This is a genomic window from Aurantimonas sp., assembly GCF_964217435.1.
GTDB lineage: Bacteria > Pseudomonadota > Alphaproteobacteria > Rhizobiales > Rhizobiaceae > Aurantimonas > Aurantimonas coralicida.
Genome location: NZ_CAXPJM010000005.1, coordinates 1 through 54903, shown reverse-complemented (window position 1 = coordinate 54903; position 54903 = coordinate 1). Strand labels below are relative to the sequence as shown.

Genomic DNA, 54903 nt, shown 5'->3' with positions numbered 1-54903 from the left:
GTTGCTGCCGCCGACATCGTCTCCACGGCCACCCTGTCGAAAGAGCCGTTCCTGAAGGGCGAGTGGCTGAGCCCCGGCACCCATGTCGATCTGATCGGCGCCTTCCGGCCCGACATGCGCGAGGCCGACGACACGCTGCTCCAGCGCGCCGAACTCTTCGTCGATTCCCGCCGCACGACCTTCGGCCATATCGGCGAGATCCAGATCCCGCTCGACGCCGGCACCATTACGCCCGACGACGTTCTGGGCGATCTGCATGATCTGTGCGCCGGAACCGCCGGCCGGTCCTCGCCCGACGCGATCACCGCCTACAAGAATGGCGGTGGTGCCCATCTCGACCTGATGGTCGGCGCGCTGATCCGGCGGCTGGTCGAAGCCGGCGACAGCCGCGGCTGAACGCCGGCACGGGAGCGACGATCCCGACGGTTTCGCGTCGGCACCAGACGCGATAGACGAAGCCACGCCTGCCATTGCCGAACGGACGCTGCCCTTGCTCTGGAAAACGCTTATCGCTCTCGTTGTCGTCCTGCTGCTGGCCGGTGGGGTCGTCTGGCTGTTCGGACCGCGCGAACCGGTGGAAACGACGATCCGCTTCGATCCTGCCGCCATCGGCGCCGATGCCGACGCCTATCTCGCGCGCACCGAGGCGGACATTCCCAATCTGCGCGACAACGCGCAGAAGGAGATCGTCTGGGCCTATCCGGCCTCGCGCGCCCGCACCCCGATCTCGATCGTCTATGTGCACGGCTTCTCCGCCGCCAAGGGCGAGACCCGGCCGCTTGCCGACAAGGTCGCGGCATCCTTGGGCGCGAACCTCTTCTACACCCGCCTCACCGGCCATGGCCGCGACGGCGCCGCGATGGAACAGGCCGACGTCAACGCCTGGCTCAACGATCTGGCCGAAGCGGTCGCCATCGGCCGCGAGATCGGCAACCGCGTCATCGTCATCGGCACCTCGACCGGCGGCACGCTGGCGACCTTCGGGGCGACGCAGCCGGGCCTGATGCAGGATGTGGCGGGGCTGGTACTGATCTCGCCGAATTTCGGCCTGCTCGACCGCTGGGCCTTTGCGCTGGACCTGCCCTGGGCGCGCGATCTCCTGCCGCTGGTCGGCGGCGAGACCCGCGGCTTCGATCCGCTGAACGATCCGCAGGCGGAGAACTGGACGACGCGCTATCCGATTGGCGCGCTGGTCCCGATGGCGGCGCTGGTGCGCGAAACCCTGCGGGCCGACATCTCCGGCATCGCGCTTCCGGTCCTGACGCTGTTTTCGCCGAACGACCGGATCGTCGATCCCGCCGCGACGGAAGCGGTCATGGCGCGCTGGCAGGGCCCGCGCGAAGTGGTGGAGGTGCCGGAGAGCGGCGATCCGGCGAGCCACGTCCTGGCGGGTGATATCGTCTCGCCGCAGACGACGGACGACCTCGCCGCGCGGATCGTTACCTGGATCGAGACCTTGCCTCCGACCGAATGATCTCGGGCCGCCACCGGGCGGGCGTTGGCGCGGACGCGGCGTTGCCGGTCGTTACGGCAGGCGAACTAAGCAAAACGAAAAATGGCGGATGGCTGCGCGCCACCCGCCATCGATAGAGCCTGCCTCAGGCGGCGTCGCCATTCGGTGCGCCGTCCTCTGGATGCACCGAAGCCAGAAGCTTCGCCGCGTCCTGTGCGTCCTGGGGCGTGAAGACGAGGCCAATGGGCGCGTCGCCATTGCGGATGATCAGGGCGACATTGCCGTCGGGGAGCTGCGAAACGCCCTCCAGCTTCTCCACCATGACACCCTGGATGCCGTTCTCGTTGTCGTTCTGATCGGACATGCCGTCTCCTGGTGTTCGGGGTAAGCTCTCCAACCTAATCAGTCGGCCCGAGAGTTAAACCACCACGCCCTGATTTCCCGGCATATCCATGGTCCGCCGCTGTCAGGCAGGCGCCGACTGCGAGCGCAGGAACCCATCGACGCGCTCGAGGGCCCGCAAGATGTTCTCCTCCGAATTGGCGTAGGACAGCCGCACATAGCCCTCGCCGAGAATGCCGAAATCCGGCCCGCCGATCAGCGCGACGCCGGCCTCCTCCAGAAGGGCCGAGGCCAGCTTCTTGGCCTTCCAGCCGGTCTGCGAGATGTTCGGGAAGGCGTAGAACGCGCCCTTCGGCGTCGCGCAGGAAACGCCCGGCAGGGCGTTCAGCCCTTCCACGACCACCTTGCGGCGGCGATCGAAGGCCCGCATCATCGTCTCGACGTCGTCCTGCGGCCCCTCGATCGCGGCAATGCCGGCGAACTGGCTCGGGGCGTTGACGCAGGACCAGCAATTGACCGCCAGCTTGCGGATCTTGTCCATCAGCACATCGGGCCAGATCGACCAGCCCATGCGCCATCCGGTCATCGCCCAGGTCTTCGACCAGCCGTTCAGGACGATCAGCCGGTCGCGGATTTCCGGGAAGGTCAGGAGCGAGCAATGCGCCTCGCCGTCATAGGTCATCACGTCGTAGATCTCGTCCGACATGATCGCCACGTCCGGATGGTCGGCAAGGCCCTTCACCAGCTTCTCGATCTCGGCGCGCGGGGTCACGCCGCCGGTCGGGTTGGCCGGCGAGTTGAGGATCAGGAGCCGGGTCTTCGGCGTGATCAGCGACAGCGTCTCCTCGGCCGAGAAGGCGAAGCCGTTCTCCTCGCGCACCGGCACCGGCACCGGCGTCGCGCCGGTGAACTCGATCATCGAGCGATAGATCGGAAAGCCCGGATCGGGATAGAGGATTTCGGCGCCGGGCTCGCCGAACATCAGGATCGCCGCATACATCGTCGGCTTGCCGCCCGGCAGGATCATCACCGATTCCGGCGAGACCTCGATGCCGGTCGTCGCCAGCGTCCGCCGCACCACGGCCTCGCGGGTCGCGATCAGGCCATTGGCCGGCGTGTAGCCGTGATGACCGTCGCGCAGCGCCTTGATGGCCGCCTCGACGATATGCTCCGGCGTGCGGAAATCCGGCTGGCCGATGCCCAGATTGATGATGTCGCGGCCCGAATTGGCAAGGGCGGTGGCACGTGCGAGCACCGCGAAGGCGTTCTCCTCGCCGATGCGGTCGAAGGCGGAAACCGTATGCAGCATGTTCGTCTCTCGAAAGGCCCGGGCATCTGAAGGGACGCACGCGGATCCGTGGCTCGTCGGGGTTTCGCGGCGCAAAGCCGATGGGCGATCCGTATGGCATCCCCCGTCCGCTGTCGAGTTCGGCCGCCCCCCGCCGTCCCGCCGCCGGCCGGGCTCGGCGCCCGGTTGAGGCCGGTAGGGAGCCGGCGCGAAACCCGCCCCACATTCCCGCATGCGTGCTAGGCTTGACGTCGCCGGGGCCCGGCAGGTGGAGTCCGGGAACCGGCCGGCTTGCCGGAGCAGGTGCTGCGGCAGCCTCTTGAGGAGGATCACCGACGCATGAAACTTGCAACCATCAAGGATGGCAGCCGCGACGGCCGCCTCGTCGTCGTCTCGCGCGATCTCACGCAGATGACCGACGCCGCGTTCCTCGCCCGGACCCTGCAGGCGGCGCTCGACGACTGGGCGCGCGTCGCGCCGCATCTGGCGACGCTGGCCCAGAGTCTCGAAACCGGGGCGGTGCCGGCCGAGCGTTTCCACGAGCACGATGCGGCGAGCCCCCTGCCACGCGCCTATCAATGGATCGAGGCCGCGACGGACGCCGCCGGGCCCGATGACGGGCCGGAGCTCCGCCAGGGCGCGTCGGATGCGATCCTCGGCCCGCGCGAGCCGATCCTCGCCGCCGACGAGGCATGGGGCATCGATCTGGGCGGCGGCATCGCGGTGATCACCGGTGACGTGCCGATGGGCGCGGGGCCCGCCGAAGCGCGCGAGGCGATCCGCCTGGTCATGCTGGTCAATGCCGTCGCGCTGCGCGGCTCGCCCGATTCACCTGCGGGGACCGATGGCAGTCCTGGCGCGGCAAGCCCGGCCTTCTCCCCCGTCGCCGTGACGCCGGACGAACTCGGCGACGCATGGGACGGCGGCCGGCTCAGCGGCACGCTCTGCGTCGACCTGAACGGCAAGCCGCTGGGCCGGGTCGACGCGGGCATCGGCACGCGCTTCGATCTCCCGGCGCTGGTCGCCCGGGCAGCGCGGACCCGCCGCCTGGCGGCCGGCACGATCGTCGGCTCGGGCGCGATCGCCGACCAGCCGGAAGGCGGTCAGGGCGCCTCGATCGAGGCGGGCGGCTCCGGCCATTCCAGCCTCGCCGGCCTTCGCCGCGCCGAGGCGGCCGGCGGTGGCGATCCGGACACGCCGTTCCTCGGCTTCGGCGACACGGTGCGCATCGAGATGCTGGACGAGCGCCGGCATTCGATCTTCGGCGCCATCGAGCAAAGCGTCGAAAGCGCCTGACCAACTGACGGCACGCGTTCCCGGCTCGGGTCGGGAACGCGCTCCCCTTCCCGTCGGCGCGGACCTCCGCTCTGCCTATTGCAGCAGGCGCGGCAGCAGCAGCGAGATCGCCGGGAAGGCGATCAGCAGCAGCACCCGCACGATCTCCGATCCGAAGAACGGCATCACGCCCTTGAAGGTCTCGCGCATCGGCACGTCCGGGGCGAGCGAGTTGATGATGAAGACGTTCAGCCCCACCGGCGGGGTGATCAATCCGAGTTCCACCACGACCAGGATGATGATGCCGAACCAGATCTTGGTCTCCTCGGGGCCGAGCCCGAAATCGAGCCCGGCGACGACCGGCCAGAAGAACGGGATCGCCAGGATCACCATGGAGAGGCTGTCCATCAGGCAGCCGAAGATCAGGAACGCCACGATGATCAGGGCGAGGATCTGGAACGGCGCAAGGCCGCTCTCCTGCAGGAAGCCGGCGGCGGCCTGCGGCACGCCGGCCCGGGCCATGAAGATCTTCAGGAGCTCGGCACCGAGCAGGATCAGGAAGATCATGCCGCTGGTGCGCGCCGTCTCCAGCAGCGCCTCGACGAAGCTGCCCCAGTTCAGCCGTCCGAGCCCGAAGCCGTAGATGCCGACGAGGAAGACGCCGATCGCGGCGGCCGCCGTCGGGCTGTAGATGCCCGCATAGATGCCGCCGATGACCACGCCGAAGATGATGGCGACCGGGATCACCGCGATGCTCGCTGCCACCAGTTCCTGGCGCGGCACCGCCTCTCCCACCGGGCCGGAGCCCGGGACGAAGCGGACATAAATAGCGATCGTCGCCATGAACATCAGCATCGCGAGGATGCCCGGGATCAGCGCGGCGGCGAACATCGTGACGATGTTGGTCTCCACGATGATGGCGTAGACGATGAGCACGACCGAGGGCGGGATCAGGATGCCGAGCGTGCCGCCGGCGGCGATCGTGCCGGTGGCGAGCGACGGCGAGAATTTGTAGCGGCGCAGTTCCGGCAGCGCGACCTGCCCCATGGTCGAGGCGGTCGCCGTGGACGAGCCGGACAGCGCGCCGAAGCCGGCACAGGCTGCGACCGCCGCCATGGCGACGCCGCCGTGGAAGCGTCCGAGCCAGGCATTGGCGGCGCGGAAGAGATCGCGCGACAGGCCGCAGCGCGACGCCAGCCCACCCATCAGGATGAACATCGGCAGCACCGACAGATCGTAGTTGGAGAACTGCGCGTAGGCGAGGTCCTTGAGCTGGTACAGGAGCACCGTCGAGCCCGACTGGATCGCCGTGCCGGCCATGCCCACCAGGATCATCGTGTAGGCGATGGGCACCCGCACGGCGATCAGGAACAGCAGCAGCAGAAGCCCGAGAATGCCGAGCAGGAACGGGTCGATCATCGTGGTCTACTCGCTCGCTGTCGCAGGAGTGTCCTCGGTCCATTTCGGCTGGCCGCGCATGCCGGCGACCCCGTCGAGGATCGTCACCACGGCCGCGAGGAACAGCAACGCGAGCGACAGGAGGATGGGCGGAAAGGCGGTCCACAGCGGCAGCTTCAGCACCGGCGTGACTTCGGGATACTGGATGTAGCTGCCGAAGCCGTAGGACATCTGGCGCAGAAGCAGCAGCGCGAAGGCTGCCGCGAAGATCGCCGAGAACAGCGCCATCGCTGCCTTAGCGCCCGCGCTCATGCCCTCGGTGAAGATGTCCACCGTCACGTTGGCGCCGGCGAGCTGGCAGTAGGGCAGGAACATGAAGATGACGATGGCGACGAAATGCTTGACCAGTTCGTGGTCGGCCGGAAACGGCACCGAGAAGGCGATGTTCGAGCCGGCGCTGAGCGCCGTCATCACGGCCAGCCCGGTCAGAAGAACGCCGCCAGCCAGCGCCCAGTAGCGCACGAGGCGTGCGACCAGCCGGACGCCGGCGGCGAGCCGACCCGTGCGGCGGGGCATGACTGCCCCGTCGCCATCTGTGTGGTCGCGGACCATCAGGACTTGTGCTTGTCCATGGCCGCCCGCGCCGCCGCCACGAGGGCCGCGGAATCGAAGTCGGTATGGTCGGCCTGCCATTTGTCGACGACCGGTCCGAGCGCGTCGTTGAAGGTCTGCATCTCCTCGGCGGTGAGCTGGATGTGCTCGTTGCCGGCGTCGACCGCGACCTTGATGCCGTGATCGTCGGCGCCGCGCCAGATCTCGGCGACCTTGCGCAGGAAGGCCTCGTCGGAGTTCTTGTCGAACACCGCCTTCAGATCGTCTGGCAGCGCTTCCCAGCGCCCCTTGTTCATCGAGACCTGGAAGGTGGTCGTGCCGAACCGGTTCTTGTCCGGTCCCTCGATCTGGTACTGGGTGACCTCCTGCAACTTCAGCGGCGGAATGATCTCCCAGGGGATCAGCGCCCCGTCGACGGCGTTTGTCGACAGCGCCTGCGGCAGATCCGGCACCGGCATGGTAACCGGGGTCGCGCCCATCGCGGTGACGACGTCGTTGCCGGTCGGCCCCGGCACGCGCAGCTTCTTGCCCTGGGTATCGGCGACCGTGCGTACCGGGCTGTTGGCCATCTGGATCGCCTGCCCGGCATGGACGTGATTGAACAGGAGATGCACCGGCTCGTATTCGGGCGCCAGATATTCGTCATACATCTCGCGCATCGCCAGATTGGCAGCTGCGATGTCGTTGGTGAAGATGGTCGGCAGCTCGAACACTTCCGAGCGCGGGAACAGGCCGGGCGTATAGCCATTCACCGTCCACACGATGTCGACGACACCGTCGGCGACCTGCCGGAAGAGCTGCGGCGGCGCGCCACCAAGGGTCATCGAGGGGTAGATCTCGATCTTCACCCTGCCACCGGAATCGGCCTCGATCGACTGGGCCCAGGGCTCCAGCATCTGGCTGTGCGCCGGCGCCTTGGGGCCGAGGAAGTGATGCAGCTTCAGCGTCACTTCGGGCTCGGCCGCCCAGCTCTTGCGCATCAGCGCCGGGGCGGCAAGCACGCCCGCCGTCGCCGCCAGGAACTGCCGTCTCTTCATCCTCAACATCGCGTCCTCCTCTTCGCTTGTTCCGGACGACACCGTCGGGTGCTCCGGTACCGGGTGCGGTTCGTCTCCCGCCGCCTCCCGCTCACCTCGTTCGACCTCCGGCTGTGCCGGCAAACTCGTTTTGCTTCCAACTAGATTGTCACGCCGCGCGGGGCTTAGCCATCCCTTCCCCATCGCCATGCGACCATCGTCGGAGAACCGCTGGACGGCAAGCGGTGCCGGCCATCCCGGCCCGCATGCGCCCGGTCGATCGCGATCCCGACGAACCTCATGCCGATGCCAGCCAGACGTCGAGAACCGCCGAGCGCCCCTGGTTGCGCACCATGTCGAACGCCTCGGCCACCGCCGCCTCCATCTCGTCCGGCCGCTCGACCCGGCGCGCATGGGCGCCGCCGGCCGCTGCGGCGATGTCGGCATAGCGTGGCGGCGGGTCGAAGCCGATGTCGAGATCGTCGGCCCGGCTGGCATAGCCGTCGGGATGGACGCCCATTGCCGAGAAGCGCGGCGCCTTCCAGCCCCGGTTGTTGTAGACGATCTGCACGAACGGGGTGCCGTATTTGGCGGCCATCCAGTGCACGCTGGACGGCACCGAGAACATGTAGGACCCGTCGCCGGTCATCGCGACGATGGTCTTCTCCGGCTCCGCGAGCTTGGCGCCGATGGCCGCGCCGCCGTTCCAGCCGAGCGACCCGCCGCCGGAGGTGAAGATCGAGCCCGGCGCGGTCATCCGCATGTGGTTGAAGATCACCGGGTAATTGGTGATGCCCTCATTGAGGACGATGGTGTCGGCGTCGATGTGCCGGCGCACGCAGGCCGTGGCGAATTCCGGCGTGATCGCGTCCGGCGCGCCGGCTTCGAGCGCGACCAGGCCCTCGCGCCGGGCGGCGCTGGCGGCAGCATGATGGCGGCTGCGCCGATCGACGATCTCGGGCGCCGGCTGCCGCGCGCCGAGCTCGGCATTGAGCTGCGCGAGCGCCGTCGCGGCATCGGTGCGGAAGGCGTGGCGCGCACCGATATACCAGAGCGGCATCGCCTCCTTCAGCGGATCGACGTCGAGATGGATGATCGTCGCATCCGCAGCCGGCCTGCTGATGGTCGGGATCCACGGCACGTCGCTGTCGATGACGATGACGCAGTCGGCTTCGGCCAGCGCCGCGTTCTGGCGCGGCTCGTTCCACTGGTTGCCGCGATACAGCGGATGATCGTGCGGAAAGTTCATGGCGTTCGGCACGGATTCCAGCACGCCGATGCCGAGGCGTTCGCAGAACCGGACGAGCTCGGGCACCGCCTCAGGATTGCGCCCGACATAGGAGGTCACCACCAGCGGTCGCTCCGCATTCGCCACCGCGTCGAGGATGGTCTCGACGGCCGCCTCGGGCAGTGCGGCGGGGGCGAGCGTGCCCCACTGGCCGGGATCGATCGTCACCGGCTCGGTGAGCTCCTCCTCCATCACCTCGCGCGCGCCCATCAGATAGACCGGGCCGCGGGGCTCGGAGCCGGCGAACTGCATCGCCCGGTGGACGAGCTGCTTGACGTTGCGCCCGGTGCGCACCTCGTTGTCGTATTTCATGTAGCCGCGCACGATGCCGCGCTGGTCGTGGACGTCCTGGATCCACTGGATGAACTCGTTGCGGCTGCCACGCAGCTCGCCTTCCTGGGTGAAGGGCGAGGCGCCGGCGAAGATCAGCATGGGCACGCGGCCCCTGGCGGCGTTGTGCACCGCGCCGGCCAGCGCCTGGGTGCCGCATTCCACATGCACGATGACCGCCTGCGCCTGGCCGGAGACCTGCGCGAATCCCTGCGCCGCGCTCATCCCGGCCATCTCGTTCGGACAGGTGATGACGCGGGGCACCGGACGGCCCTTGGCACGCGCCTCGGCGATCGCCTCGATCAGGCCGGGATGGTCGCTGCCGAAATTGACGAAGAGATGGGTGACCCCCGCTTCCATCAGGGCTTCGAGAAAGGCGGTGCTGGCGGTGTACATCGGCGGCGTCCCTCTCAATCCAGCGCAGCGATCAGGCGGCGCAGCATGTCGAGAAGCGCGGGCTTGCCCGCCCCGACGATGGCGTCCAGCTCCCGGTCGTGACGGGCGGCGCATTCGGCCAGATGCGCCAGCTTCTCGCTGCCCTTGTCCGTCAGGTGCAGACCGTGGCTGCGGCGATCGGCGGTGCTCGGACAGCGCCGGATCAGCATCGCCCGGTCGAGGTCGCGCAGCACCGGCGTCAGGGTGGACTTGTCGCGGCCGGCCGCGCGGCTCAGCGCCAGCGGCGTGACACCCGGATTGTCGTTGATCAGCGACAGCACGGCGAAATGGCCGGGCCGCAGATCGGCCTGCGCCGCATGGCGCTTGAAGGATTTGAACGAAGCGTTCTGGGCGAGCTGGAGATGGAAGGCGATGTAATCGTCCAGCGCACCACGGCGGACCGGATCGTCGCCGCGCAAAGGACTGTCCGGCTCCGCGGACCGTCGTGTCGCTGACATGCTTCCCCTCCCAAGGCCGCCGGGCGAAACCGCCCAGGCCGCCGCAAGGGCGGCCATGCCCGGAGGCTAGGCGAGAGAAAGACCCGCCGCAACTAGTTTTATCACAAACCAGTTTCGGGCAGCGGCAAGCAGGGGTTGCCGGCGCCCAGGTCGATTTCCCGTGCCCGAATGACGAACGGCCCGGGCGCTGGAGAGCACCCGGGCCGTCGGTGGTGTCGTCGATGATCGGGTGAGCGCCCTCCCCGTCGAGCGGGTCAGGCGTCAGCCGACGGCGAGGCTTACCCGCCTAGCGACCCCAGCGCAGGACCAGCGGGTCGAGCGTGCGGGCAAGCTCCAGGAGGCCGGCGCGCGTATCCGGATGCGCCGGGGCGATCGGCTTGCGCACGGCGTCGGAGCCGATGATGCCGCCTTCCTTCATCAGGATCTTCGCCGTGGCAAAACTGGTCTGGCGGTTCTCGTAATTGATCAGCGGCAGCCAGCGGGCATAGGCCGCGACGGCCGCTTCACGGTCACCGGCGAAATAGGGATCGATGATCTGGCGGATGCCGTCGGGAAAGCCTCCGCCGGTCATGGCGCCGGTGGCGCCGGCGTCGAGATCGGCCATCAGCGTGATCGCCTCCTCGCCGTCCCACGGCCCCTCGATCGCGTCACCGCCGAGCGCGATCAGCTCGCGCAGCTTGGAGGCGGCGCCGGCCGTCTCGATCTTGAAATAGGAGACGTTCTCGATCTCGGCGGCCATGCGAGCGAGCAGTGCCGGCGGCAGCGGCGTGCCGGCGACCGGCGCGTCCTGGATCATGATCGGGATGGAGATCGCGTCGGACAGCGCCTTGAAGAATTCGAAGACCTGCTTCTCGCCGACGCGGAAGGTCGCGCCGTGATAGGGCGGCATCACCATGACCATTGCAGCGCCTGCGGCTTCCGCCGCCTTGCAGCGGGCGACGCACACATCGGTGGAGAAATGGCTGGTGGTCACGATCACCGGCACCCGGCCCGCGACATGCTCCAGCGCCAGATGCATCTGCTCGTCGCGCTCGGCATCGGACAGGACGAACTGCTCGGAGAAATTGGCGAGGATGCAGATGCCGGTCGATCCGGCGTCGATCATGAAGTCGAGCGCCCGTCGCTGGCCGTCGAGATCGGGCGCACCGTCCTCGGTGAAAATGGTCGGCGCGACGGGATAGACCCCGCGATAGGGCCGGACGGCGGAACATGCGGTCATCGTGTTTCCTGCTCTGCTGGTCAGTCTCGAAGGCGTCCGGGCCGGTCTGGCCCGGACGATGTGCGGCAGCGTCAGCCGCGACCGACGAAGGGCATCTGGGTCGCCATGACGGTCATCGTCAGCACGTTGGCCTCCAGCGGCAGGCTCGCCATGTGCGCCACCGCGCGGCCGATATGGCCGGCGTCGATGGTCGGCTCGACCGCCGTCGTGCCGTCCGCCTGCAGCACGCCCTTCGACATGCGCGCGGTCATCTCGGTGGTGGCGTTGCCGATGTCGATCTGGCCGCAGGCGATGTCGAACGGCCGGCCGTCCAGCGCCGTCGCCTTGGTCAGGCCGGTGATGGCGTGCTTGGTCGCCGTGTAGGGCGAGGAGTTCGGCCGCGGCGTCGTCGCGGAAACCGAACCGTTGTTGATGATGCGGCCGCCATGCGGCGTCTGGGCCTTCATCATGCGGAAGGCTTCCTGCGTGCAGAAGAACGCGCCGGTGAGGTTCGCACCGACCACCGTGTTCCACTGCTCGGCGGTGAGCTCTTCCATCGGGATGGCCGGCGAGCCGGCGCCGGCATTGTTGACCAGCAGGTCGAGGCGGCCGAAGCGCTTCTCGACCTCGGCGAACAGCGCCGTGACGGAGGCCTTGTCGGAAATGTCGGCCGGCACGACGACGGTCTGCGCCTCGCCGATGGCCTTGGACGCCTCGTCCAGCACCTCGCGGCGGCGACCGGTCATCACGACCGTGAACCCGTCGGCGACCAGCGCCGTGGTGATGGCCTTGCCAACGCCGGTTCCTGCGCCGGTTACCACGGCAATCTTGTTCTGCGACGTCATCGCGTCGACCTCCCCTGATTCATCATACGACCTGGTCGCGCTTCGCCCCCGCGAAACGCCATTGCAGCATGGCGACGTGTGGTCGTTCGTCGGTGCCACCGCTCCCATACGCTGCCGCGATGCCGCTTGACAACGTCGGCAGCGGATGATGGCGTCCATCCCAAGCGATCGCCCTGTCATAAGATCGCAGCAAGAACCGGCCGGAGGAAACGGCATGCAGTCCGAGACAGCCGAAAGGGTCGCCAGCGCGACCTGGCGGCGACAGGCCCTGGCGATTCTGTCCGCATGGGGCATGAGCGATGCGCATGCGGCGGTCACCGCCGACGTGCTGGTCGCGGCCGACCTCATGGGCATCGATTCCCATGGCCTGACCCTGTTGCCGCTCTACGACCAGCAGCTCGGCAATGGCGGCGCCACGGCAACGCCGAACATCGAGGTCGTCCACGACATGGGCGCCGTGGCGCTGATCGACGGCGATGCCGGCTTCGGCCAGGTGCCCGGCATGATGGCCGTCGACATGGCCGCCGAACGGGCCGGACGTTTCGGCATCTCCGCCATCTCGATCCGCAATTCCAACCATTACGGCGCCGCCGGCGTCTATGTGCGGCGCCTGGCCGAACAGGGGCTCGTCGGCATCTCGACCTCCTCGGTCTGGCGGGCCGGCATCGTGCCGACCGGCGGGCTGGCGCCGAAGCTCGGCACCAATCCCATCGCCTTCGCCGCCCCCTCGGCACGCGGCCAGCCCTTCCTTCTCGACATGGCGACCTCGACCGCCGCGATCGGCAAGCTCAAGCTGGCGCAGCGGGCCGAGACCGAACTGCCGGAAGGCTGGGCCCTGACGCGTCAGGGCACGCCGCAGCGCGATCCCAATCTCGCCCTGCTCGATCCGTTGCTGGCGCCGCTGGGCGGCCACAAGGGCTACGGGCTGGCGACCATGGTCGAGGTGCTGTCCAGCGTCCTGTCCGGCGCTGCGCTGACACCGCTGCGCGGGCCCCCCGGCCAGAAGCACGATGTCGGCCATTTCATCCTGGCCCTCGATCCCGCGATGATCCGCGGCTCGCGTGCCGCCTTCGAGGCCGACCTCGACCGCATGGTCGACGGCCTGCGTGCGACCGACCCGATCGATCCGGCCCGTCCGGTGATGGTGGCCGGCGACCCCGAATATGCCCGCGAGGCCGACAGGCTGGCGCACGGCATCCCCTTGTCTGCGAAGCTCGCCGCGCAATTGCGCGAGATTGCCGAACGGGCGGGCGCCGCCTTCCTGTTCGAGCGGGAGAGTGCGCCGACGTGACCGACCGTCCCTCGGGGCGGAGATAAACTGGGAGGAGAAAGACATGAAGAAGACCCTACTGACGCTCGCGCTGACGGCGGCGGGTATCGCCATGACCATGCCGGCACAGGCACAGCAGCTCAGGTTCATGACCGGTCCGCAGGGCGGTTCGTGGTATCCGCTGGGCGGCGCCATCCAGGGCATGGCCCCCGACGGCGTAGCGATCCAGGTCCTGCCGGGCGGCGGCGTCGCCAACGTCCAGGGCGTCCAGAACGGGGCCGCCGATCTCGGCTTCGCCAATTCCATCTCGACGGTTGACGCCATCAAGGGACGCGAGCCGTTCGAAGGCGAAGCCGACAATGTCTGCAATCTCGCGACGCTCTATCCGCAGTATTTCCAGATCGTCACGACAGCCAGCTCCGGCATCGAGAAGGTCGAGGACTTCGCCGGCAAGCGTCTGGCCACCCAGCCGGTCGGCAACACCGCCGAGCAGGTGACCCGCGCCGTGATGCAGGCCGCCGGCATGACCTATGACGACCTGTCGACCGTCGACTACGTGTCCTATTCGGACGGCGTGTCGCTGATGCAGGACAACAATTCCGACATCTTCACGCTCGGCACCACCGTGCCGGCCTCGGCGATCATGGATCTCGCCAATTCGTCCGAGATTAAGCTGGTGCCGCTGGACGCCGACTTCATCGCCAAGATGAAGGCCGAGATCAATCCGGGCTACACCGGCGTGACCATCCCGGCCGGCTCCTATCCGGGGCAGGACGAGGACGTCAGCGCGGTCGGCTACGCCACCCACGTGATCGCGCGCTGCGATCTCGATGCAGGCGTCGTCGAGGGCATTCTCGGCCAGATGTGGGAGAACCGCCAGGATCTCGCCGCCATCGCCGCCGCGATGAAGGACATCACCGTCGAGGAGATGGCCCAGGACGTAGGCGTGCCGATGCACGAGGGTGCCAAGGCCTTCTACAAGGCCAACGGCGTCGAGATGTAAGCAGAATGGCGGGCGTGCGGCTTCGGGAGGGGCCGCACGCCTTTTTGTGACCGGCGGGCGCTTGAGCCGGCCGGACGACGGGTCGGCAATCCGGCCTGTCCACGGGGGGTGACATGGAACGACACGAAGTCTGGCTGAAGCGAACGATCACCGTCGTCGCGGTGACGATGAGCCTGTTCCACCTATATGTCGCCTATTTCGGGCCGCCCAACGCCTTCACCCTGCGGGCCACCCATTTCGGCTTCGCGCTGGTGCTGGCCTATCTGTCGCTGCCGATGTTCGCCTCGCGCCAGGGCAAGGCCCCCAGGCCGCTCGACTGGCTGTTCCTGGTCGGCTCGCTCGCGGCCTCGGCCTATCCCATCGTCGAGCAGCAGTACTTCAACACCCGCATGGCCTATGTCGGCCCGGTCTCGGCCACCGACATCAGCTTCGCCATCCTGATGATCGTCGTCGTCCTGGAGGGCACGCGCCGCGCCATCGGCCCGATCCTCCCGATCACCGCGCTGATCTTCCTCGGCTATCAGGTGTTCTTCACCAACACCCACCTGATCCGGCTGCTCGAATACCAGTACATGACGACCGATGCCCTGTTCGGCATCCCGGCCCAGGTCTCGGCCACCTATGTCGTGCTGTTCGTCATCTTCGGCGCCCTCGCCGAACGGCTGGGCATCGGCAAGCTGTTCATGGATTTCGCCCTGGCGCTGACCGGCAGCCAGGCTGGCGGCCCGGCCAAGGTCGCCGTCGTCACCTCGGGCCTGTTCGGCTCGGTGTCGGGCTCGGCCGTCGCCAACGTGATGACCACCGGTACCTTCACGATCCCGCTGATGAAGCGCATCGGCTATCCGCCGCACTTCGCCGGCGCGGTCGAGGCGGTCGCCTCCACCGGCGGCCAGATCATGCCGCCGATCATGGGCGCCGCGGCCTTCGTCATGGCCGAGTTTCTCGGCGTCAGCTATCTGAAGGTCGCCGCTTTCGCGCTGCTGCCCGCCCTCCTCTACTATCTCGCGGTCTTCCTCGCGGTGCATTTCGAGGCCAAGAAACAGGGCCTCAAAGGTCTGCCCAAGGCCGATCTGCCTCGCGTCGGCGAGGTCCTGCGCGAGCGCGGCCACCTCTTCCTGCCGCTGTTCATCATCATCGGCACGCTGATGTCCGGCTTCTCGGCGCCCTTCTCGGCGCTGATGGGTATCGTCTCCGTGGTGCCGGTCGTCCTGATGCGCAGCACCACCCGCAGCGAATTCACCATGGCCAAGCTGATCGACGGCCTTGAGGCCGGCGCGATCAACTCGGTGATCGTCGCCATGGCCTGCGCCACCGCCGGCATCGTCATCGGCGTCATCGCCCAGACCGGGCTTGGCCTGACCTTCACCAGCATCGTGCGCGCCGCGGCGCAGGACATGCTGTTGCCGGCCCTGCTGCTGACCATGGTCGCCGGCATCGTCCTGGGCATGGGCATGCCGACGACGCCGGCCTACATCGTCCAGGTGGCGCTCCTCGTGCCGGCCCTCGTCCGGCTCGGCGTGGCGGTCGAGGCGGCGCACATGTTCGTGCTCTACTTCGCCATCCTGTCGGCGATCACCCCGCCGGTCGCGATCGCCGTCTATGCGGCCTGCGGCATCAGTCGCTCGGCGGTCTGGGACACCAGCATCGCGGCGGTGAAGCTGGCGCTGACGGGCTACATCATCCCGTTCATGTTCGTCTTCGGCCCGTCGCTGCTGCTGATCGGCGACTGGGACAAGGTGGCCGTGTCCGTCGTGACCTCGATCACCGGCGTCACGCTGCTCACCGGCGGTCTCTCCGGCTATCTCCTGAAGCCGGCCAACTGGCCGACGCGGCTGCTCTACATCGCCGCGGCCTTCACGCTGATCAAGCCGGGCCTGACGACCGACATGATCGGCGCCAGTCTCGGCGCGCTCGGCCTGTTCCTCAACTGGCGCTGGCCGGCGCCGGACTTCGTGCCGCGCAACCGGCCGATGGTCGATCCGGGCCATGTGGAGGCGCCGGAGAACGCGCCGATCGAGCCCGGCGACCTGTTGGAGGCCTCGGCCCACAGCAGCCACCCACGCAACGGCTGACGCGAAAAAGGCGGGGCGCCGAGCGCCCCGCCTTTTTTCATTTCCGAGAACCGTCTCCCTCGGCGCCGGCCGTCCATGACGGCCGATGCCGCATCAGGGCATCGGGATGTCCTGCGTGAATTTTGGCACGTGATAGCCCTTCTGCACCGCCTCGCGGCCGGCCAGTTCGACATACCAGCGCTTCACATTCGGGAAGTCGTGGAGCGAGATCTCCTGCCATTCATGGCGCGACGCCCACGGCCAGATCGACAGGTCGGCGATGGAATACTCGCCGGCGACATATTGTTCGCGGCCAAGCTGGGTGTCGAGCACGCCGTAGAGACGGCGCACTTCCTTGGCGAAGCGCTCCTCCGCGAAGGGTGCCTTGCCCTTGTTGAACTTCAGATATTGATGCGCCTGGCCGAGCATCGGGCCGAAGCCGCCCATCTGCCACATCAGCCATTCGAGCGTCACCATCCGGGCGACCGGCTCGGTCGGCAGCAGCTTGCCCGACTTTTCCGCCAGATAGATCAGGATCGCGCCCGATTCCATCAGCGTCAGGCCGTTGTCGCGGTCCACGATCGCCGGGATCTTGTTGTTCGGCGCGATCTTCAGGAATTCGGGATCGAACTGTTCGTCCTTGGTGATGTCGATGGCGTGGGCCTCGTAGGGAAGCCCCATTTCTTCCAGCGCGATCGAGACCTTGCGGCCATTGGGCGTCGCCCAGGTGTAGAGATCGATCATCGGTGCAAATCCTCCCAGAGTGCTATGTTCGAGATAGTCGAGGCATGACGGCCTGCGGCGGCGCGATGACCGACCGCAGGCCGAACCGGATGGCTATTTCGCCAGGGCGCGCAGCTTCGTCACCGTGGTGCGGGTCGAGATCCGCTCGGGATCGGTGACGAGCTCGATCAGCGCCGCCTTGCCGGAGGCGCGTGCCCGCTCGAAGGCCGGCATGAACTCGTCATTGCTGGTCACCCGCTCGCCATGGGCGCCCATCGCCGTCGCCATGGCGGCGAAATCCGGGTTCTGCAGGTCGGTGCCGACCACCCGGACCGGATATTCCCGCTCCTGGTGCATGCGGATCGTGCCGTAGGTGCCGTTGGCGAAGACGAAGATGATGGGCGTCGCGCCGTACTGGACGGCGGTCGCCAGTTCGAGGCCGCTCATCTGGAAACCGCCGTCGCCGACGCAGCCGATGACGGTGCGGTCGGGATGGGCGATCGCCGCGGCGACGGCCGCTGGCACCGCATAGCCCATGGCGCCGGCCGTTGAGCCGATCTGCCGTCCCGGCCGTCCATAACGCAGGTAGCGCTGCGGCCAGCCGGTGTGGTTGCCGGCATCAAGCGTGACAATGGCGTCGGTCGCAAGCGCTTCGCGCAACGTGGTGAAGGCGGCCGCCAGATCCAGCGGACCGGCTTCCTGTTCGGGCTCCACGTCGGCCAGGAACTCCTGGCGCAGCTGCGAACGCCAGCCCTCGAAGCGCGTCGGCTCGAACCAGCGCGCCTCGGCAAGCGCCGAGGCCAGCGAGGCCGGCGAGGCGCAGAGGCCGAGCTCGGGCTGATAGACCCGGCCGACCTCCTCGGCGCCGGAATGGATGTGGATCAGGCGCGGTCGCGGCGCCGGTGAATCGAGCGTCGTGTAGCCCTTGGTGGTCATCTCGCCGAGCCGCGCGCCGGTGACGAACAGCACGTCGACTTCGGCCATCCGCTTGACGAGGCTCGGCGCGCCGGCCGTGCCAAAATCGCCGACGAAGCTCGATGAGCCCGCCGAAACGACGTCCTGGCGGCGGAACGAACTGGCGACCGGCAGGCCGTTGGCCTCGGCGAAGGCGGTGATGTCGCGGCACGCCGCATCGGTCCAGCCGCTGCCGCCCACCAGCATCAGCGGGTTCTTCGCGTCCGCGAGGATCGCCCGGATCGCCTCGGCGTCGGCGGCCGTGACATGGCCCTCGACCGGCGTCGCCTTCGGCGCGTCGCCGACGCTCGCCATCTCGGTCAGCATGTCCTCGGGCAGCGCCAGCACCACCGGCCCCGGCCGCCCCGACATCGCCACCTGATAGGCCCGCGCGACATATTCGGGAATGCGCGCCGTCGTCTCGATCTCGGCGGCCCATTTGGCGACCGGCGAGAACATCCGGCGATAGTCGATCTCCTGGAAGGCCTCGCGGTCGCGCATGTCGCGGCCGACCTGGCCGACGAACAGGATCATCGGCGTCGAATCCTGGAACGCCGTGTGCACGCCGACCGAGGCATGGCAGGCGCCCGGGCCGCGGGTCACGAAGCACAGACCCGGCTTGCCGGTCAGCTTGCCGTAGGCATCGGCCATGTTGGCGGCGCCGGCCTCGTGGCGGGCATTGATCAGGCGGATCTCGTCGCGGCTGTCATAGAGCGCGTCGAGTACCGCCAGATAGCTTTCGCCGGGCACGCAGAAGGCGGTGTCGGCCCCCTGCTTCAGAAGCTGGTCCACCAGAATGCGCCCACCGTTGCGGGCATTGGCTTGCGACTGGGTCATGTTCAGATCGACCTCGAAGGAATGCGCGGCCTTGAAGACCGTCCTGCGGGAGGCGCGAGGATCACGCCGGATGAAACCCGCGTCAGCGGGCGGTGGATCGAGCCGGCCGGGCCGTTGCGCTCAGGTCTAGCGCGGCCGAAGGGCCATCGCCAAGACCGCCGCAACGGCCGCATGGAGGCCGGCTCAGCAATAGCGTTCCGGACCGACGGACTGGGCGTCCGAATAGCGGTCGCCATGGGCAAAGCCGACCGGCAGCACGGCCTCGATGGCGGCCATGTCCTCCGCCGACAGCGTGATCGCCATCGCGTCGGCGTGGTCGTCCAGATGTTCCGCGCTGCGCGTGCCGGGAATGGCGACGATCTGCGGCGAGCGATGCAGCACCCAGGCGATCGCCAGCGCCGCCGGCGACTGGCCCCGCTCCGCCGCAAAGACGCGGAAACGGTCGGCGGCAGCGAGGTTGTGGCTGAAATTCGGCTCGACGAAGCGCGGATTGGCGGTGCGAAAATCGCCCGGCGGAAAATCGGCCGGCACCAACGGCTTTGCCCCGAACATGCCGCGGGCCAGCGGCGAGAAGGCGACGAGCGCCGTACTGGAGCGCTCGCATTCCTGCACGAGGCCGAGTTCAGGCAGCCGCGTCCACAGGGAATATTCGCTCTGGACGGCGGCCACCGGATGCACCGCATTGGCCCGGCGCAACGTGCTCGGAGAGATCTCCGACAGGCCGATCGCGCCGATCTTGCCCTCCTCCTTGAAGCGCACCAGCGTCTCCATCACCTCCTCGATCGGCCGCCCGGCCTCGCGGCGATGGATGTAGAAGAGGTCGACATGGTCGACGCCGAGCCGGCGCAGCGAGCCTTCGAGGGCGCCGCGCAGATAGTCGGCCGAATTGTCGAAGCTGCGCTGTGGAGCCCGCTTGATCGCCGCCTTGGTGGCGATGACGAATCGGTGTGGCCGCGCTTTCAGGAAGCTGCCGATCACCTCCTCCGAGACGCCCTCGCCATAGACATCGGCCGTATCGAGATGATCGATGCCGCGTTCGATCGCCCGGTCGAGCGTGCGGTGGCTCTCCGCCACGTCGGTCGCCCCGTAGATGCCGCCGAAGCTCATGCAGCCGAGCCCCACGGGCGCCACCTGCGGTCCGCCCGTTCCAAGCCTGCGCCGTTCCATCATGCCCCCTCTTCATTCACTGGCCGTGCGCCCGCCCGCCCTTGCAGACAGATGCGGACGCCCCGGTCTCGCGTCGCCGCGGCGGCCGCTCCCGGCCGGCAATCCCCGCGCAACGTCTCCCTCCACGACCGGTGGATAACGTATCCACTGCCCCGATCATGCCCTTCCGGGAACCGATAGCACATCGGCGACCTTGCCCCGAGCGTCATATGATGACACGTGAAGCACGTCACCGGCGAATGGTGCCGGCGCGTCGCATGACTTTCGTGTGGACAGCCGTGCTGCCTAATGTCGATGTATGCATTGAAAGCTCGCCACCCGCGACAAACATTCCGGGTCCCAGGATCGCTCGTCCGCTTCGGTGTGGCGGGCATGGCTGCAAATGACAGGTGAATTGATGGCTTTGACAGGAGACCTCCTCATCGGAGGCGCGACACGACACGGAACCGCAGGCGACATCCACGGCCTTGATGCGGCAACCGGCGAGAAGCTCGAGCCGGCCTTCGGTGCGGCCGGCCCCGACGATCTGGAAAAGGCCTGCGCGCTTGCCGCCGAGGCGTTCCCGATCTTCCGCGAGACCGATCTGGAAGCACGCGCCGTGTTCCTGGAGACGATCGCCCAGAACATCATGGATATCGGCGACGAGCTGGTCCAGCGCTGCGTGACCGAGACCGGCCTGCCGCAGGCCCGCGTCGAAGGCGAGCGCGGCCGCACGGTCGGCCAGCTCCGGCTGTTCGCCGCCACCGTCCGCGAGGGCTCGTTCCTCGAGGCCCGCATCGATCCGGCCATGCCGGACCGCAAGCCGATGCCGCGCGTCGACCTGCGCCTGCGCAATGTCGCGGTCGGCCCGGTCGCCGTCTTCGGCGCGTCCAACTTCCCGCTGGCCTTCTCGGTCGCCGGCGGCGACACGGCCTCGGCGCTGGCCGCCGGCTGCCCGGTCGTCGTCAAGGCTCATTCGGCCCATCCCGGCACCTCCGAGCTGGTCGGCAAGGCCGTTCAGAAGGCGGTCAAGGATTGCGGTCTGCATGAGGGTGTCTTCTCGATGCTGTTCGGCTCGGGCCGCGTCATCGGCCAGGGCCTCGTCGCCGATCCGCGCATTAAGGCCGTCGGCTTCACCGGCTCGCGCAGCGGCGGCACGGCGCTGATGGCGACCGCAGCGGCCCGTTCCGAGCCGATCCCGGTCTATGCCGAGATGAGCTCGATCAACCCGGTCGTGCTGCTGTCGGGTGCCCTCGCCGCGCGCGGCGAAGCAATCGGCAAGGCCTTTGTCGGTTCGCTCACCATGGGCGCCGGCCAGTTCTGCACCAATCCGGGCCTGATCCTCGCCATTGACGGCGACGGCCTGGAGAGCTTCGTCAAGGGCGCCAGCGCCGCACTGGGCGAGGCTCCGGCCGCGACCATGCTGACGCCGGGCATCCACGAAGCCTATTGCGAAGGCGTCAACCGTCTGGACAGCCATTCCCAGGTCCAGAAGCTGGCCGAGGGCAAGGTCGGCGAGAAGTTCCAGGGCCAGGCGGCCCTGTTCTCCACCAAGGCCGCCGACTTCCTGGCGCATCCGGAGCTGCAGGAAGAGGTCTTCGGCTCGACCTCGCTGATCGTGCGCTGCGCCGACGAGGCGGAACTGCAGAAGGTCCTGGGCTCGGTCGAGGGTCAGCTGACCATCGCCCTGCACATGGAAGAGGGCGACCACGACGATGCCCGCAAGCTCCTGCCTGTGCTTGAGGAAAAGGCTGGCCGCATCCTGGTCAACGGCTTCGGCACCGGTGTGGAAGTGGCCCCGGCCATGGTCCATGGCGGCCCCTTCCCGGCCACCTCCGACGGTCGCTCCACCTCGGTCGGCACGCTCGCCATCGCCCGCTTCCTGCGGCCGGTGAGCTACCAGGACATGCCCGACGCGCTGCTGCCGAAGGCCCTGCAGGAGACCAACCCGCTGAACGTGCCGCGCCGCATCGACGGCAAGCTCGGCTAAGCTCCGCGCAGACCACGAACGAAGCCCCCGGTGACCGACGGTCCCGGGGGCTTTTTCGTTTGGGCTCCGGCACGCCCGCATGGCGCGAGCCCGTCCGGCACATGCCTCGGCCCTTGGCATCGCCAGCCATATGGCCGACAGTGCCGCGGGGGAAATTCACGACATCTTCGGGGGGAGAAAATCTTGGCAGTTCAGAAAAGACGGGTCGCGCTGGTCGGGCTCGGCATGGTGGTGGGCGCCCATGTCCGCAGCCTCAACGATCTCGCCGACCGGGTCGAGATCGCCTATGCCTACAGTCCCACGGCGGCCCGGCGCGAGGCCTTCGCGGCGCAGTTTCCGGTGCCGACCTGCGATCGTCTGGAGACGATCCTCGACGATCCAAGCATCGACGCCGTCATCGTCCTGACCCCGCCCAACACCCATCTCGACATCGTCGGGCGCTGTGCGGCGGCGGGCAAGCACGTGCTTCTGGAAAAGCCGCTGGAGATCACCACCGAACGGGCCACGCAAATGGTCGAGGCCTGCGAGGCCGCCGGGGTCACCCTCGGCATCGTCCTGCAGCACCGCTTCCGCCCGGCCGCCGAGGCGCTCGCACGGATGCTGGCCGCCGGCGATCTCGGCGACATCGCCGGCTGCTCGACGATCATCCGGCTGTGGCGACCGCAGGCCTATTACGACGAGCCCGGCCGCGGCAGCCTCGCCCGCGATGGCGGCGGTGTGCTCCTGACGCAAGGTATCCATACGCTCGACCTGATGCTGAGCTTGGCCGGTCGACCGGCCGAGGTGCGGGGCTTCGCCACCACCAGCCCGGTGCATGTGATGGAAACCGAGGACATGGTCGCCGCCGGCATCCGCTTCGAGAACGGCGCTCTCGGCACCATCGACGCGACGACCGCCGCCTATCCGGGCTTTCCCGAGCGCATCGAGTTCATCTGCCGCAACGGGACCGCGGTCCTCGCCGGGACCGGCCTCGACGTCACGTTCCACGACGGCCGCACCGAGCGGGTCGCACCGCTGGAGACCGCCGGGGGCACCGGGGCCAATCCGATGGACTTCCCGCATGACTGGCACCGTAGCGCCATCGCCGACTTCCTCGACGCGCTGGACGGAGAGCGCCCGCCGCGCATCTCGGGCCGCGAGGCGCTGAAGGTGCATCGCCTGATCGATGCGCTGATCGAGGCCGGGCGGACGGGAACCAGCGTCGCGGTCGCCGCAGACCCGGCCTGACGGCCCACCCGCGCCTGCCACTCAGGTCGGCGCGGGGTGCACCGGACAGTGGGCGGCGGCGGCGGCGCTATTGCGCCTCCCAGGCCCCGAGCCGCTGGCCTTCGATGATCGCCATGGCGACATGGTAGAGCAGCCGCGTCGGCGCGTCGGCCTGCAGCGTGTTGCCGTCGGGATCGATCTGGTTGCGCCAGATCGGGCGGTCGGCAGCGATGTGCTGCTTGAACATCAGCTTGGTCAGTTGCCGGGCCCGCGCCACGCCCTCCGCGTCGCCGGCCGATTCGGCCCGCGCCAGATGCGCCTTGATGCCCTCCGTCTGGGGCCAAAGCAGCATCGATGTCGAGATCGGTGCGCCCGACGGGTCGATCTCGTCATAGACGCCGCCACCGAGACGGCCGCCCCGATGGGTGCCGTTGTTCCAGCCGAACCGGTAGAGCGCCGCGGCATGGCCGTCGAAGCGCCGGTCGCCCGACAGGGCCGCATAGCGATGCAGCAGCCAGACCCATTCAAACTGGTGGCCCGGCTCGCGGATGCGGCCGGCCGGCGGCGGCGCCTCGCCGAGATCACGGTCGAGGAACTCGCGTAGCGAGCCGGTGTCGGCATCGTAGAAATGTGCCGCGAAGATTTCCGCGATGCGCTTCGCATGCACCAGCCAGCGCGCCTCGTCCGTCGCCTCATGCAGCGCCAGCAGCGCCTCGAAGAGATGCATGTGCGGGTTCTGGCGGCGCGGCAGCGGATAGGGTTCGCCAGGCTGCGTGGCCCGGTCGTCCTCGTGATAGCCGCCGGTCGCCGGATCGAAAAGCGTGCCGTGGAACCAGTCGAAGGTCGCGTCGAGGAGCGTCCGCGCCGTCTCCGACGGCCCGAGCCGCAACAGGGCGGCAAGGCCGAGCAGCACGAAGCTGTGGTCGTAGGCATCCTTGACCCGGTTCGCACCGGGCCCGGCCGGGTCGCCGTCCCGGCCGACCGCGCGGTAGAAGCCGCCGTCGGACGGATCGCGCAGATGGTCGGTGAGGAAGGCCAGCGCCGCCTCGGCGCCGGCGACGCAGTCCTCGCCGCCGCCGTTCAGCCGCGCATGGGCGCAGGTGAACAGCATCCGCGCCTGCACGAGCGTGGTCTTGGGATCGTCCTCATAGGGCTTGCCGGCCGACGAGAGCCGGTCGAAGAAACCGCCATGCTGGTCGTCCCGTGCCGTCATGATCCAGAACGGCATCGCCTTGTCGTAGAGCCAGAGATCCGGCCGCCGATCGCTGCGTGTCATGTGCGTCTTTCCCCGATCGTATGGTCTACAAAAAAGAGCGCGGCGCACCGTTTCCGGGCACCGCGCTCCTCCCCCCTCAACCGATGGCTCAGTTGACGAATTGCGGCATCAGCATCCGCGGCAGCCACAGGCTGACCGACGGGAACACGATGACCAGTGCCAGGATGGCCAGCATCGGCGCCAGGATGATCGCCACGTCCTTGATCACCCGTTTGACCGATATGCCGGCGACCGAACATGAGATCAGCAGGCACAGGCCGTAGGGCGGCGTCACCAGGCCGAAGGCGAGGCTGATCACGCCGATCATGGCGAAGTGGATCGGATGCATGCCGACCGACTGGGTGACCGGCCACAGCACCGTGCCGAGGATGATGATCGCCGGGATCGCGTCGATGAAGCAGCCGATGATCAGGAAGGCGATCGCCACCGCGAAGCCCATCTCGGTGATGCCGAGATCCATCGCCTGCACATAGGAGACGAGCGCCGCCGGAACCTTGAAATAGGCAAGGATCCAGCCGAAGGCGCTGGCGGTGCCGATGCAGAACAGGGCGATCGAGGCGAAGCGTCCGGTATCGTAGAGCACCTCGGTCAGAAGCTTCAGGCCGATGGTGCGGTAGACGACCATGCCGAGGAACAGCGCGTAGAGCGCGGCGACCACGGAGGCCTCGGTCGGCGTGAAGACGCCGCCGACGATGCCGCCAACGATGATGATCGGCGTCATCAAAGCGAGCGCGGCCCCGAGGAACGCCCCGGCAAGCTCGCGGAACGTGGCGCGCGTGTGCAGGCCCATGCCGTGGCGCCGCGCATAGATGTAGACCGTGGTCATCTGCGCGCCGGCGATCAGCATGCCGGGAATGATGCCGGCGAGGAACAGGCCGCCAATGGAGACCGACATCAGCCCGCCCCACACGACCATCAGGATCGATGGCGGGATCACGACGCCCATCACCGAGGAACAGGCGGTCACCGCGACGGAGAACGAGGCCGAGAAGCCTTCCTTCTTCATCTGCGGGATCAGCAGCGAGCCGATGCCGGCAGCGTCGGCGGTCGAACTGCCGGAAATGCCGGCGAAGAACATCGACACCACGACATTGACGTGGCCGAGACCGCCCGGAAGGTGCCCGACCAGCGCCCGTGACAATCGGATCAACCGGTCGGTGATACCCGCCGCGTTCATCAGGTTTGCGGCGAGCAGGAAGAACGGCACCGCCAGCAGCACGAAGGAATTGTAGGAGCGGAACATCTCCTGCAGCAGCAGGATCGGCGTCAGCCGGGGCTCCAGGAAGAACACCGGGATACAGGCGAGAGCGAGCGCGAAGGCGACCGGCACCCGCAGGATGATGAAGAGCAGGAACAGCCCGAACAGCAGCGCAGCGACGAAACCGGGGGTCATGCGACCTCTCCCAGCGGGCGCCGCAGTTCGATCATGACCTTCTCGGCCATGAAGAGCAGCGTGACGACCCCCATCAGCGGCCAGGCGACGAACATCCAGTTCATCGGCAGCGAGGCGATCTCGGAGGTCTGGTACCAGCCGAAGAGCAGGAACTGCCATCCGTACCAGACGAAGATCACGGCCACGAGCGAGACCATCAGATGCACGAAGATGCGCTTGGCCCGCTCAACCTTGGGGTTGGCCGATTCCGGCAGGATCTCCAGATCGAAATGGGTGCCGTCGCGCACCGCGCACATGGCGCCGATCATGATCATCCACACGAAGCAGAAGCGGGCGATCTCCTCGGTCCAGATATAGCGGGGCACGTAGTCGGAGCGTGACAGCACCTGCATCGTCACGGGAATGATCAGGCCTGCGACGAGCAGGCCCAGTGCCACCTTGAGGACGAGGTGGACTGCGTCGAGGATGCGATGCATGAACTCTACCGAAAAATGCGGGAAATGCGCGGAAACAGCCGGGGTCGCCGGGACGGCAGGGCCGCCCCGGCCAGGCGCCGTTACTTGATCGCCTGGATGTTCTTCAGAACGTCGGCTGCACCGAGCTCTTCGGCATAGGCCTCGAGCACCGGATTGGCGGCCGCCAGCATGGCATCACGCTCGGTGAATTCATGCGTCTTCAGCCAACCCTTCTCGACCATGGCGTCGAGCTTCTTGCCGTCCTCGCCGCTTTCGATCTCACGGCCGTACTGCCCGGCCTGCGGACCGGCCTCGTCGATGCACTTCTGCAGGCCTTCCGGCAGACGCTGATAGGTCTTGTTCGACATCATCAGCGGCCGGATGGTGATCGCGTGCTTGGTCAGCGACAGCTCCGGTCCCACTTCGTAGAACTTCATCTGCTCGACGCCGGCCGCCTCGTTCTCGGCCGCCTCGATGACGCCGGTCTGGATGGCGTTGTAGACCTCGTTATAGGCGATCACGGTCGGCGCCGCGCCGAGCGCGTTGAAGACGCTGGTCCAGATCGGGGCGCCCTGCATGCGGATCGACAGACCCTTCATCTCTTCCATGTTGGTGACCGGCCGCGTCGCGAAGACGTTGCGCGTGCCGCCGCCCGCATAGCCGAGCAGCCGGATGTCGGCCTTTTCGAGAATGTCGTCGGCGATCGGCTTCAGCGCGTCGGCTTCCAGCACCTTGTTCCAGTGATCCTCGTCACGGAACAGGAACGGCATGTCCATCAGCGGCGCCATCTTCGAGAAGGTGGACATGTGGGCCGGCGAGGCCACCGCATAGTCCACCGACAGGCCCTGGTTCATGTAGGCGACGTAATCCTTCTCGAGGCCCAGCTCGGAGTTCAGGTGCATCTCGAACTCGATGGGCTCCTCGTTGTAGCAGGCCGAAACCAGCTCCTCGAACTTGCGCATCGTCTTGGTGAAGGCGTGGTTCTCGTCGAACTGGCTCGCGCCGATCAGCTTCGTCTGCGCAGCGGCCGGCGCGGCCGAACCGAGCGCCACGGCACTGGCACCAAGCAGAAGTGCGGCGGCCGCACCCTTCATGAATCCAAACGTCATATTGTTCCTCCCAATATGGTGCGCGTTTCTGCAGTAAACGCGCACCGTTCTTTCTGCGCTGCAATATTGCAGTGCAGTATTTTCTCCCGATTCCGACTATATCCGATGACTTGCGCGGGTCAACAACGTATACGCTAAGCCTGTCGGTGCTTTTTATCGCCGGTACGATTGGAGATCGCGAGCGGGAATCGACGTGCAGGAGCGCGACCGTTCGCCGGAGAGGGACTTCACTATGACCAACAAGCCATCGATCGGTTTCATCGGCCTCGGGCTCATGGGATCGGCCATGGTCGAGCGCATGCAGAAGCTCGGCTACCCGATGACCGTCATCGCCAACCGCAGCCGCGGCAATGTCGATGCGGCGGTCAAGCGCGGGGCGACCGAGACCAAGACATCGCGCGAGCTGGCCGGCCGCAGCGACATCGTCATGATGTGCATGGACACCTCCGCCTCGGTCGAGGCGCGCATGTTCGGCGAGGACGGCGTCATTGCGGGCCTGCGCCCGGGCAGCCTCGTCATCGACTTCGGAACCTCGCTGCCCGATTCGACCAAGCGGATCGCCGTGGCCGTGGCCGAGGCCGGCGCCGAATACATGGACGCACCGCTCGGCCGCACCCCGTCCCACGCCGTCGACGGCAAGCTGAACATCATGTCGGCCGGCAGCACGGAAGCCTTCGAGCGCGCCAAGCCGGTCTTCGAGGATCTCGGCGAGAACATCTTCCATGTCGGCCCGCTCGGCGCCGGTCACACGCTGAAGCTGATCAATAATTTCTTCGCCATGACAACCGCCTGCGCCATGTCGGAAGCCTTCGCCATGGCCGACCAGGCCGGCATCGAGCGGGACACGCTGTACGGCGTGATGTCCGCCGGTCCGCTGAAGTCCGGCATGATGGATTTCGTCAAGGCCTATGCCGTCGACGACAATCCCAACATGCTCGCCTTCTCGGTCGCCAATGCCCGCAAGGATGTCGGCTATTACAGTCGCATGGCGGACGATCTCGGCGTGCCGAGCGTCATGTCGACCTCCGCCAAGCAGGCGCTGTCGCTGGCGACGGCCGGCGGCTTCGGCCAGCGCATGGTGCCGGAAATGGTGGCGTTCTTCGCCGGCCTGTTCGGCGGCAAGAAGTAACCGTCAGCCCTCGAAGAACCGGATCCGGCGGCCCCGCTGCCGGATCCTTTGGCCAGGGTGCGATCTTCGCCGGCGCCGCCTCGCGGGGCCGGATGGAGCGCCCTGCCCTCCTTACGCGTCAGCAGCGACCCGGTAATAGTCGCGGTACCAGGCGACGAAGGCGGCAACGCCCTCCTTCACCGGTGTCGCCGGCCGGTAGCCGACGGCCCGCTCCAGTTCGCCGACATCGGCGAAGGTATCGGGCACGTCGCCCGGCTGCAGCGGCAGGAGCTGGCGTTCCGCCTTGCGGCCCAGCGCTTCTTCCAGCGCCTTCCTGAAGCGCAACGACGCCCGTTACGTCGTAGAACGCCGCCATGTTCCGTACAAGCGCATGGCCGGTGCGGCCGGGTGGCGTGGTCTTGCCGAAGGGCTATCCATCGCTGCGGGGTCGCGTGTCAAACGGCGCGGGTTTCGGCTGACCGGACCGGCGCATCCGCGTCGCTTCCGCGCGGGCGTCCGACGCCGGCATAGCTGAAGCCGGCGCGGGTCACCGTCTCCCTGTTGTAGACGTTGCGCAGATCGACCATCACCGGGCTGATCATCAGTGCTTTCAGACGCGCCAGGTCGAGCGAGCGGAACTCGTTCCATTCCGTCACGATGGCCAGCGCATCGGCGCCCTCGGCCGCCTGGTAGATCCCTTGCGCGAAGGTGACATCGTCGAGCACCGCGTGGGCCTGCTCCATGCCGACCGGATCATAGGCCACGACCCGGGCACCGCCGTCCTGCAGCGCCTGGATGATCGAGATCGACGGGGCGTCGCGCATGTCGTCGGTATTCGGCTTGAAGGTCAGGCCCAAGACCGCGATCGTCTTGCCGCGCACCGATCCGCCGCAGGCCTGAACGATCTTGCGCGCCATCGAGCGCTTGCGTTGGTCGTTGATCGACACCGTCGTCTCGATCAGCCGCACCGGGCTTTCGGCATCCTGCGCGGTCTTGACCAGCGCCAGCGTGTCCTTGGGAAAGCACGAGCCGCCATAGCCCGGCCCCGCATGCAGGAATTTCGAGCCGATCCGCCCGTCCATGCCGATGCCGCGCGCCACGTCCTGGACGTCGGCGTCGAGCTTTTCGCACAGATCGGCGATCTCGTTGATGAAGGTGATCTTCATGGCGAGGAAGGCGTTGGCGGCGTATTTCGTCAGCTCGGCGGTGCGACGCGAGGTGAAATAGACCGGCGCGGCGTTCAGCGACAGCGGCCGGTAAACCTCCGACATCATCGCCTTCGCCGTCTCGTCCTCGGTGCCGATGACCACCCGGTCGGGCCGCTTGAAATCCTCGATGGCAGAGCCTTCGCGCAGGAATTCCGGATTGGAGACGACGGCGAAATCGGCATCCGGGTTCACCTCGCGGATGATCCGCTCCACCTCGTCGCCGGTGCCGACCGGCACGGTGGACTTGGTGACGACGATGGTGAAGCCGGACAGCGCCCGGCCGATCTCGGCGGCCGCGCCGTAGACATAGGAGAGGTCCGCATGGCCGTCGCCGCGCCGCGAGGGCGTGCCGACGGCGATGAACACCACGTCGGAGGCCGCGACCGAAGCGGCAAGATCGCTGGAAAAGCGCAGCCGCTTCTGCACGGCGTTGCGCGCCACCAGCTCGTCCAGCCCCGGCTCGTAGATCGGCATGCGCCCGAGTTCCAGCAGTTCGAGCTTGGCCGGATCGCGGTCGACGCAGACGACCTCATGGCCGAAATCGGCAAAGCAGGCCCCCGAGACGAGGCCGACATAGCCGGCGCCGATCATCGTGATACGCATGGTTCAGTCCTTTCGCGAGCGGCGCTTGCCCGGCACCGGTCCGGCTGCGCCGGATGCAGCCCGGCAAACGGGTTCTCGCCGCCCTTCATGGCGTCCAGATGAAGGGCGCGGGTGCGCGCCGCAATGGTGACGCGCCGTGCACAGATCGCGCGATGGATCGCCGTCGCCCCATCGCTGCCCGCCGGCGGATGGTGCGAGCGGCGCATCGGATCCGCCCTACCCGTCCGCCAGCGCGCCGGCGCGCACCGCCATCCGCACCAGCTCGGACAGGCTGGCGGCTTCCATCTTGGTCATGACGTTGGCCCGGTGGACCTCCACCGTGCGCGGGCTGAGCCCGAGATCGTAGGCGATGGTTTTGTTGGGATGACCGGCGAGCAGCCCGTCCAGCACCTGCCGCTCGCGCGGCGACAGCGACTGGAGGCGCCCCTGTATCCGGGCGGTGTCGCCGTCCGGTCCCCCCTGGTGGTTGCAGCGTTCCAGCGCCGTGTGGATCGCTTCGAGCAGGATTTCGTCGTCGAAGGGCTTTTCGACCAGGTCGACGGCGCCCTCCTTCATCGCCTGCACCGCCAGCGGCACGTCGGCATGGCCGGTCATGATGACCACCGGCAGCATCACGCCGAGCCCCTTCAGCCGGCGTTGCAGCTCCAGCCCGTCGATCCCCGGCATGCGCACGTCGCTGACGATGCAGCCGGGCTGCAGTCCCTCCAGCGAGGCAAGGAAGGCGGTCGCCGAATCGTAGACCCGCACCGCCAGTCCGGCCGTCGCCAGCAGGAAGGCCAGCGACTGGCGCACATCCGCATCGTCGTCGATGACGTGCACGACGGCATTACTCGCCATCCTCGACCTCCTTCATCCGGGCGCTGCGCAGGGTCAGCCGGAAGATCGTGCCGCCGTCCGGGTTCGGCTCGGCCCACAGATGCCCGCCATGGGCTTCGATGATGGTCCGCGAGATCGACAGGCCGACCCCCATTCCCTGCGCCTTGCTGGTCACGAAGGGCTGGAAGAGGTGCTCGGCCACATCCGCGGCGATCCCCGTGCCGGTGTCGGTGACGTCCACCCGCACCATCTCGTCCTCGCCGAGCGAGGTGACGACGACCAGTTCGCGGCGCGGCGTTTCCTGCATCGCCTCCACCGCATTGCGGATCAGGTTCAGGAGAACCTGCTGCACCTGCACCTTGTCGGCCAGCACCAGCGCCGCTGCCGGTGCGAAGTCGAAGGACACCCGCACGCCGGTCTCCTTCGCCCCCACCAGCGCCAGCGCGCTGGCCTCCTCGATCAGCGTCGGCAGGTTTTCGATCCGCCGCTCGCTTTCGCGCCGCGCCACGAAATCCCGCAACCGGCGGATGATCTGCCCGGCCCGCAGCGCCTGATCCGCGGCGCGGTCGATGGCGTCGCGCACGGTGGGCAGGTTGTCGGCATCGCCGCCGTCGAGCAGCCGCCGCGCGCCCTTCAGGTAGTTCGCCGCCGCCGTCAGGGGCTGGTTCAGCTCGTGCGCCAGTGTCGAGGCCATCTCGCCGAGCGCGGTATAGCGCGACATGTGGATGACCTCCGCCTGCAGCTCCTGCAGGCGCCGTTGGGTGTTCTGGCGTTCGGTCAGATCGCGCACGAAGCCGGTGAACAGCCGATTTTCGCCGCTCTGCATCTCGCCGACCGACAATTCCATGGGAAAGGTCGAGCCGTCCTTGCGGGCGCCGACGACGACCCGGCCGATGCCGATGATCCGCCGCTCCCCGGTGGCAAGGTAGCGGGCAAGATACTGGTCGTGCTGCTCGCGATAGGGCGACGGCATCAGCATGCTGATATTGCGGCCGATGACCTCGTCGGGCCGATGGCCGAAAAGCCGCTCGGCGGTGGCGCTGAAGGATTGCATGATGCCCGCCGTATCGATGACGATCATCGCGTCGGGCACGGTGTCGAGCACCAGTTGCAGGCGGGCCTCGCGCTCGGCCAGCTCGGTCAAAGCGCGGCGGGTGGTGGTGATGTCGCGCGCCACCTTCGAGGCACCGACCAGCCGGCCGGCCGCGTCCCACACCGGCGAGACGGTCAGCGAGACGTCGATGATCTGCCCGTCGGCGCGCCGGCGCCGGGTCTCGAAATGCTCGACCCGCTCGCCGCGATGCAGCCGCTCCATGAAGACGCGTTCCTCGTCCTCCTGGCCCTCGGGCAAGAGCATGGTGATCGGCTGGCCGACGATCTGTGCCGCGCTGTAGCCGAAGATCGCCTCCGCACCGCGGTTCCAGTCGGTGACGAGGCCGTCCAGCGACTTGCCGATGATCGCCACGTCCGCCGAGGCGACGATCGCCGCGAGGCGGTTGTTGGCGTTCTCGGCCGCCTTGCGCGAGGTGATATCGGCGAGGACGCCATGGATCGCAGATTTTCCGTCGGCCTCCTCGATGGCGCGGCCGCGCAGCCGCAGCCATTCCTCCCTGCCACTTGCCGCCATCGATCGCACGTCGATGTCGATGCCGAAGGGCGCGGCGGCGCCGAACGCCTGCTCGGCAATGGCGCGGTCCTCGGGGTGGAGCCGGTCCAGAAGCGCCGTCAGCGGCTGGACGTCGACGCCGGTCTTGAAGCGTTCGGCGGCAATCTGCGAGAGGCTGATGGTGTCGGCAACCGGATCGAACCGCCACGTGCCGACGCCCGCCGCCTGGAGCGCCCGCAGGGCATTCTCCGCGTTCCCGCAGGTGATCCGCGGTTCTGGCTCGATATCGGATTCCATGGACAGATCGCGGCCGGCAGGTGCTGGAGGTTGTATTCCTCGTCGATGACCGACACTTCCACCGTGCCGGCCCCGTGGTCAAGTTGCGGGATTATCCCGGCCGCTTGCAATTGGCCGCAGCCTTGGCCGATCACTTCGCTGACGGCACGCGCTGGCGCGCGTCGTCCGGCGTCTTGAGCCCCATGCGGGCGGCGAGCTCCCGTTCGATCCGCCGCACGTCCGCCTCGCGGCAGAGCTCCGTTCCGGGCGTCAGCAGCGCCGCCACGCCGGCGGCGGAGGCGAGGCAGGCGGCGTTGGCCAGCGGCCGGCCCTGCGAAAGCGCGAGCACGAATGCGCCGACGAAGCTGTCACCGGCGCCGACTGCGCTTTGCGGCTCCACGCTGACGGGAGGAATCCGCAAAAGGCCGGAGGCCGAGGCGATGACGGCACCCACCGCCCCGAGGGTCAGGGCAACGATCTCGGCTGCCCCGCGCCGGACCATGTCGAGCGCCGCCTGTTCCTGACCCCGCTGGTCGGCGGGCGCCACACCGGTCAGTTCGCAGAACTCGCGCTGGTTCGGCTTGGCAAGGAAGACGCCTTCCGACAGCGCCGCCGCCAGCGCCGGACCCGACGTGTCGATCACGCAGCGGGCGCCGTGTCGCTTCGCGGCCGCCGCGATGCGCGCATAGAAATCGGTCGGCACGCCCGGCGGCAGGCTGCCGCTGGCGACGACGAAGCCGCCGGGCACCAAATCGGCATCGACCGCGTCGAGACAGGCCCGCCATTCGGCTTCGCCAAGCTCGGGTCCCGGCAGGACGAGCCGGTACTGGGCGGTCGTGTCGGTTTCCGCGACGGTGATGTTCAGCCGGGTTTCGCCGGCAATGGCGATGGCCCGGGTCTCCAGTCCCTCGCCGGCGAGGCGCTCCCGATATGCCTGCCCCATGGTCCCGCCGGCGGTGAGAATCGCGCGGGACCCGCCGCCCAGCGCGCCGATCACCCGGGCGACATTGACCCCGCCGCCGCCCGGATCGAGGCGCGCCGGCCCGCAGCGCAGCTTGGCCTCGGGCAGCAGCCGGTCGACCGAGGTCGTCAGGTCGAGCGCGGGGTTCATGGTCAGGGTGACGATCATGGCAGCGCCCTCTTTTCGCATGCACGAGCTGTAGCGGGCCGCCGTATCCGTGCCTTGCGGTCGATCAAGCACGGCCCGCCACCGCAAGCCCTGCCGCCCTCTTGCGCGAGATCAAGGCATGCGTGCCGGTCGTTTGCCTAATGGACCAATTGAGCGCGGCAGGGGCGGTTGCCGACGATGGTGCCGGAGCAGCTCGCATGAGGAAAGAAAAGCGGTTGATCCTTCTGGTCGACGACGATCTGGCAGTGCGGGAATCCCTCAAATTCGCGCTGGAACTGGACGATCTCTCCGTGAGCCTCTGCGGCACCGGCGAGGAGCTCTTGCTGCACGACGATCTCGGCGCCGCCTGCTGCCTTGTCCTCGACTACCAGATGCCCGGCATGGATGGCCTCGACGTGCTCGATGCCCTGCGGGCGAAGGGCCTGACGCTGCCCATCATCCTGATCACCGGCCACGCCACCGAAACGCTGCGTCGCCGCGCCCGGAAGGCCGGCGTCATGCAGCTTCTGGAAAAGCCGCTCGTCGACAGTGCCCTTCTCGACAGCATTCGCCATGCCATCCGCCTCGGTCGCAACCAGGGCGCAGCCCGGCCCCACTGACCGCACCGCGCCCCCGCCTCGCGCGACCGATCGCAATCAGGCGGCCAGACCCGGAACGCCGAGCGTGGCGCGCAGGCCTCCTTCGTTGCGATTGGCCAGCGACAGCGTACCGCCGAGCCGCTCGGCACATTGCGCGACGATGCTGAGCCCCAGTCCTGAACCGACGGAGACGCGGTTCCGGCCACGAAAAAAGCGCTCGGTCGCACGGGCCAGCTCGTCCTCCGGCAGGCCCGGCCCCTCGTCCTCGACGAGGATCGCCTCGCCCCTTAGCGCGATCCGGACCGTCCCTCCCTCGGGCGAATGGTTGACCGCGTTCTCCACCAGATTGCGCAGGGCCAGTGCCAGCAATGTCGGGTTCGCCGATATCTGAATGTCCGAAAGCGAGGCATCGAGATCGAGCCGCCCGCCCTTCGCCGTCAGCCGTGCCGCCTGATCGGTCAGGAGATCGGCGAGCATGTCGCGCAGCTCCACCGGCGTTGGCGCACCGTCGACATCGACGCATTCGGCCTCGGCGCTTGCCAGAAGCTGCTGCACCAGCCGCGACGTCCGGTCGACGGCGGTGGTGATCTGCGTCAGCGCAACGTCGCGCACCGCCGCATCCGGGCTGCGCGTGGCGATCTCGGCCTGGGTCTTCAGCCCGGCCAGAGGCGTGCGCAATTCGTGGGCGGCATAGGCGAGGAACTGCCGCTCGCTCCGACGGGCCCGGCCCACCCGGTCGAACAGCCCGTTGAGCGCCGCCACCATCGGGCGGATCTCCGTGACGCTTCCCTCCGCCGGCAGCGGATGCAGCTCGTCGGCGCTGCGCCCGGCCAACGTGCCGGCCAGTTTGTCGAGCGGGCGCATGCCGCGTTGCACGGCGAACCAGATGATCAGCGCCAGAGCCGGCGCGATAAGGACCATCGGCAGGAGCAGGCCCGTCACCATGTCGCGCACCAGCCGCGCCCGCACCTCAAGGCTGTCGCCGACCAGCACCTCCACGCCGGTCTCGGCGCTGCGCACGGCAAAGACGCGCCAGGTCTCGCCGTCGATCTGCCGCTCCGCGAAGCCCGATCCGTGGTCCGACAGCCGCTGCTGCGGGGCGCCGTCCGACCGGCCGAGCAGCGAGCCGGACAGCGACCAGATCTGGCACGACAGCTGCCGTTCGTAGCTCTGGCCGGCCTGGGTGAAGGCGGGCAGGTCCGAGGTGCCCAACTCGGCCGCGGCGGCCATGTCGATCTGCCGGCTGCCGACCAGCGAGGACACCATGCGCGCCGCCTCCATCAGCCGGGCGTCGAGCACCTCTTCCACCTCCGCCCGCGTGCTGGCGTAGATCCATGCCGTCGCCGACAGCCAGATGAAGCCGGTGGAGACCAGAAGCAGGACAAACAGCCGACCCTTCAGCGACGCCCTCATGAATCGGCCCTGCGCAACCGGTAGCCGACCCCGCGCAGCGTCTCGATGAAGCGACTGCCGAACTTGGCGCGCAGCTTGTGGACATGCACCTCGACGGCGTTGCTCTCGACGCCCTCGTCGAAGCCGTAGAGCTTGTCCTCGAGCTGGCTGCGCGACAGGATCGCGCCGGGATGCTGGATCAGCGCGTGGAGGACGGCGAATTCGCGCCGCGACAGGCGGATCTCCACGCCATCCTGCGTCGCCACCATCGCGGCCGGATCGACCCGCACCCCCTCCCATTCGAGGAAGGGCTCGGCGCGTGTGCTCCCCCGGCGGATCAGCGCCCGCAGCCGCGCCGCCACCTCGTCCAGCGCGAAGGGCTTGCCCAGATGATCGTCGGCGCCGCCGTCGAGACCGCGGATCCGGTCCGGCAGCGCATCGAGCGCGGTCAGGAGCAGCACCGGCGTGGTGTCGCCGCGCTGGCGCATGGCCGCGAGAATGTCATGGCCCGATCCGTCCGGCAGCATCACGTCGAGCACGACCGCGTCGAAGCCTCCGACGGCCAGCGCCGCCTCCGCATCGCGGCAGCAATCGGTGAGGTCGGAGGTGAATCCGCTCATGCCCAGTCCGACCTTCAGGCCGTTCCCCAGGATCTCGTCGTCCTCGACGATCAGAATGCGCATGCCTGCTCCGTTGCGGTTCTGCCACGGCGGCGATCCTGCCGATCCAGCTTAAGGCTGCCTTAAGCTTGGCGACCGACGACCCGTTCCGACGAGGCGCCCTACGCCTTACAGCATTTCAGGAACAGACCGCATGATCCAAACCGTCCCCCGCGCCGTCGCGATCGCCCTCCTCGGACTGGCGCTGGGCGCCTGCTCCACCACCGGCGAACCCACCCGGCAGCTCGCCTACGCCCAGCCCAAGCCGCCGGTCGATCCGCGCGTTGCCGAGATGTATGGGCCGGTGCTGGACGATGGCTGGCAGATTCCCGCCGTCGCCCCCACCGCGATGGAATCCCGCAACATCCGCCAGATCGTCGATTACGACACCAGCGAGCCGGCGGGCACGGTCGTCGTCGATCCGTATCAGCGCTTCCTCTATCTCGTCATGGAGAACGGCAAGGCGATGCGCTACGGCGTCGGCGTCGGCAAGGCGGGGCTGGAATTCACCGGCGAGGCGCTGATCCAGCGCAAGGCGGCCTGGCCGCGCTGGACCCCGACCCAGGACATGATCAAGCGCGAGCCGGAGAAATACGGCGGCGAGCTGCGCAACGGCATGAAGGGCGGCATCGAGAACCCGCTCGGCGCCCGCGCGCTCTATCTCTTCAAGGACGGCCGCGACACGCTCTACCGCATCCATGGCACCAACCAGGAATGGTCGATCGGCAAGGCCGTCTCGTCGGGCTGCATCCGCATGCTCAACCAGGACGTCATCGACCTGAACCGGCGCGTGCCGCCCAAGACCCGCGTCGTGGTGCTCGGCCCCGAGTCCGCACCGCAGGTGTCCGACACCGAAAGGGCCCCTTCCGCATGACCCGCCCCAGCCTCGACCGTCGCCACCTGATGGCAGCGCTCCTCGCCACCGGCACGGTCTCGCTGTTGCCGCGCGCAGCGAACGCGGCGCCGGCCGACCCGATGTCGCCGGAGGCGGTGCTGTTCGACCCTCAGATCCCGGTCCTCGGCAATCCGAAGGGCGACATGACCATCGCCGAATTCTTCGATTACCAGTGCCCCTACTGCAAGAAGGCGCACCCCGACGTCGCCCGCCTCGTGCGCGAGGACGGCAACATTCGCCACGTCATGAAGGACTGGCCGGTCTTCGGGCCGGCCTCGGTGCTGGCCGCCCGGCTGACCCTGGCTGCCGGCAAGCACTACCCCAAGGCGCAAGCTGCGCTGATGGCAACGCCTGGCCATCTGACGCCCGACCAGGTCGAGGACATCCTCGCCCGGGCAGGCTTCGACGTCGCAGCCCTGAAGCGGGCCTATGAGGCCGACCGGGCACGCATCGAGGGCATCCTCCAGCGCAACAACCAGCAGGCCGAGGGTTTCGGGCTGATGGGCACGCCGGCCTATCTGGTCGGCACGGTGCTCTTCCCCGGCGTCGTCGCCCCGGCCGACATGAAGCGCGCCGTCGCCACCGCCCGCACGCGCTGACGCATGGCCGGGCCCGGCAGGCGATCTGCCGGGCCACCTATCGCCTCCTCAGTCGCGGGCGTGACGTTTGTCGAACTCCCAGACCCGCTCGAAGCCGATCATCCGATTGAACTTCTGGAAGCTGTAGAGATCGTCCTTGCCGGCCGAGGCGCCGGTCGCGACGAGGTTGCCATAGGCCCGCTCCAGGGCCTTGGCGGTGGACAGGAACCCGATGGCCGGGAAGATCGCGAGGCTGAAGCCGAGTTCGCCGAGGCGCCGGGCGTCGAGAACCGGCGTGCGGCCGCCCTCGACCATGTTGGCGACCAGCGGCTTGTGCGGGAACCGCTCGCCGATCAGTCGCAGCTCGTCCTCGCTCTCCGGCGATTCGACGAACAGGATGTCGGCCCCCGCCGCGTCATAGGCGGCCATGCGGTCCAGCGCCTCGTCGAGCCCCTGATCGGAGCGCGCATCGGTGCGGGCGATGATCAAGAAGTCGTCGCTCTGGCGGGCCTCGACGGCGACACGGATCTTGTCGGCCATCTCCTGCTTCGGCACCACCGGCCGGTTGGGTGTGTGGCCGCACTTCTTGGGAAACACCTGGTCCTCGAGCTGGATCGCTGACGCCCCGGCCCGCTCGTATTCCTTCACCGTCATGTCGACGTTCAGGAGGCCGCCATAGCCGGTATCGCCATCGGCCACGAGCGGAATGCCCGCCTCCCGCGCGGCACGGCCCATCACGGCGACCCGGTCGACCATGTCGCGGAACGAGGCGAGCCCGGCGTCCGGAATGCCGAGATGCGAGGCCACGGTCCCGTATCCGGTCATGTAGAGTATTCTCGCCTTGGCGCTGATCGCGAGATGGGTCGAGATCATGTCGTAGATGCCGGGGGCCACGACGCAGCCGGGCTCGGCGAGAATGGATCCGAGACTGGACGACATGGGGGGCCTGCTCCTCCTGGATACAACAGGCCGTCAAAAAGGCATATAACGCGGCCTGACGCAAATCCTTGTATACAGAAAGCGGAATTGATGGCGGAGAACGAGAGCCTGGGCGCGGCCGACGAAGCCTACCGGTTCATCCGGGACGGTATTGTTTCCAATCGCTTCCCGGAGGGATCTCGCCTGGCGGAGGAGGAACTGGCGCGGCTGTCGGGCCTCAGCCGGACGCCGGTCCGCGAGGCCATCCGGCGGCTGGCCGCGGAAGGCTTCGCCGTCACCAAGGCGCGGTCCAGCGCCACCGTCGCCTCCTGGGACGGCGACAAGGTCGCCGGCCTGTTCGGCACAAGGGCGGTTCTGGAGAGCTATGGCTGCGCGCTGGCGGTCCGGCGGGTCACGGCGTCCGATATCCGTGGCCTAGAGGCTATGTGCGGCGCCATGGAGGATCTGCTCGCGGGCAGCGAAAGCGACTTCCTGCAGACGTTCTCACAGGCCAATACCGCCTTCCATGTCCGCCTGCTCGAACTGTCGGGAAACGAACATCTTCTGAGCGTCGCCGCGCCGATGATCGATCTGGCGCTGATCATGCGGACCTACCGCAAGTTCTCGCCGGATCAGATCCGGCGCAGCTGCAGCGACCACCGCGAGATCGTCGCCGCCCTCTCCCTCGGCGACGCCCAATGGGCCGAGGCGATCATGAAGGCGCATATCCTGTCGTCGGTCGTGATCGCGACGACGCCGACGCGGTGAGCGCCGTCCGCGGCGAAGCTGAGCAATCGAACCTCGGCCGGACCATCGAGCTGCTGCGTCTCGCGCCGGCAGATCCGCCAAAGGCTGCGAACCGGTTCAGATTAGAGCGCAGAACACCCGGTAGCGGCCTGAACCATGCGCAGTCAGCGACGGAGATCGCGCGCAAACGACCTTCGTTGCGCACATGCCGGCGACCGCTCCCCGGAGTGGTCCGGAAGGCCGTTGATGGCTTGAAAAGATGTTTGGAAAGAAGATTTGGTGGGTGATGTAGGGTTCGAACCTACGACCCGCTGATTAAGAGATAGCTGGTAAGGGGCGTCAGGAGGCTCAGACCCTACCTCCGCATCGTGATATAGCCCCTAAACTACCGCGTGTGCAGCAATTTTCTCAACCCCGCCTGCAACGGTAAACTTTCTTGGCCGTGACCTCGGCGTGACCTTTGGAGCCCATGGTGCTAACCGTCAGGTCACGCCTCCCTTTCACAGGTCACGCCTATGCCAACTGAAATCCTCGACGGGAACACCATCAGGAAGGCCGCTCGCATCGCCAGTGACGGCGACAGCGAGATCTACCGGGACGCGACAATGCCCGGTCTCGCGATCCGCGTGCAGTCAGGAGCCGCCGCTTGGTACCTGATCACGCGGGTGAAAAAGATTGCCATCGGCCCGCTGTCGGCGTTCGACGCCGCGGACATCCCGGAGCTGCGCAATCTGGTCGCTCGCGCTCGTGGCATGCTCACCGAGGGCAACGACCCATCAGCAATGCTCAAGGCGTCCGTCGCCCACCGCTCCGTCGACGCCTCGACAGCCCAGGCGGCGGCGGCGTCGGGAACCGTCATGAGGTGGGAAGGCATGCGCGACGCCTACCTCGCCTGGTGCAAGGGCCACCGTTCGCCAGACACACATCGAGGCTACCGCTCCGCCCTCGGTGCGGTCCCGGGCTCGCCACTTGAGGCGGACTTCAAGTCGATCGCCGGGCGCCCAGTGACGCTGATCACCACGCACGACCTCAGGCTCGTCCGGAACTCCGTCCTCGGACGCGGCAACGTGGACGGGAAGCAGGTGTCGAACTCGAACCAGGCGCGGTTATCGGTCGCAGCTATGAAGGCGGTGTTCGGCTGGGCCGTCGAGAACTCTGAAGTCAGTGGCCTGACCGCGAATGTCGCTACCGAGCTGAAGCGCGCTCCGACGTCGTCCGTCAGCGCATACGAAGAGCACGAAGAGAGCGAGGCTCCACGGGCGCTGACACTGGAGGAACTCGGCATGATCGTCATCGGGCTGGAGGCGGCGAAGAATCATGCCGCGAGGCTAGCCATCTTGCTACAGATGATGACCGGGCAGCGCCGGATGACCGTTGTCCGCGCGCGTCGGCGGGCCTTCGTGGAGCACCCCAAGTACGGCATGGTCTGGAAGATCGGGCCGGACAAGAGCGGTAAATTTCGCGTCTTGCCGCTGCCCGATCTCGCCGCCAGCGCGGTTCGCGCCGCGCAGGCGTATGGTCGGACCGGTAATGCCTGGCTTTTCCCTCAACAGCGTCTGCGCCGTAAGACGGACCCCGGGACCGGCCACATGTCCGAGCGCATGCTCAACGAAGTTTTGGAGGAGCTGCGCGCGCCTGGCGGTCCTCTGGCGTCCGCGCCATGGGCAGCCACCCATGACCTCCGTCGCGCGTTCGTCACGCACATGCGCCCCCGGGTGACGACTCTCGGACTGACGAAAGAGGCGGTGCCGATGATCACGAGAGCCGATGAAGGGCGGTATGGCCTTGATGAGACGGTATACGACCAGGATCCCGCCCTGCCCGACAAGTCGCTGATGCTGGAGGAGTGGGATCGCCTGATCAAAGAGGGCTGCGCCCAAGCCGAAGCCGGGCTCCAGCGGCCCTAGTGCCTCGTCTCGCCAAAGCCGTCGATCATCGCAAGCGCTTCCTCCACCGACATTGCCGGCCCCCGGCGCGCCTCGTCGACGGCGGCGGTGATCCGGTCCGCCAGCTCACCGACGGACGTCCAGCCCTCGATGTCCCGCTGCCTCTGCGCCCGGCTCTCCTCGATCAGCCGACGCGCCCGCTCTCTGGCATCATCGAGCAAAGCCTGCTTCGAAGTACAGGAAACCCGGGGGGTCATCGGGATCCTCCCCCCGAGCGACGATCCAACTCGACGACGAGGCCGGGATCCCAGTCGGACCTCTCGTGCGAGTAGCCCCCAGGATTGCAGACGACCCGGGTGTCGGACACCCGATAATCGTGCGACGAGTGTACGTGACCGTGCACCCACAGGTCGGGCCGACCGGTCTCGATGACCGGGGTTAGATCCGAAACGAAAGCCGGATTCAGTAGGCTCTCATGGTACTCAGGCGACACGCTGCGCGGATGCGGCGCGTGGTGCGTCACGACGACCGTAGGTCCTTCAAATAGCGTCGCAAGCGCCTCTTCAATATACGTCCTGCTCCGCTGGTGCATCGCTCGCGCGTCGTTCGGCGTCCAACGGCGGACCAGGCCTCCCCCGTCACCGACGCGTACGGCGTAATGATCCGCAAGCAGCCGCTCAGCGATGTCCATCGAATGTCCGATCTCCAGATCCGCCTCGCGGTCGACCTTGCCCGCCGCGTACAGCGCGTAATCGGTCCAGAGGGTCGCCCCTACGAAGCGCACGCCGTCGAGGACAACGCTGCTGTCGTCGAGCAAATGCACGCCATCGACGGGATGAGCGTGCGCCATCGCGCGGCCGTGCGCGACCGAGTCCCCGTAGAACTCGTGATTCCCCGCGACGAAGATGACGGGCATATGGTACCCGATGCACTGGCTCAGCCAGCGCATCGAACCGAGCACCGGGTCGGTCACGTCGCCGGCGCAGACGCAGACGTCTGCCTCCGGGATCTCGAGTTCCATGCCGTCGGCGCCGATATGAAGGTCGGACAGTATCCAGATACGCATCGTCAGACCTCCGCGTGTTCGTCGCAGCGCACGGCGATCCAGCCGCCCGTGCGCTTGCGCCCGGGAGCTCCGCAGACCTCGCACGTCCGCTGCGCCTCCTCGTCGGCGGCGTCGACCATCATCTCGATGTCCTCGCCGCCGTTGTGGTAACAGCGAAGTCCGCCAAATTTTTCCTTGATCTGCGTAATCCGGAAAGACTGACGATCCTCCGGTGCGAGCGCGGGGTCGATGCGCTCGAGCAGGCGCGCGACCAGCGGCACCCAGCCCGGCGGCGGCGAGACATCAAATGCCTGCTGGAGCATCTCAGGGAACCGCTCGCGCAGGCCCGCCGGATCATAGGTATGGATATTATCGGACATCAGGATGTCTCCTTTTCACAGGGTGTCGATGCACCCGGAGAGAGACCGGATGCCGTCAGCGTGTGCGTGTGCGTGGTCGTATGTCGATCATCGGGGCAATTCCGTTGTTCTGGCCCGGGATTCGTCCGGGGCGCCGAGGCGGAACCAGCCCTGCTCAGTCAGGACAGCCGACAGGTCGGCAGCATTGAGGATGACGCGACCGGCGCGGCCTGCGACGAGGGTAGGCTTTCCTGCCGGCTTCCATGCGCCGACGAGTTCGTTACCCACCAGCGCCTCGAAGCCCCATCCCTCGATTACCGGGGAACTCGCGAGCGCGATGTCGGAGGGACGCCCGAACTCCGCGATCTCTCGGACCCCTCGGGCGACAAGCTCGTAGCGTTCCGCATCCCGGATGAGCAGCTCCCGCTGTTCGGGGCTGATGTCAAATGGCTTCATTCGGGGCCTCCGTCGACGATTTGGGCCCCGAGCGCGTCGGCCACCTGTTGGAGGTGCGTACCCAGACGGTACCAGCGCGATTGGGTGCGCCCGACGCCCGCCCGGACGGAGAGCGCCAGAAGCGGCGAAGTCCGCGTCCATCCGGCGCCGAGGACCGGATGCGACGCGACCTCCCCCTCAAGAATGATCACTCCGCGGCTGCCGAACCGCCAAAGGTCGATGAGCGGTGTACCCTTCTCCTCCAGAAAATCAGGTGACGGCCATCCGTGAAGGAGGGTGTCCCGCATGTCGGCGCAGAGACTCTCGTAACGCGCGAGCGTGTGCTCGATGTGAGCGCGCTCGCGGTCCGTCATGGGCGTCCGGCTCATCGTCCGGCCTCCGGAGCAAGCGGCAGCGGCCACGGTTCCCGGAGGCGGACGTAGCTGCCGTCAAGTCGCCGCGCCCACGTGCCGTCTGCGGCGTATGCCTGGATCTCGATCGACAGGACGTGGCCGAAATCGTCGACGCCCATGATGCAGGGGCAACCGCCCATCCGAGCGACGGACCACCGGCGCAGCACCGGGCAGTCGTCCGTCAGACGCGGCCCCGGGGCGGCATCCTGGGCATAGTAAAGCGCGGTGCGGTCGGCCAACGCTCGGATGTCGAGCCGCCGGCGCTGGGGGAATGGAATCGGTCGGGAATCGTAGGAATCTTCGTGAGACGGCATGCGGTTCTCCTCTGATACGGCCGTCGCTTGATTGCGGCGGCGGGCCTGACGGGTGTCAGCTACGTATCGAGAAGGTCGTGTTCCGCATGGTGGTCGCTCCGGTTGTGTTGCCACAGGTAGCCGGCCGGCGGCGCGGCGTCGAGGACCCTGCCGGACGCGGACGCCGGCAGGGTTAACGGGGAGCGATCGTCAATCGTCATCGCTCGGCTTTTTGGCCGTCCCGCCTACGACCTCCCATGGCTTGCTTCCGGGAAGAAAGGCGGGGCGGCGCGGTCCCGTGACTACCGGCGCTTCCACCGTCGGATCGTGGATCGGTCGGTAGCCACTGATGATGTCCGGTCGCGAGAGCACCGACTCAAGGTCGTCGACCGATGCCGGGTAGCGTCCGATGACCTCCGTGACGATGTCGTCGCGTACTAGGTGGCTGAGACGAAGTTCGATCAGTCGGTTGCCCCGCCAGGTCCGGCGCGTGAAGTCGTCAGCCATTCGTCTCGCGTCGTTGATGCCGTCGTAGGCGACGTCCAGTTCCACTACTGTCGCATCGGCGAAACGCTTCAAGCGCTCTGCCTTGCCGGCCTCGACCTTCGCCACCGCTTTTGCAAACCGCTGCTCACGCGTCGGCTTGGGCAGCCGCGCCGCCCGTTGCTTGCGGTCGCCGTGCTTGTAGTCCCTGAGGCGGATACGTCGGGCCTTCTCGCCGGCGGCCTCGTACTTGAACCTTCTGTCGAGCTCTGACGAATGGTCAACCTCGGCGAGCAGGTCTGGATCCTTGAGCTCTTCCGTGAACCAAGCGAATGCCGCCCGGTCCGGGCCGTGCGCCCGGATCGCGCGGAGGAGGGCTGCGCCTCGATATTCTTTCCGGGCGGCGTCCCGATCCGTCGGCCCGCCCCCGTACGCCTCGTGAAGAGAGCCGAACCAAGCGCCGGAGATGTAATTTGGCGCTATACGCCGGCCGTGCTGCCGCGCGAGTTCCGAGGCTTTGTCCCACACATGCGAATTGACTCGAAGATCCGGCACGTCCGGCGCGCCGGTGAAGGGTTTGGCCGACTTGTGGATGCCCCCCAGCTTGGCCGTCTCGACCTGCGGGGGCAGCATCGCGATTTGGAGGACGAACGCCGAGATCGGAGCCCCCTTCGCAGCTCGGCGGCGCGGCGCGGCGTACTCGACGCGGAAGCGCCGGACCTCCTTAAGATCCGAAACGGCGCGCTTCAGTGCCGTCGTCAGTCGCCCCACCTGCATCGGCGCCTCGTCGTAGCCGATGGCGGCAGCCGCTTCCTCCGGGCTGTAGTGAAGGACCGTATCTGGCTCCATCGGATCCCAGCGCGTCCGGCTCATTCGAAGCGCCAGGTGGCGGTAGAGATGAATGCCGTAGCGCGACGACATCGTCGCGAGTGCGGCCAACTCGAGATACGCGTAAGACGGCTGGCTTGCGAGCAGCCACCACACCCGCGACGGAAGCGAGAACCGGACGACGTCGGCTTCGGCGCCCGACTCGTGCCAGCCGACCAAGAGAGGGACATCGGTCACCGTGCGCCCCCCGGGGATGCTGTATGACACCGAAGTCCGGTTCAGCGCGGCAACCGATTTCAAGACGTGGGCACGCCGGGCGGAAGTACCGAGGAACGCAAGGACGCCTTTCATCGGAACCTCGAGCTCCTGCCCGACGACCTCGCGCTCGGTCCCCTGCTCCGATGCGACGTACGCGGCTTCGTACGCGGCGGCGACAAGGTACTCGTGGATTGCCAAGTCTCGAGCGGAGAGCATCCCGTCGCCTTTGACGGTGACGGTGTCGAGCATCTCCGCCGGCCGGGGCGACTGGGGGGCGATCGAGCGGAAGATTTCGACGCTGGCCGATGCCTTTGCGACGCTCCCCCGTGGAGCCGGGTTATAGAGCCCGCTCTCCCGCCCTTCGATCTCCCCGCCCTCGGATACCACCGCAGCCAGGGCGGCGTTCTCGAGCCGCGCGTACGACGTCGTGGGCACCCGCCTCCGCCTCAATCTCTGTACCGCCATCGTCCCTCTCCCATTTCGTCGCCTCGTGCAGACGTCCTGTGATCAAATGCTGAGCTCTGTCCGAGCGTGGAGCAAGCGATGGCTGTTAGATGTGCGACCAAATGAGCCGCTCGCCGTTAGATGCGCGATCAAATGCCTTCGATCTGGCGAGCGACGAAGAGGCCCGGTCAACCGTTTGGGTTTGCGATACTAAGTAGAAGTCAACTAAGGGCTCCGCCGGCGGATGGCTCCGTGCCTTCGGCTGGCGGTACGCCGCTCGCTCGCGCCATCGGTCGCGCAACTCGTTAGATATGCGACCGAATGGAACATCTTCCGTTAGATCTGCGATCAAATGGTCCGCAAAAACGTAGGCATTTCGAGAAAAATCCACCACCGCCTTGGCCTGATACTAAGTAGAATCCAACGACCCTCTCGCACCTTGGGATTCCGCCCCTGCTAGGAGTCTTCCTGCTCGCGCTGTTGGGATCCTCCGCGCGAGCCAGCCGACAACAAGCTCCGCGAGGGTCTCTCGAAAGCCGTTCCGCTTCGCGGGGTATTGGCCAGGGCATGGAGAGAGATAAGCGTCGCGCCCAACCGACGAGCGTCGAGCGATCGCTACGCGATGGGTCTCCCCCGACGCCCGTCGTCAACCTTCTCGCGAGAGCAGCCGACCGATCTCGCGAGAAGGTCTCCGTGCGCTCCGCGCGACAAGAAGCCTGTCGCCCCGGGGCGAAGCGGGATCCCCGCTCGCGCGCGGGCCGACGCTATCGCGAGGGGTCTCCCCCGGGTGGGAAGCCTGCAATAAGCGCCGACGATTTCGTGTTTTACATGTCAAACATCGCTTGCGAGATTTCCGCCGGCGGAGCACCCTTGGTCTGAGCAGGGGGACACCGAGATGACGACGACGGACAAGCAGACCGAAGCCATCGCGGCGCTGTACACCGCGATGGCGACGCAGGGCGGCAAACGCACCGTACGAGAGCTGGCGGCTGAAGACCGCGCCACGTACAACCGCGATGCCCAGCGCAGGCACCGCGAGAAGAAGCGGGCCTCGGCCGAAGCCGGCCGACCGGAGGCGACGGACGAAGCGATCAGGATCGCCCTCTCCGATGCCGCGATTCTCCTGCTCGCCGTGGGCGGTCCCGGCGCCAACGCGATCGAGCGAGCCGTTCATACGGCTTTCCCGGGACGACCGGGCGTCGCGTCGTCGACGCGCATGCGAGCGCGAGCTGGGACGCTGCGGCCGCGCATGTTGACCCCCGAACGTCTCTCTATGCCTAAACCCTGATCCACACGTCGCCGTCGTCTCTTGCAGGCCCATCCGACAAGCTCATGCCTCACGCGGTGAGCGGGATGACAGGGCTATGGTGACGAGACATGCGGAAGAGCAGCGGAGGTACAGGGCACGGCTGCGTGAACGTGCGAAGGCCGGGGCAACCGGTTCCCGCGGCGCGCCCGAAACGCGGATTGTCGTTCAAGGACTGGCCGTCGCCGTGCGGCGTCTGGCTGAGGCTGTGCGCAAGGCTCCAGACGGCCCGGAAGCCCTTGTCTACGAGCGGCTAATGCGAACGGCTCACAGGCATCTCACCCGGCAAGGATTCGATGCTGCCGAGTCCTACACGAGGCTATCTCATTACACGCTGCCGGACGACGCCAAGGCACGCCGTCGACGGGCCGACGCGGAGCGCCGTTTCTGGGCATCCGGAGACCGTGCGGATTGACGTTCGCGCCCATTACTCCCGTCATGCGGTGAGCACCGCCGGCAGATCACGCGGTGTCGGCATTTTGCACCGCCAGCGGGCCTCCCATGACCACACATGGAATGTGCCGATGTGACGGCGCGCTTGCGGAATCAGACGCCCGGCTGGAGGAGTCTCACCATGACTGAGACCCCTCCAGCCGAAGACGACCTGACGCTCCTGCAGCGCCACTGGCCGCACGGCCACGGCGCGGATCCCGACGCCGTATCGGCGGTTGCCGAGGCGATCTACGACGGACGGAGGGACTGGGAGATCGAATTCGCGGGGGACCGCGCCGCCATTCGGCAGGACGGCAAGGGCGGCCTCGAGTCGCAGGGTCGCATCGACCGGATGCTGATGAAGCGCTGGAGGAACGGCGAACGGCGGATCCCGGAGTGGATGGCCGCCGGGCTGCTGCGCCCGCCCGGGATCGTCCGTACCCGACGCCAGCAAGACATCGAGCGTTGGCTGGCAGAGCTTAGCGCGCAAGATCGCGAGGCGCGGGACTTCATCGCCGCCGAGGAGGCTCGGCTGCACGGGCGGGTCGCCGCGCAGGTCGCGCGGTACGTTCCTTCGGTCGTCCGAGACCCGGTCAAGCGACCGAATACTCGCAGTCGAAGGTGGCGCTGCGCTCCTACGTTACCGAGGGCGACGAGGAGAGCGATCTGTTTCCAAAGGCGTGGATCCCGGACGCATTCGTTTTCTGGGTCCTGAAGGAGAATGCACTCGTGGCCCGAGTTTCCGTCCGTGGGTTGATCGGCAAATTCCAAGCCGAACGAACGGAATTCGTGGCCACGAAGCGCGGGTTGTTGGCAGCCATCAGCATAGCTGATCGTATCGCCGACGAACCCGGCGAACGGGAAATACGGCTGGTCGAGATACCCCGGTTCAACGCGCTCTTTTTCTGGATCACGGGCCCGAAGCCACGCTTCGTCGACCGGGTCAGGGGTGACGAGTTCACGGAATAGACCATCGTCGAGGAGTTGGTCCGTCGACGACGCATCGCTTTGGGCATCGAACCCAGCCCGGATGATACGCCTCGCTTCGGACGGTGATCCACCGCGCTAGGCCAGGGCATCGGTCAGAGGCAGAAGTGCACCATCGAGCGATCCGACATCGCACAGCGGGTGTAGGCGAAACGCCGCATGTTCGGACCTCGAAGCATCGCATCGGAGGCAGCCGCATAACGACGTCCAACTCAACCCGCCGCCTAGTGCCTGTCCTTCGCAAGGAGGTGACCTGGTCCGACCGCATCATCCGCCCGTGACATCCGAGATCACGGACGAGACGACCGCCACCACCTGACTAGATGCCCTCTCGACAGAAGGAGGACCCATGACAGTCAGGAGCGGCCTATCAGAAGCCCAGCGACTCGACCTGATCTGCGACGCGATCCGGTACTGCCAGCGCGTCCGCGACAAGGGGATGCCGAATTCGGCCTGGACGAAGGCGCTGCGCGACCCCATACACTTCCTGTGGGAGAAGCGCGGGGGAAACAAGCTCGAGGCCGCCCGCTACCGGTCGCTCGCCTCTGCGGGCATCCCCCGGGGCGGCGGCAGGATCCGCTACGACCACGCCGTGCCGTTCAGGGCCTTGCAGGCGCAGCTCATGGAGATGGCCGACCCCTCCACGGACGCGGTAAAGGAGGTCCTCGTCCGCGACCTGACGGTCTGCATCATCACCTCCGAGGAAGAGGCACTTCTCAATGCGGCCCGCCTCGGCAGCCGCATGCCTCCGAACTGGGACGGTCGAGACCCGCTGGCGCGGTACCATACCGTCGGGATCGAGGTCGAGCCGAATCCTGCCTACGTCGGCGGAGCGTAGTTCTCATGCTTGTCGGATCAGCGATTGCAAGAATCGAGGGCGTCAACACCAAAGATTCCCCGAGTTTGGCGATGACTGCGCCAGCCCCCTCGTCGATGAGCACCCTCCCGGCGTCGCGCCCGTCGGCGAGCGCCACTACGACCAGCCGCCGACCGTACGTGTCCATGCGGCTGCCGAACATCGACTAGCCACCCGACATCAACGCCTGGAGCCGCCGCGTCGCCCTCGGAACGGCGGCGGACCCAACTAGGCGCCCACGTACACAATAGCCCCCAATTCGCGGAAGTGGGTGTAATTGTGTACGTGGATGTCCATCAAGCTGCTCTCCCGTCGCTGTACGCGAGGTCATCCAGGGCTCGAGCCCGGAGAAGAACCGCCAGCCGCTCGATGGCGACGGCTGGCGGTTCGATCGCCGAAGATCCTGAGTGCCCCCAGCGACTGACGTAGCCGAGGCTGTAGCCGGTGGCGGCCGAAACCTCGGGCAGCGTCAGGCGCAGCCGTCGGCGGAGGGCGTTGTAGCGGTCGGTCCTCATGTTCGTCTCCCAAGCCGGATCTGCCGTCGCGCCGCGCTGTCGCCCGTCGTCGAGGCGCCCCCGGCGCGAGGCGGCTGGAAGGCGGGCGCGGGGCCGGAACCCCGCGCTCCCGTTGATCAGGCGGTTTCACGGTCCTCGGTGACGACGCGGTAGCGACCGATCTCGACACCGAAGCGCTGCACGTCCTCCACATCGTGAGCGCAGTAATCGCCCTGCGGGGCGCGGTAGCCGATGAGGATGTCGTTCCCTTCCTCGGTGCTGCCCGCCGGGTACAGCCTTACCCGGTAGCCCCAGCTCTCGGAGATCTCCCGCGTCGCCTCCGCGAAGGCCGCAGCCATGGTCTCGTTGTCGTCCTCGTCCCCGACGTCGACCTGGACCTGAACCGTGTCCGTACCGAGTGTCAGTACGAGGACCGGGGCGGTGTCGTCGCGAACTGCCTCCGCGAGAGCGTCGAGGATGACCTCGTCGTCGATCTCGTTACCGATGACGTAGAACTCGCGCAGCTCCTCGGCGCTGTTGGTATGGTCGACGGTTCCGGCTTGGAAGCCCTCGTTGATGGCGTTCTTGATCTCGGCAATGTCGGTGATGATGTCGGTCACTGTCTTCTCTCCTCGTTGGCCCCTCCGGCCCCGGCGCCCTGCCCTTGCAAGTGTGCCTTAAGAAATGATGGGTAACCTCATAGTCTGAGGCAAGCCTCCGGCGTGATGCGCCGACGGATCTAAGGATTTCGTCGAAAGCCAATTAAGTTTACCGAACGAGCCTTGGCGACGAAATCTAGGATTCGATCCCGCGTCGTCTCATCGAATCCTTGCCATTGGCGCGGCCAATCCTGTTGACGAAGCCTTGCGCCATGCGAGTCCTTGAGGACAAACATATTTTCACGTTTTCGTGATGGCGACCTATGGCGAATGCTACCGTGCTCTCTGACGGTTTGACGCCCGCGCAGCCGGCGAACAGGCTCTCCGTGCGAAAGAGGGAGACCCGCGATGCAGATGTCAGCGAGCACACACCGACTCCGGCCTATCCGGATCCCGTTCGTCCCGCGCACCGCCAGGGAGCGGCTGAGGGGGCGCTACGACACGCCGGACGAACAGCGGGCTCAAGGCCTGCTCGCCGCCGTCGCGCCGACCGTGCACAAGGTGAAGCGCCGCAGCCGCACCGGGCTCCGCGCTCCGCGCCGCCATCGCAATTCTTGAGGCTGATCCCGTCGAACCGCACCAGATTGCCGACATCCTGCGTAGCCTGCCGGACTCCCCGCACCTGAGCCTCGTCCGCAGCGGCCACGTCGGCGACGCCGCGCTTTGGCAGGATGCACGGGAGACCATCGAAATGGATCTGCGCGGTTATGCGTGCGCCGGCGCGGACGGGCAGCTCGGCACGTGCCTAGCGGTGATCGATGCGCTGCTATCAATGCCGGAGGATGAACGGCGGCGGCGGTGGGCAGCAGAGAGACGGCGAGACAGCGGTGCCATCACGACCGTCATGCGTTAGAACGGCAAATCGTCCGGCGGATCGTATGAAGCCGCTTCATCTTCCGAGGGCGATCCAGCACTCAGATTCTCTTGGCTCTCCACGATGAAGCGGGCGCGGTGTAGCAGCTCGTCGAACGTCAGGATCTCGGGTTGGTGCAGGTTTCGCCTGAACGCCTCAAAGCATCGGAATTTCTGGATGTTGGTCCCCCGTTCCGCCTGAAACTGATCAAGCGAACCGATGACGAGGAACGCCCTCGGGTGGACGTTGAGAAGGTCCTCCCCCGTTGGGTTGCCGTCTCCATCAGTCGGATGGAGGCGTTCGCCGATGGCAGCGGAGGCCGCCCGCACCGTCTCGTGGCACTGGGCCACGCCACCGACGAGTTCGGGTGAAGGAGCCCACGTACCGGGACGATAGGTATTCGTCCTCAGGAGGGCGGTGCCATGGGTCTTGATTTCGACGAAGCACAGGGCGTTCACGCCGGCTTGGGTTTTCAGGAGGCCGTCGACGCGCTTCCCTGCCCCTGAGACAGTATACCCCGCGACGACCTGCTCCAGTTTCCGACCCTCCAGAGCGGACGTGAACACGTAGCTCAGGCCGTACCCGAAGATCCACGGGTTCTCCTCGAAGAACGCCTGCCACAACGCTTCCTGCCCGCGAACGTCCAACCGTTTTCGCTCGGCCTCGAAGTAGTCGCCGTCGGTCAGCAAGCGCTCAAAGCGGGCGAGCTCACCTCTGCGATATGCCAGCGCTATGATGTCCTGCTGCGTGATCTCGTTTGTCGCCGCATCGATCACGAAGTCCGGGTTATTGGTCAGGAAGGCCTTGGCCTGCTCATCGGTCAGCGTCACTTGGGTGAGGCTGTCGAGATCGACCGTCATCTTCTCCGGACCGGGCAGATAGATGGTTCTCACTCGGTGCACGAAGTCGAGAAGGCGATCGATCTCTCCACCCACGAACGAGAAGTACGTCCTGTCGTACGGGACGCCATCGATGACGCGCCACTTCTGAATCGTCAGCGTCTTGATGTCGCGGTCGTCCTCCGAGACGGTAGCCTTGATTTCGAAGCGTCCCTTTGGCGGCCGGCGGATGACCAGCTCGTCGCCAATGGTAGCGAAATGTTGCCCGACATCGCCCTCGACAATCTCGCTCATGATCCGGATGCGATCGCCGATCCGCCGCCCGGCGTAGAAGCGATCGCTTCGCTTGTTCACGAAGTATCTGCCGCTCTCGTCTTCGTCCATGCGACCCCTTCCATCTCGGCGGTCGCAGGGTTGTACGCGGGCAGCCAGCCGTCAAGGCGGCGCCCTTAGCAGACCACAGCCGACAGGCCGCCGCGCGGATTCTTGAAATCCGGATTTCTGAAATCCCGGGGTCCCTGGGGCCGCGGTTCACTGTGGGGTTATTCGCGACCCCATTGGTTCTCCGTCTACGAATTTTGAAAATCGGGATCAACATAGGCACCCCCGACGTCGAATCTTGCGCCGGACCCTGTCGGAGTCTCTGCAAAACAGGGGTTCCGACACATGGCGAGACGACCGCGCAAGAGTGCTGAACGAGAGCGGCGACCACGCCGCGCCGCGCAGCGAGCGCGCATCGGGGCGGTTGATGTCCCTCGCGGGCGTCGCCGCTGCCGTCGACCGAGACCGCAACACTGTCGCCAAGTGGTGGGAGCAGGGTTGCCCGGCTATCACCCGGGGCAACAAGGCGACAGGAACCCCTTGGGAGCTGGAAATCGCCGGTTGTCCGCTGGCTAGAGCGCCGTAGCTCCCAGGCCGCTGCCTGGCGATGTCTACCAGGGCAACGTCGATCCCCTGTCGGATGAAGGGATGTCGCGGGCGCTGGATCTCGCTGGCATCACCACCGGCGGCGCACTGACCACACCGATGCGCAAGCTTGTGGACCAGGCCGGGCGCACCGTACCGAAGGCCGTGGTACGCGGTCTTCGCGACGATGGCATTCCGCCCGCCGACGCCGGCCGGCGCGTTCGGGAGCTTGGCCCTGACGGCGTGGTTGCAGATCTCGGCGCGAACCTACGGGACAATACGGCGGCTATCGCCACCACGCCCGGCAAAGGGCAGCGCGTCATTACCGATCGGCTCCGCGAACGCCAGCTCGCTGCGCCGGATCGGCTGACGGGCGCCCTCGACGAGACGCTCGGCGTGGCGCCGATCCCGTCCTATGTCCAGCGCGGGATCCGCGACGATCAGCGGGCGCTTGGCCCTGCCTATGAAAGCGCCCTCGCCGGCGCCGCGCCAGTCGACACGGCGGCACTGGCTGGACCGGAAATTTAAGAAGGTCGTCCTCTCAAGCTCGGCTTCCTAGACGCCACCCAACTTAGGCCTTAGTCAGCCGCTAGGGGATGGCACCTCTCTCCATATTTTCACAGCAAGTCGTGCATGCTCATGCCGGAGAGGCTGAACAACGATGCGTTTGGGATCGACCGACATGGTAAAGTTTCTTGCGAAATTCACTGCGATCGCAATCTTGATCGCGGTCTTTGCCGGTTGCTCATCAACTTCTTCGAATTCGAACATGACGGTCGGTGCTCCTGCCACGAGCTTCACCGGGACCGATCAGCAGGTTCGGTTCTCACCCTGGTCGGGGCAAAGCGCCGTTGGCCAGTTGGCGAAGCCCTACTTCATCTCTTTCCGTGCCCGTAATGCTGAAAGCTACGGCCATTCGTTCGTCGCCTTCGGCGAACTCGATTCGCGCGGTAACGTCCCCTACGACAATGGGGGAGTCCTCATCTCGAACATGACCGAGATCGCCGGTCTTCACCCCGCAGGCGGCAACGCTGTCTATACCATGGGCCATATCGCCCCGGTCCCATCCGAGACCGGCTTCTCGGACGGCGACACCGAGATTAGATATCTTCAGAACGAGATGACCATTGCACTCACACCGGAAGAGTATCAGCGTATCCTTGGCCGGATCCGGCAGCTTCAGGGCAACAGCCCGCTCTGGCACGCCGTCGCCTATAACTGCTCGACTTTCACGAACAAGATCGCTGACTTTATGGGCATGGA

53 protein-coding genes and 1 pseudogene (1 of these 54 only partly in view) are annotated in these 54903 nt (G+C 67.1%); 20 read left to right on the top strand and 34 right to left on the bottom strand.

The genetic code is table 11. From position 1 onward, the window contains the following. Together ACEQX1_RS02030 and ACEQX1_RS02025 are read left to right on the top strand one after the other, a co-directional pair. On the top strand, nt 1-396 hold the end of the coding sequence (locus ACEQX1_RS02030) for an ornithine cyclodeaminase family protein (RefSeq protein ID WP_370194721.1). It extends 552 nt beyond the left edge of the window; only the last 396 of its 948 coding nucleotides appear in the window; the start codon falls outside the window, past its left edge; its stop codon occupies nt 394-396. A gap of 94 nt (nt 397-490) precedes the next feature. Beyond that, nucleotides 491-1474: an alpha/beta hydrolase gene (locus ACEQX1_RS02025; protein ID WP_370194722.1), complete on the top strand. Its 984-nt coding sequence runs from the start codon at nt 491-493 to the stop codon at nt 1472-1474. A 124-nt stretch (nt 1475-1598) separates the two neighbouring features. Here the strand turns inward: ACEQX1_RS02025 and ACEQX1_RS02020 are convergent, their stop codons facing one another. Both ACEQX1_RS02020 and ACEQX1_RS02015 read right to left on the bottom strand, forming a co-directional pair. Continuing rightward, nucleotides 1599-1817 (bottom strand): hypothetical protein, encoded by a 219-nt coding sequence (locus ACEQX1_RS02020; protein WP_024351475.1) that lies wholly within the window; start codon nt 1815-1817, stop codon nt 1599-1601. Nucleotides 1818-1919: 102 nt separating this feature from the next. Then, nucleotides 1920-3104: a pyridoxal phosphate-dependent aminotransferase gene (locus ACEQX1_RS02015; RefSeq protein ID WP_370194724.1), complete on the bottom strand. Its 1185-nt coding sequence runs from the start codon at nt 3102-3104 to the stop codon at nt 1920-1922. Nucleotides 3105-3422: 318 nt separating this feature from the next. On the opposite strand from ACEQX1_RS02015, the gene ACEQX1_RS02010 reads away from it, so the two are divergent. After that, nucleotides 3423-4379 carry a fumarylacetoacetate hydrolase family protein gene (locus tag ACEQX1_RS02010; protein WP_370196455.1) on the top strand — a complete coding sequence of 319 codons (957 nt, stop codon included), beginning with the start codon at nt 3423-3425 and terminating at the stop codon, nt 4377-4379. A 75-nt stretch (nt 4380-4454) separates the two neighbouring features. Here the strand turns inward: ACEQX1_RS02010 and ACEQX1_RS02005 are convergent, their stop codons facing one another. The 7 genes from ACEQX1_RS02005 to ACEQX1_RS01975 form a co-directional block, all read right to left on the bottom strand. After that, on the bottom strand, nt 4455-5777 hold the full coding sequence (locus ACEQX1_RS02005; RefSeq protein WP_188077433.1) for a TRAP transporter large permease: 1323 nt from the start codon (nt 5775-5777) through the stop codon (nt 4455-4457). Between the two features lie 6 nt (nt 5778-5783). Continuing rightward, nucleotides 5784-6332 (bottom strand): TRAP transporter small permease subunit, encoded by a 549-nt coding sequence (locus ACEQX1_RS02000; RefSeq protein ID WP_228240642.1) that lies wholly within the window; start codon nt 6330-6332, stop codon nt 5784-5786. A 35-nt stretch (nt 6333-6367) separates the two neighbouring features. Beyond that, nucleotides 6368-7414 carry a TRAP transporter substrate-binding protein gene (locus tag ACEQX1_RS01995; RefSeq protein WP_029703428.1) on the bottom strand — a complete coding sequence of 349 codons (1047 nt, stop codon included), beginning with the start codon at nt 7412-7414 and terminating at the stop codon, nt 6368-6370. 268 nt (nt 7415-7682) lie between these two features. Beyond that, nucleotides 7683-9398 (bottom strand): thiamine pyrophosphate-requiring protein, encoded by a 1716-nt coding sequence (locus ACEQX1_RS01990; RefSeq protein ID WP_370194729.1) that lies wholly within the window; start codon nt 9396-9398, stop codon nt 7683-7685. Nucleotides 9399-9412: 14 nt separating this feature from the next. Next, entirely contained in the window at nt 9413-9895 is a 483-nt protein-coding gene (locus tag ACEQX1_RS01985) for a MarR family winged helix-turn-helix transcriptional regulator (protein WP_029703430.1), read from the bottom strand. Between the two features lie 286 nt (nt 9896-10181). Continuing rightward, nucleotides 10182-11114, bottom strand: coding sequence for a dihydrodipicolinate synthase family protein (locus tag ACEQX1_RS01980; protein ID WP_370194730.1), 933 nt, complete (start codon nt 11112-11114; stop codon nt 10182-10184). A gap of 71 nt (nt 11115-11185) precedes the next feature. Further along, nucleotides 11186-11938 (bottom strand): SDR family oxidoreductase, encoded by a 753-nt coding sequence (locus tag ACEQX1_RS01975; RefSeq protein WP_187390975.1) that lies wholly within the window; start codon nt 11936-11938, stop codon nt 11186-11188. Between the two features lie 214 nt (nt 11939-12152). Here ACEQX1_RS01975 and ACEQX1_RS01970 point away from each other — a divergent pair, with 214 nt between their 5' ends. The 3 genes from ACEQX1_RS01970 (at nt 12153) to ACEQX1_RS01960 (ending at nt 16283) form a co-directional block, all read left to right on the top strand. Next, on the top strand, nt 12153-13229 hold the full coding sequence (locus tag ACEQX1_RS01970) for an Ldh family oxidoreductase (protein WP_370194731.1): 1077 nt from the start codon (nt 12153-12155) through the stop codon (nt 13227-13229). A 43-nt stretch (nt 13230-13272) separates the two neighbouring features. Then, nucleotides 13273-14211 carry a TAXI family TRAP transporter solute-binding subunit gene (locus ACEQX1_RS01965; protein WP_370194733.1) on the top strand — a complete coding sequence of 313 codons (939 nt, stop codon included), beginning with the start codon at nt 13273-13275 and terminating at the stop codon, nt 14209-14211. A gap of 113 nt (nt 14212-14324) precedes the next feature. Then, complete coding sequence (locus tag ACEQX1_RS01960; RefSeq protein WP_370196454.1) at nt 14325-16283, top strand: TRAP transporter permease; 1959 nt, start codon at nt 14325-14327, stop codon at nt 16281-16283. 93 nt (nt 16284-16376) lie between these two features. Here the strand turns inward: ACEQX1_RS01960 and ACEQX1_RS01955 are convergent, their stop codons facing one another. From ACEQX1_RS01955 to ACEQX1_RS01945, 3 genes are all read right to left on the bottom strand, one after another. Next, nucleotides 16377-17006 carry a glutathione S-transferase family protein gene (locus ACEQX1_RS01955; RefSeq protein WP_370195129.1) on the bottom strand — a complete coding sequence of 210 codons (630 nt, stop codon included), beginning with the start codon at nt 17004-17006 and terminating at the stop codon, nt 16377-16379. Between the two features lie 93 nt (nt 17007-17099). Next, a complete protein-coding gene (locus tag ACEQX1_RS01950) occupies nt 17100-18776 on the bottom strand; it encodes a thiamine pyrophosphate-binding protein (RefSeq protein WP_370195128.1) in 1677 nt (558 codons plus the stop codon). Between the two features lie 183 nt (nt 18777-18959). Further along, nucleotides 18960-19946: an aldo/keto reductase gene (locus tag ACEQX1_RS01945; RefSeq protein WP_370195126.1), complete on the bottom strand. Its 987-nt coding sequence runs from the start codon at nt 19944-19946 to the stop codon at nt 18960-18962. A gap of 394 nt (nt 19947-20340) precedes the next feature. Between ACEQX1_RS01945 and ACEQX1_RS01940 the strand changes: the two genes are divergently transcribed. Together ACEQX1_RS01940 and ACEQX1_RS01935 are read left to right on the top strand one after the other, a co-directional pair. Continuing rightward, complete coding sequence (locus ACEQX1_RS01940) at nt 20341-21912, top strand: aldehyde dehydrogenase (NADP(+)) (RefSeq protein WP_370196453.1); 1572 nt, start codon at nt 20341-20343, stop codon at nt 21910-21912. 183 nt (nt 21913-22095) lie between these two features. Then, nucleotides 22096-23139, top strand: a complete 1044-nt coding sequence (locus ACEQX1_RS01935; protein WP_370192856.1) for a Gfo/Idh/MocA family protein — start codon at nt 22096-22098, stop codon at nt 23137-23139. A gap of 67 nt (nt 23140-23206) precedes the next feature. Here the strand turns inward: ACEQX1_RS01935 and ACEQX1_RS01930 are convergent, their stop codons facing one another. The 4 genes from ACEQX1_RS01930 to ACEQX1_RS01915 form a co-directional block, all read right to left on the bottom strand. Next, nucleotides 23207-24394, bottom strand: a complete 1188-nt coding sequence (locus ACEQX1_RS01930; protein WP_370192859.1) for an AGE family epimerase/isomerase — start codon at nt 24392-24394, stop codon at nt 23207-23209. 88 nt (nt 24395-24482) lie between these two features. Further along, nucleotides 24483-25787, bottom strand: coding sequence for a TRAP transporter large permease (locus ACEQX1_RS01925; RefSeq protein WP_370192861.1), 1305 nt, complete (start codon nt 25785-25787; stop codon nt 24483-24485). Continuing rightward, nucleotides 25784-26263 carry a TRAP transporter small permease gene (locus ACEQX1_RS01920; RefSeq protein ID WP_024351495.1) on the bottom strand — a complete coding sequence of 160 codons (480 nt, stop codon included), beginning with the start codon at nt 26261-26263 and terminating at the stop codon, nt 25784-25786. The genes ACEQX1_RS01925 and ACEQX1_RS01920 overlap by 4 nt, the downstream gene beginning before the upstream one ends. An 80-nt stretch (nt 26264-26343) precedes the next feature. Then, nucleotides 26344-27351: a TRAP transporter substrate-binding protein gene (locus tag ACEQX1_RS01915; RefSeq protein ID WP_370192864.1), complete on the bottom strand. Its 1008-nt coding sequence runs from the start codon at nt 27349-27351 to the stop codon at nt 26344-26346. Nucleotides 27352-27583: 232 nt separating this feature from the next. Here ACEQX1_RS01915 and ACEQX1_RS01910 point away from each other — a divergent pair, with 232 nt between their 5' ends. After that, nucleotides 27584-28480 carry an NAD(P)-dependent oxidoreductase gene (locus tag ACEQX1_RS01910; RefSeq protein WP_370192866.1) on the top strand — a complete coding sequence of 299 codons (897 nt, stop codon included), beginning with the start codon at nt 27584-27586 and terminating at the stop codon, nt 28478-28480. Nucleotides 28481-28591: 111 nt separating this feature from the next. Here the strand turns inward: ACEQX1_RS01910 and ACEQX1_RS01905 are convergent. The 5 genes and pseudogenes from ACEQX1_RS01905 to ACEQX1_RS01885 all read right to left on the bottom strand — a co-directional run. Then, a pseudogene (locus ACEQX1_RS01905) lies at nt 28592-28792 on the bottom strand (capsular biosynthesis protein CpsI); the annotation flags it as partial. Nucleotides 28793-28914: 122 nt separating this feature from the next. Then, nucleotides 28915-30270, bottom strand: coding sequence for a UDP-glucose/GDP-mannose dehydrogenase family protein (locus ACEQX1_RS01900; RefSeq protein ID WP_370192868.1), 1356 nt, complete (start codon nt 30268-30270; stop codon nt 28915-28917). 216 nt (nt 30271-30486) lie between these two features. Continuing rightward, complete coding sequence (fixJ, locus tag ACEQX1_RS01895) at nt 30487-31107, bottom strand: response regulator FixJ (RefSeq protein ID WP_187390959.1); 621 nt, start codon at nt 31105-31107, stop codon at nt 30487-30489. Further along, complete coding sequence (locus ACEQX1_RS01890; protein ID WP_370196452.1) at nt 31097-32989, bottom strand: PAS domain S-box protein; 1893 nt, start codon at nt 32987-32989, stop codon at nt 31097-31099. The genes fixJ and ACEQX1_RS01890 overlap by 11 nt, the downstream gene beginning before the upstream one ends. A gap of 130 nt (nt 32990-33119) precedes the next feature. Continuing rightward, nucleotides 33120-34097 carry a 1-phosphofructokinase family hexose kinase gene (locus ACEQX1_RS01885; protein ID WP_370196451.1) on the bottom strand — a complete coding sequence of 326 codons (978 nt, stop codon included), beginning with the start codon at nt 34095-34097 and terminating at the stop codon, nt 33120-33122. Nucleotides 34098-34294: 197 nt separating this feature from the next. On the opposite strand from ACEQX1_RS01885, the gene ACEQX1_RS01880 reads away from it, so the two are divergent. Further along, nucleotides 34295-34696, top strand: a complete 402-nt coding sequence (locus ACEQX1_RS01880; protein WP_024351504.1) for a response regulator transcription factor — start codon at nt 34295-34297, stop codon at nt 34694-34696. A 36-nt stretch (nt 34697-34732) separates the two neighbouring features. On the opposite strand, the gene ACEQX1_RS01875 is transcribed toward ACEQX1_RS01880, so the two are convergent. Together ACEQX1_RS01875 and ACEQX1_RS01870 are read right to left on the bottom strand one after the other, a co-directional pair. After that, nucleotides 34733-36088, bottom strand: a complete 1356-nt coding sequence (locus ACEQX1_RS01875) for an ATP-binding protein (protein WP_370192875.1) — start codon at nt 36086-36088, stop codon at nt 34733-34735. Then, on the bottom strand, nt 36085-36750 hold the full coding sequence (locus ACEQX1_RS01870; RefSeq protein WP_370192877.1) for a winged helix-turn-helix domain-containing protein: 666 nt from the start codon (nt 36748-36750) through the stop codon (nt 36085-36087). Before ACEQX1_RS01870 ends, ACEQX1_RS01875 begins: the two co-directional genes overlap by 4 nt. Before the next feature lie 130 nt (nt 36751-36880). Here ACEQX1_RS01870 and ACEQX1_RS01865 point away from each other — a divergent pair, with 130 nt between their 5' ends. Both ACEQX1_RS01865 and ACEQX1_RS01860 read left to right on the top strand, forming a co-directional pair. Beyond that, entirely contained in the window at nt 36881-37600 is a 720-nt protein-coding gene (locus tag ACEQX1_RS01865; protein WP_370192879.1) for a L,D-transpeptidase, read from the top strand. Next, the gene (locus ACEQX1_RS01860; RefSeq protein WP_370196450.1) at nt 37597-38220 is read left to right on the top strand and encodes a DsbA family protein; all 624 of its coding nucleotides are present in this window, start codon (nt 37597-37599) and stop codon (nt 38218-38220) included. Before ACEQX1_RS01865 ends, ACEQX1_RS01860 begins: the two co-directional genes overlap by 4 nt. Nucleotides 38221-38268: 48 nt before the next feature. Here the strand turns inward: ACEQX1_RS01860 and ACEQX1_RS01855 are convergent, their stop codons facing one another. Continuing rightward, entirely contained in the window at nt 38269-39138 is an 870-nt protein-coding gene (locus tag ACEQX1_RS01855) for an oxaloacetate decarboxylase (protein WP_370192883.1), read from the bottom strand. Nucleotides 39139-39228: 90 nt separating this feature from the next. On the opposite strand from ACEQX1_RS01855, the gene ACEQX1_RS01850 reads away from it, so the two are divergent. Further along, nucleotides 39229-39885, top strand: coding sequence for a GntR family transcriptional regulator (locus tag ACEQX1_RS01850; protein WP_370192885.1), 657 nt, complete (start codon nt 39229-39231; stop codon nt 39883-39885). 494 nt (nt 39886-40379) lie between these two features. Then, complete coding sequence (locus tag ACEQX1_RS01845; protein WP_370192887.1) at nt 40380-41771, top strand: hypothetical protein; 1392 nt, start codon at nt 40380-40382, stop codon at nt 41769-41771. On the opposite strand, the gene ACEQX1_RS01840 is transcribed toward ACEQX1_RS01845, so the two are convergent. The 7 genes from ACEQX1_RS01840 to ACEQX1_RS01810 all read right to left on the bottom strand — a co-directional run bounded on the left by ACEQX1_RS01840 (nt 41768) and on the right by ACEQX1_RS01810 (nt 46299). Continuing rightward, the gene (locus ACEQX1_RS01840) at nt 41768-42007 is read right to left on the bottom strand and encodes a hypothetical protein (protein WP_228241451.1); all 240 of its coding nucleotides are present in this window, start codon (nt 42005-42007) and stop codon (nt 41768-41770) included. The two genes, ACEQX1_RS01845 and ACEQX1_RS01840, sit on opposite strands and share 4 nt — an antisense overlap. Continuing rightward, a complete protein-coding gene (locus ACEQX1_RS01835; protein ID WP_009209211.1) occupies nt 42004-42816 on the bottom strand; it encodes a metallophosphoesterase in 813 nt (270 codons plus the stop codon). Before ACEQX1_RS01835 ends, ACEQX1_RS01840 begins: the two co-directional genes overlap by 4 nt. 2 nt (nt 42817-42818) lie before the next feature. Beyond that, complete coding sequence (locus ACEQX1_RS01830; RefSeq protein WP_009209210.1) at nt 42819-43175, bottom strand: hypothetical protein; 357 nt, start codon at nt 43173-43175, stop codon at nt 42819-42821. 87 nt (nt 43176-43262) lie between these two features. Next, a complete protein-coding gene (locus ACEQX1_RS01825; RefSeq protein ID WP_024351514.1) occupies nt 43263-43610 on the bottom strand; it encodes a hypothetical protein in 348 nt (115 codons plus the stop codon). Beyond that, nucleotides 43607-43978 carry a DUF6634 family protein gene (locus ACEQX1_RS01820; RefSeq protein WP_228241453.1) on the bottom strand — a complete coding sequence of 124 codons (372 nt, stop codon included), beginning with the start codon at nt 43976-43978 and terminating at the stop codon, nt 43607-43609. Before ACEQX1_RS01820 ends, ACEQX1_RS01825 begins: the two co-directional genes overlap by 4 nt. After that, nucleotides 43975-44241, bottom strand: coding sequence for a hypothetical protein (locus ACEQX1_RS01815; protein WP_040325511.1), 267 nt, complete (start codon nt 44239-44241; stop codon nt 43975-43977). The genes ACEQX1_RS01820 and ACEQX1_RS01815 overlap by 4 nt, the downstream gene beginning before the upstream one ends. Nucleotides 44242-44505: 264 nt before the next feature. Further along, nucleotides 44506-46299, bottom strand: a complete 1794-nt coding sequence (locus ACEQX1_RS01810) for a hypothetical protein (protein WP_370192891.1) — start codon at nt 46297-46299, stop codon at nt 44506-44508. 904 nt (nt 46300-47203) lie between these two features. Here ACEQX1_RS01810 and ACEQX1_RS01805 point away from each other — a divergent pair. The 4 genes from ACEQX1_RS01805 (at nt 47204) to ACEQX1_RS01790 (ending at nt 49871) form a co-directional block, all read left to right on the top strand. Continuing rightward, a complete protein-coding gene (locus tag ACEQX1_RS01805) occupies nt 47204-47596 on the top strand; it encodes a hypothetical protein (RefSeq protein WP_024351517.1) in 393 nt (130 codons plus the stop codon). 592 nt (nt 47597-48188) lie between these two features. Beyond that, nucleotides 48189-48761: a hypothetical protein gene (locus ACEQX1_RS01800; protein WP_230785969.1), complete on the top strand. Its 573-nt coding sequence runs from the start codon at nt 48189-48191 to the stop codon at nt 48759-48761. A gap of 14 nt (nt 48762-48775) precedes the next feature. Beyond that, complete coding sequence (locus ACEQX1_RS01795) at nt 48776-49015, top strand: hypothetical protein (RefSeq protein WP_148233772.1); 240 nt, start codon at nt 48776-48778, stop codon at nt 49013-49015. Nucleotides 49016-49382: 367 nt separating this feature from the next. Then, nucleotides 49383-49871 (top strand): hypothetical protein, encoded by a 489-nt coding sequence (locus ACEQX1_RS01790; RefSeq protein WP_009209204.1) that lies wholly within the window; start codon nt 49383-49385, stop codon nt 49869-49871. A gap of 314 nt (nt 49872-50185) precedes the next feature. Here ACEQX1_RS01790 and ACEQX1_RS01785 read toward each other — a convergent pair whose 3' ends face one another. The 3 genes from ACEQX1_RS01785 to ACEQX1_RS01775 all read right to left on the bottom strand — a co-directional run bounded on the left by ACEQX1_RS01785 (nt 50186) and on the right by ACEQX1_RS01775 (nt 53118). Then, on the bottom strand, nt 50186-50404 hold the full coding sequence (locus tag ACEQX1_RS01785; RefSeq protein ID WP_188077981.1) for a hypothetical protein: 219 nt from the start codon (nt 50402-50404) through the stop codon (nt 50186-50188). 116 nt (nt 50405-50520) lie between these two features. Further along, on the bottom strand, nt 50521-51003 hold the full coding sequence (locus tag ACEQX1_RS01780; protein WP_188077980.1) for a hypothetical protein: 483 nt from the start codon (nt 51001-51003) through the stop codon (nt 50521-50523). 888 nt (nt 51004-51891) lie between these two features. Beyond that, nucleotides 51892-53118, bottom strand: coding sequence for a Shedu immune nuclease family protein (locus ACEQX1_RS01775; RefSeq protein WP_188077979.1), 1227 nt, complete (start codon nt 53116-53118; stop codon nt 51892-51894). A gap of 585 nt (nt 53119-53703) precedes the next feature. On the opposite strand from ACEQX1_RS01775, the gene ACEQX1_RS01770 reads away from it, so the two are divergent. Both ACEQX1_RS01770 and ACEQX1_RS01765 read left to right on the top strand, forming a co-directional pair. Further along, nucleotides 53704-54168, top strand: coding sequence for a hypothetical protein (locus ACEQX1_RS01770; RefSeq protein WP_188077978.1), 465 nt, complete (start codon nt 53704-53706; stop codon nt 54166-54168). Between the two features lie 154 nt (nt 54169-54322). Continuing rightward, nucleotides 54323-54903: hypothetical protein (locus ACEQX1_RS01765; RefSeq protein ID WP_372521415.1), on the top strand; the 581-nt coding region annotated here is incomplete at its 3' end.

What these genes read in the sequence shown, in the direction of transcription:
- ACEQX1_RS01925 (WP_370192861.1), bottom strand. Translation starts at nt 25,787, where the DNA reads ATGACCCCCGGTTTCGTCGCTGCGCTGCTGTTCGGGCTGTTCCTGCTC.
- ACEQX1_RS02000 (WP_228240642.1), bottom strand. Translation starts at nt 6,332, where the DNA reads ATGCCCCGCCGCACGGGTCGGCTCGCCGCCGGCGTCCGGCTGGTCGCA.
- ACEQX1_RS01770 (WP_188077978.1), top strand. Translation starts at nt 53,704, where the DNA reads ATGTCGCGGGCGCTGGATCTCGCTGGCATCACCACCGGCGGCGCACTG.
- ACEQX1_RS01960 (WP_370196454.1), top strand. Translation starts at nt 14,325, where the DNA reads ATGGAACGACACGAAGTCTGGCTGAAGCGAACGATCACCGTCGTCGCG.
- ACEQX1_RS01855 (WP_370192883.1), bottom strand. Translation starts at nt 39,138, where the DNA reads ATGTCGTCCAGTCTCGGATCCATTCTCGCCGAGCCCGGCTGCGTCGTG.
- ACEQX1_RS01890 (WP_370196452.1), bottom strand. Translation starts at nt 32,989, where the DNA reads ATGGAATCCGATATCGAGCCAGAACCGCGGATCACCTGCGGGAACGCG.
- ACEQX1_RS01965 (WP_370194733.1), top strand. Translation starts at nt 13,273, where the DNA reads ATGAAGAAGACCCTACTGACGCTCGCGCTGACGGCGGCGGGTATCGCC.
- ACEQX1_RS01920 (WP_024351495.1), bottom strand. Translation starts at nt 26,263, where the DNA reads ATGCATCGCATCCTCGACGCAGTCCACCTCGTCCTCAAGGTGGCACTG.
- ACEQX1_RS02005 (WP_188077433.1), bottom strand. Translation starts at nt 5,777, where the DNA reads ATGATCGACCCGTTCCTGCTCGGCATTCTCGGGCTTCTGCTGCTGCTG.
- ACEQX1_RS01945 (WP_370195126.1), bottom strand. Translation starts at nt 19,946, where the DNA reads ATGATGGAACGGCGCAGGCTTGGAACGGGCGGACCGCAGGTGGCGCCC.
- ACEQX1_RS01865 (WP_370192879.1), top strand. Translation starts at nt 36,881, where the DNA reads ATGATCCAAACCGTCCCCCGCGCCGTCGCGATCGCCCTCCTCGGACTG.
- ACEQX1_RS01775 (WP_188077979.1), bottom strand. Translation starts at nt 53,118, where the DNA reads ATGGACGAAGACGAGAGCGGCAGATACTTCGTGAACAAGCGAAGCGAT.
- ACEQX1_RS01995 (WP_029703428.1), bottom strand. Translation starts at nt 7,414, where the DNA reads ATGTTGAGGATGAAGAGACGGCAGTTCCTGGCGGCGACGGCGGGCGTG.
- ACEQX1_RS01985 (WP_029703430.1), bottom strand. Translation starts at nt 9,895, where the DNA reads ATGTCAGCGACACGACGGTCCGCGGAGCCGGACAGTCCTTTGCGCGGC.
- ACEQX1_RS02010 (WP_370196455.1), top strand. Translation starts at nt 3,423, where the DNA reads ATGAAACTTGCAACCATCAAGGATGGCAGCCGCGACGGCCGCCTCGTC.
- ACEQX1_RS01910 (WP_370192866.1), top strand. Translation starts at nt 27,584, where the DNA reads ATGACCAACAAGCCATCGATCGGTTTCATCGGCCTCGGGCTCATGGGA.
- ACEQX1_RS01885 (WP_370196451.1), bottom strand. Translation starts at nt 34,097, where the DNA reads ATGATCGTCACCCTGACCATGAACCCCGCGCTCGACCTGACGACCTCG.
- ACEQX1_RS01950 (WP_370195128.1), bottom strand. Translation starts at nt 18,776, where the DNA reads ATGACCCAGTCGCAAGCCAATGCCCGCAACGGTGGGCGCATTCTGGTG.
- ACEQX1_RS01875 (WP_370192875.1), bottom strand. Translation starts at nt 36,088, where the DNA reads ATGAGGGCGTCGCTGAAGGGTCGGCTGTTTGTCCTGCTTCTGGTCTCC.
- ACEQX1_RS01820 (WP_228241453.1), bottom strand. Translation starts at nt 43,978, where the DNA reads ATGAGCCGGACGCCCATGACGGACCGCGAGCGCGCTCACATCGAGCAC.
- ACEQX1_RS01990 (WP_370194729.1), bottom strand. Translation starts at nt 9,398, where the DNA reads ATGTACACCGCCAGCACCGCCTTTCTCGAAGCCCTGATGGAAGCGGGG.
- ACEQX1_RS01870 (WP_370192877.1), bottom strand. Translation starts at nt 36,750, where the DNA reads ATGCGCATTCTGATCGTCGAGGACGACGAGATCCTGGGGAACGGCCTG.
- ACEQX1_RS01840 (WP_228241451.1), bottom strand. Translation starts at nt 42,007, where the DNA reads ATGACCCCCCGGGTTTCCTGTACTTCGAAGCAGGCTTTGCTCGATGAT.
- ACEQX1_RS01970 (WP_370194731.1), top strand. Translation starts at nt 12,153, where the DNA reads ATGCAGTCCGAGACAGCCGAAAGGGTCGCCAGCGCGACCTGGCGGCGA.
- ACEQX1_RS01790 (WP_009209204.1), top strand. Translation starts at nt 49,383, where the DNA reads ATGACAGTCAGGAGCGGCCTATCAGAAGCCCAGCGACTCGACCTGATC.
- ACEQX1_RS01930 (WP_370192859.1), bottom strand. Translation starts at nt 24,394, where the DNA reads ATGACACGCAGCGATCGGCGGCCGGATCTCTGGCTCTACGACAAGGCG.
- ACEQX1_RS01975 (WP_187390975.1), bottom strand. Translation starts at nt 11,938, where the DNA reads ATGACGTCGCAGAACAAGATTGCCGTGGTAACCGGCGCAGGAACCGGC.
- ACEQX1_RS01860 (WP_370196450.1), top strand. Translation starts at nt 37,597, where the DNA reads ATGACCCGCCCCAGCCTCGACCGTCGCCACCTGATGGCAGCGCTCCTC.
- fixJ (WP_187390959.1), bottom strand. Translation starts at nt 31,107, where the DNA reads ATGGCGAGTAATGCCGTCGTGCACGTCATCGACGACGATGCGGATGTG.
- ACEQX1_RS01900 (WP_370192868.1), bottom strand. Translation starts at nt 30,270, where the DNA reads ATGCGTATCACGATGATCGGCGCCGGCTATGTCGGCCTCGTCTCGGGG.
- ACEQX1_RS01835 (WP_009209211.1), bottom strand. Translation starts at nt 42,816, where the DNA reads ATGCGTATCTGGATACTGTCCGACCTTCATATCGGCGCCGACGGCATG.
- ACEQX1_RS01825 (WP_024351514.1), bottom strand. Translation starts at nt 43,610, where the DNA reads ATGAAGCCATTTGACATCAGCCCCGAACAGCGGGAGCTGCTCATCCGG.
- ACEQX1_RS01980 (WP_370194730.1), bottom strand. Translation starts at nt 11,114, where the DNA reads ATGACCGCATGTTCCGCCGTCCGGCCCTATCGCGGGGTCTATCCCGTC.
- ACEQX1_RS01915 (WP_370192864.1), bottom strand. Translation starts at nt 27,351, where the DNA reads ATGACGTTTGGATTCATGAAGGGTGCGGCCGCCGCACTTCTGCTTGGT.
- ACEQX1_RS01845 (WP_370192887.1), top strand. Translation starts at nt 40,380, where the DNA reads ATGCCAACTGAAATCCTCGACGGGAACACCATCAGGAAGGCCGCTCGC.
- ACEQX1_RS01805 (WP_024351517.1), top strand. Translation starts at nt 47,204, where the DNA reads ATGACGACGACGGACAAGCAGACCGAAGCCATCGCGGCGCTGTACACC.
- ACEQX1_RS01940 (WP_370196453.1), top strand. Translation starts at nt 20,341, where the DNA reads ATGGCTTTGACAGGAGACCTCCTCATCGGAGGCGCGACACGACACGGA.
- ACEQX1_RS01955 (WP_370195129.1), bottom strand. Translation starts at nt 17,006, where the DNA reads ATGATCGATCTCTACACCTGGGCGACGCCCAATGGCCGCAAGGTCTCG.
- ACEQX1_RS02015 (WP_370194724.1), bottom strand. Translation starts at nt 3,104, where the DNA reads ATGCTGCATACGGTTTCCGCCTTCGACCGCATCGGCGAGGAGAACGCC.
- ACEQX1_RS01880 (WP_024351504.1), top strand. Translation starts at nt 34,295, where the DNA reads ATGAGGAAAGAAAAGCGGTTGATCCTTCTGGTCGACGACGATCTGGCA.
- ACEQX1_RS01785 (WP_188077981.1), bottom strand. Translation starts at nt 50,404, where the DNA reads ATGAGGACCGACCGCTACAACGCCCTCCGCCGACGGCTGCGCCTGACG.
- ACEQX1_RS01850 (WP_370192885.1), top strand. Translation starts at nt 39,229, where the DNA reads ATGGCGGAGAACGAGAGCCTGGGCGCGGCCGACGAAGCCTACCGGTTC.
- ACEQX1_RS02020 (WP_024351475.1), bottom strand. Translation starts at nt 1,817, where the DNA reads ATGTCCGATCAGAACGACAACGAGAACGGCATCCAGGGTGTCATGGTG.
- ACEQX1_RS01800 (WP_230785969.1), top strand. Translation starts at nt 48,189, where the DNA reads ATGACTGAGACCCCTCCAGCCGAAGACGACCTGACGCTCCTGCAGCGC.
- ACEQX1_RS01830 (WP_009209210.1), bottom strand. Translation starts at nt 43,175, where the DNA reads ATGTCCGATAATATCCATACCTATGATCCGGCGGGCCTGCGCGAGCGG.